We start from the raw sequence: 57,671 nt of genomic DNA, 5'->3' as shown, positions 1-57,671 counted from the left end.
CGAACAGTTTAGCGTCATTCTCTGCACCTGTCTAAGGCTATCTGTTGCATAGTGCACTAGGGGTAATTTGCCTATTTTAAATGGTTCCTTGTATTCCTACTTAGTACTAATACTAATATTTTAAAATTAAAGGCTAAAAGGCAGCGTTCGTTTTTCGGCACTGCTTTGGCGGGCCAGTTCAATCAGGCGGATGGTGTTGCGGGCTTGTTCGGCGGTTACGGCCAGGGCTGCTCCTTCGGTTATGGCTTGGTATACATTTACAAAATACTCCCGGTAATCGCCTGGCTCGCTTTCAATTTTTCCGGTAATATGCTGACCTTCGTACTCGGTATTTAATAATCCCCAGTTGCTTTCCGGCTCTACCCCCCAATAAGGTGTATTTTTCGGATGTTGTCCGGCTTTTAAAGCGGCTTCCTGCACATCGGTGCCATATTTTACAAAACTGCCTTGCTCTCCGTGCAACACGTAAGTTGGGCCTAGTTCCCGCACCAACATCCCGGCTTTTAAAGTAACTTTTAAACCTTCATAGTCCAAAACTGCGGTAAAATTATCAATGGTTTGGCCGCCCGTTCTTTGAATGCGTTCATCGGCGGTAATAAAATCGGGTAAACCAAACAAGCACTGGGCTTCGTCGAGGAGGTGCGCGCCTAAATCATACAATATGCCAGAGCCCGGGGTATCTTCTTCGCGCCAGGCGCCCGGACGTAAATACGGACGGTACCGGTCGAAATGAATTTCTAATTCCACAATACGGCCCACAAAATTGCCGGCAATAATTTTACGTAGCGTGCGGGCATTACTATCCCAACGCCGGTTGTGGTGCACCGAAAGTAATTTATTTTGCTTTTCGGCCAAGGCAATTAATTTGTCGGCTTCGGCAGCAGTTATTGTAAATGGTTTATCAACTACCACGTGTTTACCGGCCAGCAAAGCTGCCTCGGCTAAAGAATAATGTAAGTCGTTGGGCGTAGCTATTACTATTAAATCAATGGCTTCATCCTGTATTATTTCGTTAGATTCGTTTACCAGTTCTACATCGGGGTAACGCTCTAAAGCTAATTTCCGGTGTTCGTGATTGGTAGCTCTTATTTTTGTTAATTCTAAACTTGGCACGCTGGTAATAATGGGGGCATGAAATACCTGCCCGGCCATACCGTAGCCAATTAAACCAACTTTAACCACTGAAGACATATACTTTTTTCAAATTTTCGTTTGCCAAAACTACTAACTATCCGGCAAAATATTTAATAAAAATAAAGGCGCTAAACGTGTTTCGGCTGGTTTTTCAGCTTTCTCTTTGAAGTATAAGATTCAGGCCACAATATTAAACATCACTTAGCAGATACGCTGAAAATTAAGTCAATAATCCTATTTAAAATACCTATATTAAGGGCGTGAAGGTTAGGTAAAAACAATACCTGTTAGTTGGTAGCAGCCGCAATTTTAATTAGCAACCTGCATTTTTGTAATTTCCAGAATTTAAAAAATTTAAAAATATTCTAAAACTTTACTAAAGTTATGGCTTTAACCGCGCAGCGTTTTACTGCCCTGGATGTATTCCGGGGCATGACGGTTTGTTTTATGATTATTGTAAACACACCGGGTAATGGCGCTACTACTTTTTCGCCTTTGCTGCACGCCAAGTGGCATGGCTTCACTCCTACCGATTTGGTTTTTCCTTCGTTTTTATTTGCTGTGGGCAATGCACTTAGTTTTGTAATGAACCGGTACCGGAGCATGCCGAAGAGCCAAGTTTGGGGTAAAATACTGAAGCGGGTTTTTATTATTTTTCTCCTGGGTTTTCTGATGTACTGGTTTCCGTTTGTGCATTGGGAAGAAGGCAGATTAGTAGGTAATGAATTTGCATCAACCCGGGTATTTGGCGTACTGCAACGGATTGCTTTGGTCTTTGGCATAGCGGCACTTTTAATTTACTACTTTGACTGGCGGCGGGCTTTAATTATTTCTGTGGCTGGTTTATTGTTGTATTGGGTATTGCTGCTTTTGTTCGGCGAACCCGGTGCCCAATTAACCTTGCACAGCAATGCCGTATTAAAGCTGGATAATTGGTTAATTGGCCCAAAACACTTGTACATGGGCGAAGGCGTACCTTTCGATCCGGAAGGTTTACTCAGCACCTTACCGGCCATCGCCAATGTAACCGCCGGCTACGCTGCCGGCTACTTTCTGCAAAAACAAGGTAAAAACTTTGAAGCTTTAGCTAAGCTGCTATTAACCGGCTGCACCTTGTTGTTTATTGCTTATCTCTGGAATTTAGCTTTTCCGATAAATAAAAAACTGTGGACCAGTTCTTTTGTGGTATTAACCGTAGCCATCGACTGCATTATTTTGGCGATGCTGGTTTATGTTATTGATTTGCGCCGTAAAACCAACTGGACGTATTTTTTTGAAGTGTTCGGCCGGAACCCCTTGTTTATTTACTTACTATCCGAAGTGCTGGCTATTTTATTATACTTCTTCCGGACCGGCGACCAAAGTTATTACTCTGCCATTTATAATGCGGTATTTGCCCCTCTTGGAGGCTACCTAGGATCCTTTTTATTTGCCATTACCTTTATGCTGATTTGCTGGCTTGTAGGCTACTTGCTGGACAAGCGCAAAATCTACATCCGGGTGTAATCGCCCGAAAGTAAATTTTTTAAAATTTTTAATTTTCCTCCGGCCAATACTGAGCCATTTTCCGGCGCAGGAAAGCTACGCTTCTTTCGAGTTGTGCCATGCCTTCCACGCCGTCTTCAATGCTGATCCAACTGTTAAAGCCTACGCGCTTTAATTCGGTAAATATGGCGTCGTAATCGTTTAAACCTTTGCCAATTTCGCCGTGGCGCAAACGTTGGGCGTAACCGGTGGCGCCTCCTTCTTCGCGCCGCAAATCTTCGATAGTGCCTTCTATTAAATAGCGATCGCTGGCGTGCATGGTAACTACTCTCCCGGATACCTGGTACAGCAAGTCTAACGGATCTTCGCCGGCCAGGTAAGTATTACTCGGGTCGTAGTTTACGCCAAAGTTGGGGTGCTGTATTTTATTTACCAGTTGGCTAAAAACCGCCATTTTCTGGGCAAACTCCGGATATTCCCAAAAATCATCTTTGTAATGATTCTCCAGGATAAGGGTAATTCCCCGCTCCTGCGCGTAAGGCAAACTAGCCATGATACATTCCGCTGCCAGATTTACGCCTTCCTCGATGCTTAATTCGGGTCGCCGTTGGCCGGATAATACGCGGCAATAGGTGGCGCCTAAAGCGTGCGCCATATCAATCCAACGTTTTTGCTTATTAATTTCGTTTTCCCGGAAACTCGCCTCGGGGTGCGTAAAATCGGGGGAACAGCAGAGCATGGGAATAACTTTGCCTTTAGCTTCTACCATTTGCCGGAATACTGGCCAGTTTTTTTCATCGGCCATTTCCAGAAACCCCGCATACCATTCCAGGCCATCAATATCTAACGCCGAAGCCAAATCGATCCATTCGGCTAATTGCATGGTACCGTCTTTACAAAGTTCTTGCATAAAAGCTTTCGGGAAGGCCGCTAGCTGGGGCATGTGTTGAGAGTTATGAGTTAAAAGTTAAGAGTTATGAGTTGCAGATTGTTAAATATTTAAAATAATTTAAAAGATTAGCTTTTGCTTGATTTGCATTTTTAAGTAGATAATGTAGAAGCATCTTTGGGTGGGTTGCGACCCAGGAAAGGATGTTGCTCCAGATCTACCACCTGGCCGCTAATAGGGCCGCTTTCATCGGCGAGCCAGTAAATAGCGGCGGCGGCTATTTCGGAGGGCCACAAAATGCGACCGGCCGGGGCAAATACGTTCGGAATAGCTTTGTACCAATCTTCGGGTAAACCTTGCTCGTGTTTGCGCTGGGCTTCGTTTTCGGTTAACACCCAACCCGGATTAATCTGGTTAACCCGAACGTTATTTTCGCGGTGCAAAGTATCGCCCAAATTACGGGTCATGGTCATGAGGGCACCTTTAGAAATGCTATAAGCCAGCAGATTAGGCTCGCCGCTCCAGGCATTTACCGAACCAATGTTTAACACGCTGCCACGATTTTGCGATAGCTGTGGCAATGCCGCTTTAATTAAGGCCAGCGGCGCTACCGTATTTACTTCCAAAACCTTCCGGAGAAAAGCCTCGTCGGTGGTTTGGATATTAGACGAAATTACTAAAGCAGCGTTATTTACAAGGGCATCTAAACGGCCAAAAGTTTGTATGGCTATTTCTACTAATCGCTGCGGCGCTTCGGGGAGGGTTAAATCCTCGATGTGTAATACCGCGTTTTGAGTTCCCAATTTAGCTACTACTTGTTCGCCCCATTCCGGCTCTAAACCATGAATAACAACTTGAGCGCCTTCGGCCACACAACGTTCGGCAATGGCTTTGCCAATGCCGGTGCAACTGCCCGTTACAATAATTACTTTATTTTGCAGCCGCATGAATTAAACCGGTTTTAAAACGCTTTTAACTACTTCACCGCGGTGCATTTTTTCAAATGCTTCGTGCCAATCCGTAACTGCCCAAACGCCACCAATAATAGGTTTAACGTTTAACTGACCACTGGCTAACAAGGCAATTACCCTTTCCCAGATAGGCCAATTATGACTGAAACTTCCTTGTAAAGTCACGTTTTTCTGCACCAAAGGATCCAGGGAGAACTGGATGGGTTGCGGCCCCCAGCCTACTTTGGTAATGTGGCCATTCGGGCGCACTAACTGTAAAGCTGATTTTAAAGTAGCGCTCACTCCGGCGGCATCAATAATACAATCAGCGCCTAAACCATCGCGCTGTTGCGCCCAGGCGGTTGCATCGCCCACAATGGTGTCGCAGCCGTATTCGGCGGCAATGCTTAAGCGATGACGGTCAGCTTCTAAACCCACCATGGCCACTTCAGCGCCGCAAAGCCGGGCCACTGCCGCACATAAAATGCCGATGGTACCAGGCCCCAGCACAATTACCCGGTCGCCGGGTTTTATCCGGGAGTTTTCTACTACGGCGTTAAAGGCTACGCTGCACGGCTCGGTTAGACAGGCTTGTTCGAAAGGTAAATTTTCGGGTACGCGGTGCAGACAACGGGCCGGTACCCGCACAAAACGGGTCATGGCGCCATCTACACCGTAGCCAAAACCTTTGCGGGTTGGATCGAGGTTATACAGGCCGCGCCGGCTCATCGGATTGTTCTGATCAATGACGGCAGCGGTTTCGCTTACTACCCGGTCGCCTTCTTGCCAGCCGGTAACCCGGCTACCTAATTCTACAATGTGGCCGCCAAACTCATGACCCAGTACTACCGGGTAATTTACCGGCCAACTATGGTCGGAGGTCCATTGGTGCAAATCGCTGCCGCAAACTCCCACATTGGCTACTTCCAGCAACACATCGTCGTCGCCAATTGCGGGTTTACTAATTTCTCGGATTTCTACGGATCCTTTTTCCGGGGAATAATTAACAACGGCAGCCGATTTCATATTTTATGTAAGATTAAGAATAACGCAAAATTGATAAGTAAAACGATACAAGTAGTAAAGTAAAAGATGCTAGATTTTTAAAATTTAATATTTTGATAATTAGTTGCTTTGGGTTTTAAAACCAATTATTCTCAGTAATTTAATTTTTTAAAAAATTAAATTGCTGATGTTATATAGTGGCAGTTGGGCCCACCGGTACATCGCCGTAAGCGTGGATTTTTTCGCAAATCAGCCGGAGCGATTCTTCCAGGTTACCATCGGCGGTTTTAAAAGCATCGGCATCGATGGTTAAAGGAGCACCCAGCACCACTAAAGGAGCGCCATACGCCGGACACTGAATAGCTTGTTCCAGCGAGAGTCCGCCCACCGCTTGCACGGGCACCTGCACCGCCTGCACTACTTCCCGCAACTGATCTAAAGGGCTGGGCATGCGTTTTCCTTGCGCCGCAATACCCCGGCGTTCGTCGTAACCAATATGATGAATGATGTAATCGCAGCCTAAATCTTCGAGCCATTTTGCTCCGGCCACCATATCTTCGCAAACCATGTTGTCGCCCATTACTTTTACGCCAAAATCTCGGCCGGCTTTTACCACGCACTTAATAGTTTCGGCGTGCGCCCGGGCCATGACTACCACGTGCGTGGCACCGGCTTTCGCCATCATTTCGGCTTCCAGGTAACCGCCATCCATGGTCTTTAAATCGGCAACTAAAGGTACCCCCGGGAAAGCTTCGGCTAAGTGGCGCACCCCGTGCAAGCCTTCGGCCAGAATAAAAGGAGTGCCGGCTTCCAGCCAATCTACACCAGCCCGTAAGGCCATTGCCGCCGTATCTAAAGCTTCCGCTAAATTGGTCAGATCCAAAGAAATTTGCACAATGGGTTTCATAAACAAAGGCGTTTAGGGTTTAGCAGCAACCTGCCAGTTGAAGCAATAATTTACAAGCTGTTAAAATAGAAAATTTAAAATTTAAAAATGCTAATCCTGTTCAAATCCCTGAAAATTTTAAAAATTCAGAACATTATGGCATTTCAGCTAAGATGCAGAATAAGCAAAGCTTTACCGTTACGGGCAACAGGTTTATTTTTCAATAAAGGAAATAACAGGTAATAAGCCATTTATAAAATCATCAAACGAATCGGCTACATGAATATCTTCTCCACAATCTACATCAATCCACCTCACAGTAGGAACATCACTGTTGCGATAATCCAGAGTAATCCACCAAGGTCCGTCGCCGGTAAGTAATACTTGTTTTTCGGGTAAACCCCACTCCTTAATCATATAAGGAGTAGCTAGAATATTTTGCGCTGTTTCTATGCTTTTATCAGCTACAATTCCAAACAAGTTGGTTAAGGGCACGTGGTTCGGTGCCCAAGTTGTTTTTTCAGCCATCGGAAAAGCAAACCCTTTAGTATATCCGCCGTTCTGAATTCTTAATAAATCAATCAATAACTTTGGTAATTTAACATTCAATATTGTTTCGGCGGCACTAAGCATGTCTTCTGTTAAGCTGGGGTGATTATAATAGTTTTCATCCCAAAATTCGTTTTGATCAATCGCCATTTTTACATCTTAAAGGCATCATAACTACCCCAGATTTATTGCTGGAAGTATTAACATTTTAAACCACCTTTTTACTTTAAAACGGCAGCTTAACCCCGTAAACCGGTATTTTGGTACGGAAATGATTTTGGAGTTGATTTAGTACCGAGCCTTCTTGTTGATTTCTGATTTGGCGGCCGTCTATTTCCTGAATGGGTGTTAATTCGCCCATGGTGCCGGTGGCAAAAGCTTCGTCGGCGTTATAAAATTCGGTGAGGGAAATATTTTTTTCTTTACTCGTAATATGAAGTTCCTGCGCTAATTCCAGTACCAGCTTACGCGTGAGGCCGGGCAAACACGCGTCCGGAAGTGGCGTGTATAAGGTTCCTTTCTTTACCATAAACAAATTAGTAGCATTGGTTTCGGCCACAAATCCTTGATTATCCAGCATTACGGCATCATCGGCACCGGCTACATTGGCTTCTATTTTGGCCAGAATGTTATTAAGTAAATTATTATGGTGGATTTTAGAATCCAGAAATTGCGGACTGTTTCGCCGGATGGCGCTGGTAATTAATTTAATGCCCGCTGCGTTGTCGTAAACCGGCGGTTTGTGTTCGGCCAACACAATTAAGGTGCAGCCGGCCTGGTTTAAGCGCGGGTCCATGCCCGAAGTAATTTTTTCGCCCCGGGTAAGCGTTAGCCGGATGTGCGCATTGTCGGTCATGCTATTGGCTTGCAAGGTGGCAAAAATAGCTTCTTTAATGGTTTGGCGGTCGGGTACCTGGGCAAATGCCAACGCGTGCGCCGATTCTAACAAGCGATCGAGGTGTTGTTCTAATAAAAAAGCATATCCCTGGTAAATCCGGATGCCTTCCCATACGGCATCGCCGCCCTGCACGGCACTATCAAAAACCGAAACCCGGGCTTGCTGCCGGTCGCGTAAACCATTTACCCAAACTTTAATATCGGCATTGCGGGGGTCGTATTGTTGCTGCATAGTTAAGCTGAAATCGCGTGTTTTTTTAAAAATTGGTAATATGGTAAGGATGCTTGTTTAATTTCTTCCAGATCTCGAGGTAACTGATTTTCGGTAGTATCGGGCGGCAGAAACCCCGTGGACTGGTGCACGTTGGCGTACCAATACGGGGCCCAGCAACCATCTTCGGCCCGCGGTCCTGGTTCCCAATGAAGCATCGATTCGGTAAACGGCAAATGCAAACGGGCACAAAGGGCCGCTAAAATTTTCCGGGGGTTTTGGCGCAGTTCATTTCCATCGAGCACCAAAGGTTGCTGCCCTTGGCTTTGCAGCCAGCTAAACAGTTCGGCCTGGTGCTTTAAGCCAATATCGTTTAAAGTAGGTTTTTCCCGCACTTTGGCGTAGGAGTACAACATCTGGCCAGGCTCCCGGATCAAGAAAACATTCTGGTAATTAGTAATTTTCTGATAATCGAAGCCTTGCAAATGGTGCCCCATGTTTTTTACAAATACATTACCGGCAGACAGTTCCTGCTTGTTTATTAAATTAAAAACCTGGTTTGGGTCTTGAGATAAAGATTGGAGTACCTGTTCGCGGCCGGGATGCCGTAAACCCGTAATTTTTAAATAAACGGCGTAAAAAGGTTCATCCATTACCTGGGTGTCGGGCCGTTGCGCAAAAGAATACATTAAAGCCGTAGAAACATTACGCGGACCGGAAATTAAATGAATGACCATAAAAGTAAACGAACGAAATATATACCAGCTTTTTAAGTTATTATTTTAGCGAACTGTAATTAATTCGCGGGCAATATAAATAAATCGAAACTTTAGTTCCTAACGGAAAAATAATTACGTTTAGTTGGTTTATATTCGCCCTAAATAAACAAAAATCCGAATAGCTGCCCCATTATATTAAATACTTGAAGCTTACCTGCTTGTTGGTTGAAAAATTAAAAAGAAAAACTATGATTTTTTAAAAATCGTCCTCTTTATTTCGTTGTAGTTTTACTTACTTTTGCGGTATTACCGGTAGATTTATTATGAATTTAATTACATTGCTGCAAATAATTTTAGCGGCAGGTGCCCTGCTGGGTTTAGTTTTAGCTATTTTGTTATTTATCCGGAAGCCGAATCAATTAGCTAACCGGCTATTGAGCTTATTGATTTTGTGCCTGGCCCTGCAATCTTTTTTAATTGCATTTGATACCCAGGAATTCCTGGAACAAAGGCCGCAGTTAAGCCGCATCAGCTGGCTCTTGCCTATGGTATTTGGCCCGATGTTGTATTTGTTTATTCGTAAATTAATTGCTCGTAATCCCCGGCTTTTTCCCATCGAAATTATTCATTTTATTCCGGTAGTAGTGGCGCTGTTTTACCTGTTGCCTTATTTTATTCAAAGCCAGGAAAAAACCATTGCATTTTTAAGTAACCTGGACGCCAGCCGGCACAACGACTTTAATTTAATCCGGCAAGTAACGCTTTTTCAGGTTTTATTTTACCTGGTATATTCATTAAAAACCTTAGCGCAGTACGACAAACGCATTGTAAATACATTTTCTAATCTGGAAAACAAAAAGCTGATATGGCTTAAAAAAGTGGTTTATGTGTTACTGGCTATTTTTTTAGCCGCCGTACTAGCGGTTACCCTTAATAACTGGTATTTACCGGTTTTAACGGAGCTGTACCATTATTACCTACATTTTTTAATAGTCATTATTTTAGTTTTCTGGATTGGCTTTAAAACTTTATATCAAAAACAGATTTTTTTAAAAAATAAGGCCCATGCAACATTAAGCCAGGATGGTGAAACCTATTTAAACGAGTTTGAAAAAGATTTAATTATTCCGGATGGTCCGGTAACAGAACCGATGGGCGTACCGGGATTGCCGAAAAAATACCGCAAGTACACTCTAAAACCGGCCGCCCTCCAGAAATATTACGAACGCCTGAATGCTATCATGGAAACGCAAAAGCCTTACCGGCAAAGCAACCTAACAATTCAGGAACTTGCCGATATGTTGCAAATGCCCCGGCAATATTTATTATATTTAATACATGAGCAGTTAGGTAAATCTTTTTACGATTTTATTAACCAGTACCGCATTGCCGAAGTGCAGGCGTTCCTTGCCGAATCTAAAGAGCATTCTTTAACAAAACAGGAACTTGCCCAAAGTGCCGGCTTTACTTCCGAAGCAGCCATGGAAGCCGTCTTTATGCAATTAACCGGCAAAAGCGCCACCGAGTACTAAAAAGATCAGGAATTAGATTCATAGTAAGAGCGGCAACAATAAATTTTTTAAATTTTTAATCAACTCCAAACATGAGCATTTACGAAAATTTAAAAATCCGGTATGTTTTACTTCTTTTAACTTCCTGCTTAAGTTTTGGTATTTCGGCTACCGCCCAAACTCCCGTAGAAGAAGTAATTACCACCGAACTGGCCTTTGCGAAGTTAGCAGTCGATCAGGATACCAGGGCCGCTTTTTTAGCTTATATGTCGGATAATTCGCTGCTGGAAAGACAAGGCAAACTCATTAAAGGCCGCCCGGTTTACCTGCAATTGCCTCCTGATACCAGCGGCAAGCTCATCTGGTACCCCACTATTGCCACCAGCTCGGCAGCCGGCGATTTAGGTTATACTTCCGGGCCTTACTCTTACCAGGTTAAAGGCAAAGCCGTAGCCTTTGGCGATTTTGCTACGGTCTGGGAAAAGCATACTAACCAAAAATGGACCTTCGTCATTGATTTGGGTAACTCCTACGAACCCATTAAAGAGCAAAGCCCGCCGGGTAAAATAGAGAAAATTAATCCGGCAAATTCTAAAAATTTAAAAAATAGTAGTACAGATTTATTAAAAATTGATCAAAACCTGAACGCCCAAATCCAGTTGGGCTTAGCTTCAGCGTATGTAAAAGTATTGCACCCTTCCGCCCGCCTATTACGTACCGGAAAGCCTCCTTACACTACTACGGCTGAGAAAGAAACTTTATTCGCACAAAAAGTCACGCTCCAGTTTAAGCCCGAAGGCTATAGAATTGCCTCGTCTAACGATTTAGGTGTGGTTTACGGAAGCTGCACGCTGTTAGAACCCAACTCCGATACGGCACCGCAACAAGGCGCTTATATGCACGTTTGGCGAAAAGATGCCCAAAAAGGCTGGCAATTGCTGCACGAGAGTATTAATTTGGCACCTAAAAATTAAGGCGCAACCATTCTGTCTACCTCCCGCCAGTATTGTTGGATCTTACAATTGCAACTTTGCTTTAAGAGAATTCTACCAAGTAGTTACATCTATTGTAATCTCCTCTAATGGCCTTCCTCGCCAACGTAAAGCCTGAACGCACGTATTAGTTTAGTAACCAATTAATAGAAAGATTACAATCTCCATAATCGCGGTTTTCATCAATTTGCCTAAATAAAAACAGTACTTGTACATTTTAAATCCGTATTTATACATTAAGCAGATTGATTGGAAAGAATATTTTTGTAAGAAGCAATCTTATATTTAAAACCAGCTCCTGAAAAAGCCACACTTCTGTTAATTGCGGAATAAATAAATTTTTAAAATTTCCTCTAAATACCTTTTGAGTATGATAAACATATTACTGGTAGATGACCATAAAATAATCCGGGATGGAATTAGATCTTTGTTAAAGGATGAATCTACCATAGAGGTAGTGGGTGAAGCTTCTAACGCGCAAGAGTTAATCGAAATTTTACCCGACAAGGACGTTGATGTTATTTTAATGGACCTGAATATGCCCGTTATGGATGGGTTTGAGGGTACCAAATTCGTGAAAGATAATTATCCGGATAAGAAAGTACTGGTACTGTCTATGTTGGATAACGAGAATTACATTTCTAAAGTAATGGATGCGGGAGCTTCGGGCTATATTTTAAAAAATACCGGCCGCGAAGAAATGATTTACGCTATAACTACGGTAGCTGCGGGTAATTATTTTATTTGTACCGAAATTGCCCTAAATCTTTTAAAACGGGTTCAATCTTCGGCCACTAAAGTAGAAACTAATGGCAGCCGGCAGCCCGGTGATTTATCTAAACGGGAGATAGAAGTTTTACGGCTCATTGCCGAAGGACTTACCAATGCCGAGATCGCGGATAAACTGTTTACCAGCAAACGCACCATAGAATCGCACCGGCAACACTTAATCGAGAAAACGCAAGCTAAAAACACAGCAGCGCTCGTTAAATTTGCTTTGGAAAAAGGTATTATCGATTAAGATATATTTTAAAATTTTTATCGACTAGCTTGATTCTGCTGGACAGAAGCGTAGAAATCTAGTTGCGTTTCTTGCCGCATAATTGTCAAGAGATGTAAAAAAGAAAAGCCTGATTAATTAATCAGGCTTTTTTTAGTTTAAGAAGAGGTAACGAGCGGATTCGAACCGCTGTAGCAGCTTTTGCAGAGCTGAGCCTAGCCACTCGGCCACGTTACCGGGCTATTTGCGAGTGCAAACATACACACTTTTCTGTTTTAATCAAACATCAGCAAAAAGAAAATATAATTTATTTTAAATTTTTAATTTCTCCGGGGCTTTCCCTGGCTAAAAACAAAAGCGTCTGGAATAATCCAGACGCTTTTTTAAAAATATAGAAGAATAAAACTTATTCTGCAGGAGTTTCGTCTTCGCCGGCCGGTGCATTTTCTGCGGCAGCTCTGGCGTCAGCAGCTGCTTGCAACTTACGGGTACCAACTTCTTTTTCGTTGTTCTGCATTTGTTCCCGCAAAGCCGAAAGAGCTTCTAAATCGCCTAAAGTAGATTTAACTTCCTCTTTCTTCTTGTTGTCTGATGACTTAGCCGCTTGCGGAGCAGCACCTGGCGTACCTGGTTTTTTCTTCAAGAATTTTTCCGCTTTAGCAGCCTCATCTTTCGCATCAGTATATACGTTCGAGTGAGACAATACAATTTTGCGGTCATCTTTCGAGAATTCCATTACTTTAAAGTCTAATGATTCGCCTGCCTCAGCAGTAGTTCCATCTTCTTTAACCAGGTTTTTAGGATAAGCAAAACCTTCGATACCGTAAGGTAACTCTAATACGGCACCACGGTCGTTTTTCTCCAGGATGGTTGCCCGGTGAATAGAACCTACGTGGAACACCGTAGCGAAAGTATCCCATGGGTTTTCTTCCAGTTGCTTATGGCCTAAAGCTAAACGGCGGTTAGGCACGTCTAATTCCAGAACTACTACATCTAACGTTTCGCCCACTTTAACGAATTCTGAAGGATGTTTGATTTTCTTGGTCCAGGACAGGTCAGAAACGTGTACTAAACCATCAACGCCTTCTTCCAGCTCGATGAATAAACCAAAATTGGTTAAGTTACGAACTACACCAGTGTGGCGGGTGCCCACGGCGTATTTCTGCAACACATCTTGTTTCGTCCATGGATCTTCGGTTAACTGCTTAATGCCTAACGACATTTTGCGCTCATCCCGGTCCAGGGTTAAAACAACAGCTTCAATTTCATCGCCTTGTTTAATGAAATCTTGCGGGTTACGCAGGTGCTGCGACCAGCTCATTTCAGAAACGTGGATTAAGCCTTCTACGCCCGGTAAAATTTCCAGGAATGCGCCGTAATCGGCCACGTTCACAATTTTACCTTTAATGCGCGAACCAACTTCAATGTCAGCCGATAAAGCATCCCATGGATGAGGCGTTAATTGCTTCATACCTAAAGAGATACGCTTCTTGTCTTCGTCGAAGTCCAGAACTACTACGTTTACTTTCTGGTCTAATTCCAACACTTCCTGCGGGTGGTTGATCCGTCCCCATGAAATATCGGTAATGTGCAGTAAACCATCTACGCCACCTAAATCGATGAATACACCGAAGTTGGTCATGTTTTTGATTACACCTTCGAGTACCTGACCTTTTTCCAGGTTGTTCAGGATGCCCTGGCGTTGCTGCTCCAGATCTTTCTCGATCAGGACTTTGTGCGAAACTACCACGTTGTCGAAAGCAGCATTGATTTTTACTACTTTCACTTCCATTTTCTTACCCACGAAAATATCGAAATCGCGGATTGGTTTCACGTCGATTTGCGAACCTGGTAAGAAAGCTTCTACGCCGTATAAGTCAATGATTAAACCACCTTTGGTGCGGCGTTTAACCATACCTTCCAAAATAGTATCGTTTTCTAAGGCGCTGTAAATGTTATCCCAGGCTTTAACAATTTTAGCTTTTTTACGGGATAAAATTAACTGACCGTTGGGATCTTCCTGATCTTCGATGAATACTTCTACTTCATCGCCAATTTTAATGTCCGGCTGATCGCGGAATTCGGACAGAGGCACCAAACCATCAGATTTAAAACCGATGTTCAGGATAACGTCCCGGTCGGTAATACCCACGATGGTACCTTTAATTACTTCTTCTTCCTGAACGGTATTCAGGGTTTCGGAATACATTTGTTCCAGTTGGGCCCGCTCATCTTTAGAATAAGCGCCGCCAAACTTCTGAGATTCAAATTTATCCCAGTCAAAATCATCAATATTTGTACTCATACCACTTTGCTCTTTGGTACTAACCAACAGCCGAGCGTTCTGCTGGTAATTTGGTTAAATAATTTCCGACAAAATGCCGGAACCGCCCATTTTGAACGGAATGGCAAAAGTAGTAAAATTTAACCGAAATAGCAATTAAGTTTTTGAGTACAGGCAGGTTAGGAATAAGGACTTGCAAAAAAGAAAAAATTTAAAAAATTACTTTTAATTCTTGGTTCGCAAATACGTGTGCCAGCTCGTATCAATGGTATCGGAATGGAGAACCAGAAAAGAAGTTAAACTGGGTTTTTTGGGCTTTTGCTTTAACTGCATGTTGGCTTCCTCGGGCGTGCGGTCGCCTTTGCGGGTATTGCACCGCATACAGGCCGTTCCCAGATTAGTCCAGTTCGATTCGCCCCCCCGCGACCGGGGAATGATATGATCGATGGTCAGGTTTTTGGTGGAGTCACAGTATAAACACCGGAACTGATCGCGGCGCATAATATTCTGCCGGCTTAGGGCAATGCCTTTGTAGGGCACATTTACGTAGCGCTGCAAACGGATAATGGAAGGAACCGGAAAAGACTTGCTGATAGTTCTTAAAACGCCGTTTCGCTTTTCTACTAATTCGGCTTTATCAAGAAACAATAAAATAAAAGCTTTATGAATGCTGCAAAGCGAAATAGCCGAATAATCCTGATTTAATATAAGTACTTTCTGGTCCATAAACTTCTAAGATACTTGCCTAACATACGTAATAATCAAGTGCTAAGCAATACCAAACCCCACAGTTTAAAACAAAAAAGCAGGGCAGTTTATTTTGCTACCGGAAAAATTCTTTTAATAATGCGTAAGCGGTGGGTGTACTTTTTTCTTTGATGATTAAAAATGCCGTAATGGTCGAGCATGTCAATCCGGACTTCGCCGTGCGCGTGAATAATTTGCTGGTTTTCGAGCAAAATACCCACGTGAATTATCCGTCCTTCGTCATTATCGAAAAAAGCTAAGTCGCCAGGCTGGGTTAAATTGGCAAAATGTACTTCGATGCCCACCGAAACCTGCTGCCAGGCATCCCGGGGAAAGTTATAACCGCAAATACCAAATACCTGCTGCACAAAACCGGAACAATCAATACCGAAAATTGATTTACCGCCCCAGAGGTAAGGCGCTTTTAAATAACTGTGCGCCACCTTGGTGAAAAAGTTAATTTTAAAAGGCAGCGAGTTATTGGTAGCCCGGCCACTATACACGTATTTCTGGTTGTTTATCCGGATGTTAATGCCATCGAAAAAAGGCAAAGTACTGCCGATCATAATAGGTATGCGGGTATTCTCGCTGCTTATGGTTTGCACCAAATCGACGGCCCGCGGGTGTGCGGTTGCTTTCCATTCGGTAAAATACTCCGGCGTTACCGGGCAATGTTGCTTAAAATCAATCCAACCGGTATAATCGTCGGCGGCAATCTTTATCTGATGCCAGTTGCCCTGCGAACCCATAATCTGGTAACACTCCCCGTACAAAAGCTGCGTCACCAACTCGCTTTTATCCGAAGGTTCTGCGCGCACCGGCACCAAACTTAAGCTACATATTCCGTTATCCACTATAATTTAGATTTAAAATGCTAGACTATGAATGAAAATGATAAATTTTAAAATTAAATTCAAATTTAACCATATTAAGGGATTTGGTCTAGAATTTAGTGTCTATTGTATATTTTAGAAACGTTCACGTTGCAGTTCCCTTTTTATATCACGTTCTTTAATATCTTCCCGCTTATCATACAATTTTTTACCCCGGGCTAAAGCTATTTCTACTTTGGCGAAACCGCGTTCGTTAATAAATACCCGGATGGGAATAATGGTTAAACCTTGCTCCTCCGATTTTTTACTTAGCTGGTTAAGTTCTTTTTTGTTGAGTAGCAACTTGCGCGGCCGGGTAGGTTCGTGGTTGTAGTAGGTGCCTTCGGTGTATTTGGCAATGGTTACCTGAATAAGCCACAGACCATCCGGCATAAAGGTGCAAAATCCATCTTGCAAATTTACGTTTCCTTCCCGGATAGATTTTATTTCGGTGCCTTGCAGCATGATACCGGCAATGTATTTACTTAAAAATTCGTATTCGTAGGAGGCCCGTCGGTTAACAATATTAACGTTCTTCTTTATCCGGTCTTTATCTTTCGCCATTTATTGTAGAGTAAAACTCAAATTTTCCTTATTTTTTAAATAAAATCAAAATAATAAAAGATTGTTTCGGTAATCTTTTAGGTGATGTAATAGCCTTTTTACTATTTCCAATAAAATCCAGCTGGCTTTATTAAAATAGCTTGATTAGAAAGTAATCAATCTGTATTGGTTATCAGATTAAAAGGTAAACGATTAATATTAATTTCTGAATTTATCTTTCTTCTAATTATTTTTACCCGAAGGCTTAAATTACAAACAACGTGCTCTCCCGAATTATTTTGAATAGAAAGTTTTTGCAATACGGATTTTTATTGTTGCTGTTAAGTTATAGTTCGTGTAAAAACAATAAAGAATCTACGTCTTTTACATTTCAAGTACAGGCCAAAAATCCATCCCTCGAAACTCCGGCAGAGCCAAGTAAACCCACTCTTACTCCGGTAAAGGATAAACAAACTGCGGCCATTCTACCGGATACAATTAAAAAAATCACGAATGATTCTACCATCAAAGCTTCAAAACGGCTTCCGAGCGCTAACAAAAATTTAAAAACAACGGTTGTAGGGCCAGATACGTTGCCAGGTTCTATTCTGCCGGCAAAGCGCATTGTGGCTTTTTACGGTACGCCTTTATCTAAACGCATGGGTATTTTGGGTGAACTGCCGCCAACCGAAATGTTAGATAAATTAGACCTGGAAGTAAGCAAATGGCAACAAGCTGACCCAAAAACGCCGGTACAACCCGCCTTGCATTTAATAGCTGTTACTGCCCAAAACGAACCAGGCAGAAGTGGCAAATACCGCCTGCGCGTGGCTAATTCCGTCATTGATTCGGTGCTGCACTACGCGCAAACCCGAAACGCGCTGGTATTTTTAGATATTCAGTTAGGAACCAGTACCCTGCAGGAAGAATTACCTGTCCTGGAAAATTATTTAAAATTACCTAATGTACATCTGGGTATTGATGCTGAATTTGCTTTAAAACCGGGAAAAATTCCGGGCCGTAACATTGGCACTTACGATGCCGAAGATATCAATTTTGCGAGCCAGTATTTAGCAGATATTGCCAGGCAAAACCAACTACCACCAAAATTATTAATTGTTCATCGGTTTACTAAGCCCATGATAACGAACTATAAAAAAATTAACCTGGATCCTTATTGTCAGATAGTCATGCACATGGATGGTTGGGGTAACCCGGCAATAAAGAAAAGTAGTTATTTAAAATACATCAAAGAGGAACCGGTGCAATATGCGGGCATTAAGATTTTCTACAGAAATGATATCCGGAAAAAAGGCTGGCGCTTAATGAAACCTCATGAAATTTTAGCCTTAAATCCGAAGCCGTATTACATCCAATATCAATAACTCAGATGCTAGATACTAGATGTTAGATTTTTACTTGGATATTTTTTAAGGTTTTTAGAAATGGATTTGATTGTATTATAGATTCATTTTAATTAGAATTCTGGATATATAATTACTGGATATATAATTAGATAAAGCAACAAGGGTCTGATAATAGAATCAGACCCTTGTTGGTATTGGTAAAAACGTAAATTTTTAAAAATTTACTTTAAGGCGTTGTATAAAACTTCTAAAGTGTGTAAAGCCTGGCGGCCAGTGCCATCTTTAATTTGGTGACGGCAACTGGTACCGGGGGCCGCAATAATTACCTCTTCGGGTTGCTTCCGAACCGTAGGAAATAACACCAGTTCCCCTATTTTCATCGATACCTCGTAATGTTCTGATTCGTAGCCAAACGAACCCGCCATGCCGCAACAACCTGACGGAATTACTTCTACAGTATAATTTTCGGGCAACGAAAGCATTTTTTGCGTGTACGCTACTGACGATAAAGCTTTTTGATGGCAATGCCCGTGCAATTTAATCAACCGTTTTTCCTGGGTAAACTGATCCGGGGTAATGTTGCCTTTACCTATTTCGGCAAAGATAAACTCATCGATTAAAAAGCTATTCTGCGCAATTTTTTGCGCATCGGCAAATTGATCTTCGTCCACTAAATCCAAGTATTCATCGCGGAACGTTAAAATAGCCGACGGCTCCACTCCTATTAGCGGGGCATTACCGGAAACCACTTTACTTAACTTGGCTACGTTTTTTACCGCTAATTTTTTTGCTTCCCGCACCAAACCCTTCGATAAATACGTCCGGCCGCTTTCTTCGTGCTCCGGAATGTGTACTTCGTAGCCTAAGCGCTCTAGCAATAACACGGCTTTCTGGCCAATCTCTACGTCATTAAAATTGGTAAACTCGTCGCAAAACAAATTTACTTTACCTTTAGAAACCGCATATTTTAAATTATTTTGTTTCTGGTGTTTCTTAAACCATTGCCGCAGGGTGGTTTTATGTAATAAAGGCAAAGGACGCTCTGGGGCAAAGCCAACTACTTTCTTAGCCAGACTGGAAGTAGTTTTATTCGTAAACACAAAGTTGTAAATGCTTGGGGCAATCGAAGCCAAATTGTTTAAGTTCGTAAAATTACCCACCAAACGCGTACGGAGCGGAATGCCGTTGGCATCGTAGTAATGTTGCAGAAACTCGGCTTTTAACTTGGCCACGTCCACATTAGAGGGGCACTCTGATTTGCAGCCTTTGCACGAAATGCAAAGTTCCATGGCTTCTTTGATTTCGTGGTGGTCGAACCGGTTTTCTTTGGGGGAGCGGGTTAAAAACTCGCGGAGCATGTTGGCCCGGCCGCGGGTAGTGTCTTTTTCGTTGCGGGTTACCATGTAGCTCGGGCACATGGTGCCGCCGGTTAAATGCGTTTTGCGGCAATCGCCGGAACCGTTGCACAATTCCGCAGCCCGTAAAATTCCCTGGGCATCTTTAAATTTAAAAACAGTATTAAAATCGGGCGTTTCCTGGCCAGGCTTGTAGCGTAAAAACGTATCCATGGCCGGGGTGTTTACTATTTTGCCCGGATTAAAAATATTGTCTGGGTCCCAGGTGCGTTTTACTTCTTCCAGCAGTTGATAGTTTTTTTCGCCTACCATCCATTTTATAAATTCCCCGCGTAAACGGCCATCGCCGTGTTCCCCACTTAAAGAACCCCGGTATTTCTTAACTAATCGGGCAATTTCTTCGGCAATCAGCCGGAATAACTTGTTACCGGCGGCCGTTTTTAAATTAATGATCGGCCGAAGGTGTAGTTCGCCGGAGCCTGCATGCGCGTAATGCACGCAGAACAAATCATTCTGTTTTAAAATCTCATTAAATTCAGCAATAAAAGCGGGCAAGTCATTGGCATCTACGGCAGTATCTTCAATTACCGCTACAGGTTTCGCATCGCCCGGAATATTAGAGAGTAATCCCAAGCCGGCTTTTCTCAAAGTCCAGACTTTTTTGGTGTCCGGCCCCATCACTAACGGATAATGGTAACCTAAACCTTGCTGTTGCAAATCGGCGATTAAGGCCTTAGCCACGGCTTCTATTTCGGCGCGGGTATTTTTTGAAATTTCTACTACCAAAATGGCCCCTGGATCGCCTTGCACAAAAAAGCGGTTTTGGCTTTGTTCAATATTCGCTTTGGTACATTCCAGCACGTAATGGTCCATGAGCTCACTGGCGCTGGGCTGGTATTGTAGAGCCACTAAATTTGCCCGTAAAGATTCATCGATGGTATGGCAATGGATACACAACAGCCCGATTTCTTTGGGGGGCAATGGCACTACATTTAATTTAATTTCGGTTAAAAAGGCCAGCGTGCCTTCGGAGCCTGCAATAAGCTTACAGAAATTAAAAGCGCTGGCACCCGGCGTAAACGGCTCGGTTTCCAGTAATAAATCTACGGCGTAACCCGTGTTGCGGCGCTCCACGGTAGGTTTTGGAAACTCGCGGCGGATTTCTTCTTGAGTGGCCGGGTGGCTCAACATGGCTTTGGTAGCCTGGTAAATTTTAGTTTCCAAAGGGCCGGAGGTATTCTCGCCTAAACATTTGGCTTCAAACTGGGCCGAAGTTAAGCTCGAAAATTCTGTTTCGGTGCCGTCGCTTAAAATAGCTTTAACCGATAACAAGTGTTCGCGGGTGCTGCGGTAAACCACCGAGTTCGATCCGCAGGAATTATTACCTACCATACCGCCTACCATGGCCCGGTTGGCCGTAGAAGTTTCCGGACCAAAGTATAAGCCGTAGGGTTTTAAAAATAAATTTAATTCATCGCGGATAACGCCGGGCTGTACGCGTACCCAACGTTCTTCCGGGTTAATTTCTAAAATTTGCGTAAAGGTGCGCGAAACATCCACCACAATGCCGTTGCCTACCACTTGGCCAGCTAAAGAAGTACCCGCCGTGCGCGGAATAAGCGAAGTACCCTCCCGCCGGGCAAACTGGATTAATGTTTTTATGTCCTCTTTATTTGCCGGGAAAGCCACGGCTAAAGGCATTTCGCGGTACGCCGATGCATCGGTGGCATACAGCGTGCGCATGGTAGAATCAAAGTGGAGTTCGCCGGTTAATTGTTTGGCAAGTTGAACGAGTTTATCTGTATTCATTTTTAAATTTTAGGCAATTCACCGGCGTAAGTTATTCCGGAAAACAAAAAATGATTGCCTGAATTAGAACGCTAATATATTGGCTAATGACACAAGTTTGAAGTGAAGACGTGTAAATTTAAAAAATTTAAAATTTTTACATTTCATGTTTTCCTTATTCGCCTATCTTTAGTTGTTTAATGAAGCCTAAAATTAACTCAATAAAAACGCTTACATGCAATTTTCTCTGAAAACTTGTACTCTGCGCTACTGGCAAACCGGTGATGAGTTAGCTTTGGCCAAACACGCCAACAATTATCATATCTGGATAAACCTTCGTGATTCTTTTCCGCACCCGTATACGTTACAGGACGCGCAAACCTGGATTATGCTGGCTAATGCTACAAAACCCATCACCAACTTTGCCATTATCGTAAACAATGAACCTGTAGGCGGTATTGGGTTAGTTTTACAACCGGACGTGTACCGCAAAAGCGCTGAAATTGGCTACTGGCTGAGTGAGCAGTACTGGAACCAAGGGATTATAACCGAAGCACTCCAGGCAATTACTGATTTTGGTTTTAACACGCTGGAACTCGAAAGAATCTATGCCGGCGTTTTTGCTTGGAATCCTAAATCTGCCAGAGTATTGGAAAAAGCCGGTTATCACCTGGAAGGAAAATTAAAAAACTCCGTCTATAAAAATAAGCAGTTAATTGATTCCTTGCTTTACGCCAAAGTAAGAAGTATTACCGGCGCATAAAAAAAGCTGCCCCGGTGGAGCAGCTTTCTAGTTTTTAAATTTTTAAAATTTTAACGTAAATCAATTACTTTAACGCCTTTAAATTTAGATTTATCAAAAGCAAAATAGTTGTTGTCTACACTTGCCGGGTTAGGATTGAAATTGGTAATGGTATAAGTATACCGGTTACCGTTATTCCGGAACATGGTCCAGCTTTTTAAAGATTTATCTTTTTTGCTGATGTTTAACCGTACTTTAAAAACCGGGTCGTTACGGTCTTCGGGAGCTAATTCAATTACATCGCACAGCTCGCCATCAACTTTTGCTTCTTCTACGTAGGCCGATTTATAACCTTTTTTGTACATGGTAAATATTTTGTTCGGGGTCATGCCTTCGTCATCCGGATCATTCTCCGATATGTTTACCTCATTTTCCGATTTAATGTACGTCCAGATGGTATTGCCATTGTTAATGATTTCCTGATCTTCGGTTTTCAGACGGAACTTGTTGCCCATTACGGTAATTTCGCCTTCTACATTTTCTTTCATCTTACTGCTGGTGTTTTCCAAAGTTTGATTGAAGTTGGCGCGAAATACTTTGTAGGCCTGGTACTTCTTACTCATGGCATCCAAAATCTGCCGGGCCTTTTGGTCCTGTGCCTGGGTAACTTGAGCAACCGTGCCCATTAAAACAAACACGAAAAAGATTATTCTTTTTATCATACAATTTTTAAGGATTACCTGAATGTTCTTCTTATTTTTCTATAGTGTTCAATAATTGTTCCAAACTGTATTCATCCGGAATAAGAACATCGCGGGCTTTGCTTCCTTCAAAAGGCCCCACCACCCCGGCGGCTTCTAATTGGTCGATTAAGCGGCCGGCGCGGTTATAGCCTAGTTTTAAGCGCCTTTGCAGTAAAGACGTGCTGCCTTGCTGGTGCGTAACAATAATTCGAGCGGCTTCTTCAAATAAAGAGTCGCGGGTACTGGGGTCAAAATCGGCTTTATCATTGCCACTATCATCGCCAACAAATTCCGGCAACAAATAAGCGTCGTTGTAGCCTTGCTGCTCCCCAATAAAATCACAAATCCGGTCTACCTCCGGGGTATCCACAAAAGCACACTGCAACCGGATTAAATCAGAGCCTACGGAGAATAACATATCACCCTGCCCTACTAGCTGTTCGGCCCCGCCGGTATCCAGAATAGTACGTGAATCGATTTTGGAAGTAACTTTAAAAGAAATCCGGCACGGGAAGTTGGCTTTAATAATACCCGTAATTACGTTAACGGATGGGCGCTGGGTAGCCACTACCAGGTGTATGCCAATGGCGCGGGCTAACTGCGCTAAACGGGCAATGGGCGTTTCTACTTCTTTACCGGCGGTCATCATTAAATCGGCCAACTCATCTATCACCAACACAATAAAAGGCATAAAGCGGTGGCCTTTTTTCGGGTTTAAGCGCCGCTCCACAAACTTTTGGTTATATTCTTTTAAATTCCGGCAACCGGCATCTTTTAACAAATCGTAGCGCATGTCCATTTCCATACACAACGAGTTGAGCGTATTGATAACCTTTTTAGTATCCGTTATAATCGGTTCATCGCTGTCCGGTAGTTTAGCCAAGAAGTGACGTTCAATTTTATTAAATAAGGATAATTCTACTTTCTTCGGGTCGACCAACACAAATTTTAATTGGCTCGGATGCTTCTTATAGATTAAAGAAGTAAGAATCGCATTTAACCCCACGGATTTACCTTGTCCGGTTGCCCCAGCCATAAGTAAGTGCGGCATCTTCGCTAAATCGGTAATAAAAACTTCGTTGGTAATGGTTTTCCCGAAAGCAATCGGCAAATCCATCTCACTTTTTAAAAATTTCTCGGTAGAGAGGATGGATTTTATAGAAACCATTTCTTTTTTCTTGTTGGGCACTTCAATCCCGATGGTTCCTTTGCCCGGAATAGGCGCAATAATACGAATACCTAAAGCGGCTAAGCTCAAAGCAATATCGTCCTCCAGATTTTTAATTTTAGAAATCCGGACGCCGGCGTCCGGCACAATTTCGTACAGGGTTACAGTAGGCCCAATAGTAGCTTTAATGCTGGCAATACCAATGGCGTAATTGGCCAGCGTTTCCACAATTTTATCTTTATTAGCTTCCAGTTCTTCTTTGGTTACCTGAATTTTGCCCAGGTTATAATCGTTCAGCAGGTCGATGTTCGGGTATTGATAACGGGCTAAATCCAGGGTTGGATCGTAGTTCTCCATATCTTTACCCAGCGGCTCTACCGGAATTTCCGAAATTTTAAAATCCGGCGCAGGGGTGCTTAGCGGCGCAGCCGGGGCTTTTATTGGTTCTTCTTCGTCTAAAAATAAATCTTCGTCGTCAAAGAAATCGGTTTCGGTATCGTAGCCCGGTTCAATATCTAACTGAATACCGCCGGATAAAGGCTTAGTTGCTAGATTTGAAATAGCAGCAGAAGCAGGTTTAGTAGCCACGGTAAAAACAGGGGCGGGTGCAACGCTTAGCTCCAGGTTATCTTCGTCGGCATCGGGCAGGTTATTAACAGTTAATTTTAATTCGGGCTCTGCAGCGGCAAGTTCTTCCTCGGGTTCCTCCGCTTCTTCCGCTTCTATTTCGGCTGTTGGGTTAGTATATTGGTTTACCCCGGTAGATTGCTGCTCGTAAGTGTCGGCATTGTACGCGTTTACGGCCGTACGATTATCCGAATTTTTACCGCTGTTGCCCGCAGCAGTTGAAACAACGGGTTTTTTAACTGATAGGCTGGTAATGTTAAAGAAGAAAACTACGAAGATGATAAGCAAAAACGCCAGCAAAAAAGCGGTGCCCATCCCAATTAAACTCTCGAACCAGAGCGCTGTTTCGTAACCAATGCCGCCGCTCAAAAAAGACAAATCTTCTACCCGGTTTAAGCGCAAAACCACGTACCCCAGCAACAAACTGCACCAAAGCATAGCAAACATGCAAATGGTGTAGGTATACGATAATGAAACCTGCGTGCGCCGGAATAAGATTTTGTAACCGGTGAAAAAGATGATAGGAATCACAAAAAACGAAGCAACTCCCAGCCATTCATAAATAAAGTAATTCGAGATCCAGGCGCCAAACAAACCCAGCCAGTTTTCTGATTCTAAGCCGGAGTTTTTTATGTCGCTGGTTTTTAAAGATTCCACTACGCTTTGATCAGCAGGACCAGTAAACAAGTAAGATACAAAAGCAATTAACAGGTACAGCGCCGATAACAATAAGGTAAACCCAATAAGTAAGTGAAACCGCCGGTCGCGCAGAAAATTAAAGCTGATAAATGAAAACTTGGGCATCGACCAGCGCCCGGAAGTTGCCTTGTTGGTTTTAGGAGCGTTACTGGTGCGACTCACCGGCTCATTAATGGCCTTTGGGCTGTTTTTAGCTTTGGGCACATTTCCTGCTTCACGTTTAAAAGTATTCGTAGCCATGCTTTATAGAAACCCCTAATTTAAAATTTTATCTTAATTCACCGGAACAAAAATAATCAATCTGCCTTTTTTCTGCGGAGTAAGGCTTCGTTAATTTTTCGGACCAGGCCCGGGCCTTCGTAAATAAACCCGGTGTATAATTGAATTAAATCGGCACCCGCATCCAGCTTTTCTAAAGCGTCAGCGGCATTCATGATCCCTCCTACCCCAATTAAGCGAATATTTTCGGGCAAACATTGCCGCAGGTATCGGATTATTTCGGTGGACCGTTGCGTAAGCGGTTTACCACTTAAACCTCCGGCTCCCATAGCGGCCACTTGCTGGCTGGCTGTCAGTAAATTATCGCGGCTAATGGTGGTGTTGGTGGCAATCAGTCCGCTTAACTGCGTTTTGGTAGCTATTTCAACAATATCGTTTAATTGTTCCTGGTTTAAGTCCGGGGCAATTTTTAAAAGTATAGGTTTGGGCTTGCGCTGGGCCTGGTTCCGGTTTTGTAATTCCGAAAGTAAATGCTGCAAAGGTTCTTTGTCCTGCAACTCGCGCAGGTTGGGGGTATTCGGCGAACTCACGTTTACCACAAAGTAATCGACCACCTCGTATAACGCATCATAGCAATAAATATAATCTTTTAAGGCCTGGTCGTTGGGGGTAACTTTATTCTTGCCGATGTTGCCCCCAATGATGATAGAGCCTTTACGGTTTTTAAGCCGATGCGCAGCTACTTCTACTCCCCGGTTGTTAAATCCCATGCGGTTAATCAGGCCCTGGTCCTGGGGCAGCCGGAACAAGCGGGGCTTGTCGTTGCCGGGTTGGGGCATGGGCGTTAAGGTGCCGATTTCCAGAAAGCCAAAACCAAAATTTTCAAATTCATCTACCAGCCGGGCGTCTTTATCAAATCCGGCCGCTAAGCCAACCGGGTTCGGAAACTTTAACCCGAATACTTCGCGTTCTAGAGCCGGATCATCTACCCGAAACATTTTTTTACTGAGCTGACTGGCCAGCGGTAATTTAAATGCAGTTTTAATACTCGGGAACGAAAAATCGTGTATTTCTTCCGGATCAATCTGAAATAATAAAGGACGAATCAGTGGTTTATACATAATGTAAAGGTAAGACTCTGCCTTTAAAAATGTAAGAACTGGCTTTACTTATTGCGCCGGAATTCTGAATCCTGGTTTTATATGGTTCATTTATAACTTATTAGTCATTTTTTTAAAATTTTAATGTTTTTGCTGCTGGTATTTTGGTGCTTCGTTGTCTCCTCGGTTTTTCCGCAAGAATTGCCAGAGCCGGATTATTACGATTTAAGCTGGCAGGAATTTGAGCAACTTCCCGCCGCCCGGCAAGTTATACCGCTACTCCAGCCCAATTATAATTTATTGGATGCCGCCATTTACCACGTAACCAATAAAATTCGCGCCACCGAAAATAAACCGCCTTTAAAGTATTCGGGTTTACTGCACCGCACGGCTACCTACCATGCCCAAACCATGATTGAGCTGGACTTTTACAATCATTTAAACTACCAACAGCTAACTTATTTAACGCCCGACAAACGCATTGCGGCTTTTGGCGGAGTATTTAACTACACCGCTGAAAACATTGCCCAATACGATATTGTGAATACCGATTTGGAATACTGCCCTTTTCGGGAAAAGAATGGTTCTTTTATTTATTTAAACTGCGATACGAAAAAGCCTTACCGGCCCTATACGTATTTAGCTTACGCCGAAAGGGTGGTAAATGGCTGGCTGCACTCGCCGTCGCATCGTAAAAGTTTGTTAAGTTTAAATTATCAGTATATTGGTTGTTCCGCTAGAATTTCTAAAAATCCGTATCAGCAGAAAAAAGTGCCTTTTGCCCGTTTGGTGCAAAATTTTGGCGGCTATGGCTCACCTGCTGATTCTGCCTCGGCGGTGGCAAATACGGAGATTCGCTAAGCGTAATTTTTGTTTTTAATTATTGTGCTGCAATAGTTTACCTGGGGGCTTCTACAGTAAAGCTTTTGGAAGTGATAATCTCTTCGCCTTGCTCGTTCCAGGTGGTTACCTCCACTAAAAAGCGTCCTATTTGATCGTTGGTGAAAAACGACAGGTTTACGCTGCCATTTGCCTCCGGCTTTACCTGCGGGTTCCAGTATACCAATGGGTTGAAATTAGGAATGGTGGATTCGGTATTTTTTAAAAATTTAGGTTTGTAAGCAGGGGTAGTTCCGGCAAATTCCAGCATATTGTCGTGCAGCAAGGATGGGTTAAAGTTGCGGTTTTGGGTGTATAGGGCAATTACGCCCCCGGCGCCTAATACTTCAAAAGGGGCTAAAGCCGCTGATGTATTAAATACATCTATTTTGGCCAGTTGATTCGTAGGAAGATTCAAAATCGTTTCTACGTCGTAGGTAGGTATGCCATCAATCAAAAACAAAGGATAGAAGTTGTAAAACTTCTTTTGCAAACGGGCATATAAGCGGGCCCGCATACCGTCTTTTCTTTTTACTACTTCTATAGCGGGTATCAGTTCCCGGAAAATTTCGGTTACGTTGCTAAACTTTTCGTATTTACTTAAATCGTAGCTGGTAGTGGGTTTTAACCGGCTTTCCTGAAAAGCCGCGGGTTTAAAATGGTCCCTTCGATTTAAATTTTCCGGGCTATATCCAGCGTAAAATGCCTGATTAACGCGGTTCAAAATTTTAATTTTTTTAAAAAATTCCTGCTGCGTTGGCGAGAAAGTACCGGCCGTAAAAACCGGCTGCCACGAGGTTATGTATTGGTTGGAGTCCGGCACAAAAGCAATATTTTTTACTTCTTCCCCATCCTGAATGGCTCTGAAAATAATAGGCTTTGTACCGGCAAAAGGATCCAGTTCTACTTTTATGCGGCCTAGTTTATCAGAATAAAAAATTTCGGTTTGGCTGGTAGCCGGCACTACCAAATGAATTAAACTATTAACCAACGGCTTTTTATCTATTGCCGAAATAAGCTGGCCTTGTAAAACAAACGGGTAATCCGGATTATGGGAAGTGCTGGAAAAGATTTTTTTTAAATTTACCTGCGGAAATGTTTTCTCAAAACTATAATTATAACTTTGATTATTAACAAGATTAATATTATTACTTAAAGTATCGGTTAGTTCTACTACCCGAACCATAATCTGCGCATTCGCTAAATTATTGGTATTAGCGGTTAGTTGGAGTTGGGCCGGTTCGCGGGTAACAAAATTTGTTTTGTTCAGGTTAAGTTGCAACCAGGCATCCGGGCTTTGTTTTAAACGAAACGTATAGTTGCTAATGATTTCGCCGGAAGCCGTGGCCAGCATTACCTGCGCCTGGTTACCCGGAAACGCCGTTAAGGGAACGCTGATTTTATTTTGGGCAAGGGATAAATCTACTTCCGCGGAATGGTAAAGTTGGTTCGCGCCGGTAATAAAAAGCCAGCCTTTGCCATCCGCGTTGCTAGGCTTTTGGTCCCAGGTTATTTCCCAGTCGTTCACTTGTTTGGTTAAGTTAAGTTTCGGCTCCGAGACAGCATTTATCCAGTTACAAGCGTGGTACTCCGTTGTTTTTTGATCGGGATTATACACCTGAACTACTGTCGAAGCTTCCCAGCCAACCGGACTAAAAGCCCGCACAATATAATCGCCGCTGATGGCTTCTTTGGGTAATATAAGATAACTCAGCTGGTAACCGTTGGTAAGTAAAACCTGGGTGGTTTGAGAAAGCTTTGGGTCGGGGGTTATTAGCTGCACTTCCAGTAAATCATCCGCATTTTGTTGCCAGTTACTCACCCGAAAGAAAACAGTATCGCCGGCGGCATAGTAAGGTTTGTTCGTGCTTAAGGTAATTTTTCCGGCCGCCTGTTTTTGCAAAAAAGCATTTAATTTTTCTGGTAAGGATTGCCCCAGCACCGCCGGAATAAAGCCCAGCCCCGTAATTAAAATTAGCAAACTAACTCGGAAGGTATGTAACATGCCCATTTTTTAAATTTTACCAAAAATCGGGTTTGGTAGCAGTACTGTTTTTTAAAGTGCGACAATCGTCGGCGTAAATGTAGCGCGATATGGCAAACGGAAATTCTGTCCGGTTAATAAACAAGGTATTCGTAGAAACGGCCGATGCCCCAAAATAACCCATTACGGTTTCATTTTCGTCGTTGATGTTGCGGATATTACCCGGTATAGAAGCTGGCGGCGGATCTTGTACGGAACCCACCCCGGTAACCTGCGAGGTAAGAATGCGCCAGAAATTAAACGCCGACTCGGATAACGAATATTGTTTTACCTGCAAATGGTACTTAAAATTAAAATTTTCCGGCAGAACAGGTAAGTAAGCAATGGGTTGCTTAATAATTTTGTTGCCGTTCACCAAGGCATCGTTGCGCACTGAAATATTTTGATGACCTTCGGTAACCCAGCAAATGGCACAGCAAGGTAAAGGATCAGGCACGGGCGTTCCTTGTACATCTCTCGTATGATCCTGGGGTTGGGTGTGCACTTCGTAGGTACCAATCCACCGCCACATATAAAAATTCTTCTCATCGGCCGGATCGCTGGTATTCACAAAAGTCTGAAAAGCATACTCCGTTACTTCAATGCCCGCAGGGTTTATTACCTGCCGGCTGCGCAGTTCCGCCGAAAGACCATCTACCGGGCTAGTGGGTAACATTTTTTCGGGTGCCGATAGGTATTCTTTTTTGTCTTCGGTAATTATATGTAAAGTGTAAGTATTGCCTATGGTTCCAGTAAAGGATTCCGGAATGTAATTGCCGGGTTCGTTTTCGTAGTAATTGTAGCGGGTATTATTCTGGTCGGTAACGTAAACGGTAGCGTACCGGGCTTTTCGAGCCACGTTGCCAATTTCTTTGGTATAACGCTGGGTATACGATAACTTAATAGGCGCCTGCACCGCCTCGTTGGTGAGCAAGCCTTCTACCACCAACTGTTCGGGCTGCGGCTCTAAATGCATTTCAACCGGATCGATGCAGCTGGTAAAAGCTAATAAAATCCAAAAATATATCCTGGAATTTTTAATCAACATAACTAAAATTTAAAATCGTAAGTAACCGACGGCAGAATGGTACCCACTACTGCCAAACGATAAGGTTGGGCCGGCGAACCATATACTTTTTTAAAAAATACGGAGTAAGCGTTTTTTCGGCCGTACACATTATAGATGCTAAAATTCCAGGAACCTTCCCATTTCTTGTCTTTTTTATAACCCGTTTGTACCGCAATGGATAAATCTAAGCGGTGGTAATCGGGAATGCGGTATTGGTTGCGCAAAGCGTAGTTAGGCACCGAAAATACATCGTATTGAAAAAAGGATACGGGCGCCGAAATTGGCCGGCCGGTACTGTAAGTAAAGTTAGCGCCAAAGTTTACCCGTTTATTAAACTGGTAATTACTTACCACATTTACCGTATGCGGCTTTTCGTAATTTGCCGGGTAATACTGGCCTTTGTTAATGGTGGTTTCGGTGGTCTGGCCTTGCATTTTTAACTGAATGCGGCTGTAAGTATAATTAGCCCAACCGGATAAACGCCCCGATTTCTTGTTTAAAGTAAATTCGGCACCGTAAGCCCGGCCTTTGCCTTGCAGTAAATCGGCTTCCAGGTTTTGGTTCAGGTATATAGTGGCGCCGTTTTTATAATCCAGAATATTTTGAATGTCTTTGTAATAAATTTCAGCAGAAGTTTCAAAAACATTCTGAGCCAGGTTCTGGAAAAAGCCTAAACTAATCTGATCGCCAATTTGCGGCCGAATGGCGGCGCTGCTGGTAGTCCAGGTATCTACGGGCGAGGCGGCGGCCGTATTGGATACTAAGTGAATGTACTGCCGGATGCGGTTATACCCTGCTTTAAAAGAAGCATTTTCGTTAATGCGGTAACGCACCGAAAGCCGGGGTTCCAGGCCGCCGTAGGTTTTCATTACCTGGCCGGAGTTATATTGCAAAGTATCGGTAATGGTTTCTTCGGAAGGCGCTTGGTCCGGCGCGTAGTTGTAGACCTGACCCGGCCCCAGCTGCTGGTAAATAGAAAAACGCAAACCCGCCATCACAGATAAGCGCGGCGTAACATTAAATTCATCGTTTATAAAAATACCGCCTTCGCGGGCGTTTTTCTTAGCCAGGTTAATGGGAATAATCTGCGAGAAACTAGAGTTGGGTTTAATGCTGCCCGGCGAAAACAAATAATCTACCAGCGTACCGCCAAACTGCATTTCGTGTTCGCCGGTTAAGTACGTAAAATTAGCTTTTAAACTTTGGTGCCGGATGCCGTTTTTATAAACCGAAGCGTTGTTTACTTCGTCAATGTTAATCCGGAAATCATAGTTGGAATAAACGGCCGCTACATCCAGAAAAAACTTGTCAGTAAAATTATGGCCATATAATAAACTCGCCGCCTGGTTGCGCCAGTTGTAAATGGTATCGCGGGCAAAACCGAATTTATCCTGGCTGGAATAAGCGGTTAACGAAATTTTGTCTTTGCTGGAAAGTTTATGGCTGACTTTGGCCGACACATCATAGAAAGAAGCGCTGCTTTGTTTTAATTCCGGATCGCGCATACGGTGCAACAGCCAATCGGAGTAAGAACTGCGCCCGGCTATTAAAACCGAGGTTTTATTTTTTATGATTGGTCCTTGTAAAGCTAACCTACCGGTAATGGGCCCCACGCCCCCGTTGCCTTGCCATTTTTCAAAGTTTCCTTCTTTTTGCTTTACCTCCAGCACCGACGAAATGCGCCCACCGTATTGTGCCGGAATGCCGCCGCGGTATAAGGTAATATCCTGCAAGGCATCGGGGTTAAAAACCGAGAAAAAACCAAATAAATGCGACGAATTAAAAATAGGCGCTTCGTCCATTAAAATTAAATTCTGGTCTACGTTACCGCCCCGCACGTTAAAACCACTCGCGGCTTCGCCAATGGAGCTTACACCCGGCATTAATTTCAAGGTTTTTACCACGTCTATTTCGCCCATAAAAGCCGGCAGCTTTTTTATCTGGCTTAAATCCACTTTACTAACCCCGGCCTGAATAGCGGCCAGGTTATCGAGTTTGTTTTGCTGACTTTTAATTTCTACTTCAGATAACTGTACCGCCGATTTAACTAAAGTTTGGTCGTAAGTGCCATTGCTGTACAATGCAATTACCTGTTCGGCGTTGTCGTAACCAATCGAGCTAAAAGTAAGCTGGTGGTGCCCTGTGGTTAAAACCAAGGAATAAAAACCGTTTTTATCGGTGGCCGCCCCGATGCCCTGGTTTTTCTCTACTACGTTGGCCCCGATTACCGGCTCGCCGGTAGCCTTATCTTTTACGTAGCCTTTTAAGGTTAATTTTTTATTTGCCCGCGCCAACCGCCTATCGCCAATTACTACTTTATCGCTTTGCACTAAACTTTCGTCTTCCTGTATGTCCGTTGAAGAGTTAGCCAGATTTGACTCGTTTGGTATAATAACTACAGCCTTCGGATGGTAAATAATAAAATCCAGGGCTTGCCCTTCCAGTATGCGCGGCAGGGCCTGGCGCAGTGGTACCTGATTTAAAGTAATGGTTACTTGTTTATTTTCTAACCACTCCGGGCGGTAGAAAAAGTTTATTTTATATTGATTTTGTAACGACACCAATACCTGAGCTAAAGGCTGCTGGCTGGCTTGTAGGGAGATGAAGGTGGTAGTATCGGCTACCTGATTCCGGGGGTTAGTGGACTGGCCTTGGGTAAGAGCAGGTACTAAAAATAAAAAATTTAAAATAAGTAGAAGTCGGGCCAATTTCATTAACGAAAATTTACTTTTCCTGACTTGGAATAGAGCCAGTTATATGGTACGGCATAATAGCAAAATTTTATAAATTATTAAACAATACCCGAAAATATAAGCTTCTTATTCAAGGATTTTAGCTGCGCGGATGAAATTCCTGAATAACCTGCTTTAAATAATCACGGTCCAGGTGGGTGTAAATTTCGGTGGTGGTAATGGATTCGTGCCCCAGCATTTCCTGCACCGCCCGCAAGTCGGCGCCGCCTTCAATTAAATGCGTAGCAAAAGAATGCCGGAAAGTGTGCGGACTAATGGTTTTATTCAGGCCAACTTTTTGGGCCAGCAGTTTTATAATAGTAAACACCATTACCCGGGTTAATGCCGCTCCCCGCCGGTTTAGAAATACAAAGTCCTCCTGCCCTTTTTTTATGGGAATATGGCACCGGATTTCTTCGAGGTAAATTTTTAAATATTTTAAAGCATCGCGGCCAATAGGTACTAAGCGTTCTTTGTTGCCTTTGCCGGTTACCCGTAAAAAGCCCATATCGGCGTATACATTACTAAGGCGCAGCTCTACCAACTCCGATACCCGCAACCCGGAACTATACAGGGTTTCGAGCATGGCCTTGTTGCGGGCTCCTTCGGGCGTAGACACGTCAATGGCTTCAAGTAACTGGGCTATTTCTTCGTAGTTTAAAGTATCGGGTAATTTGCGGTTCAGCTTGGGCGCTTCAATATTTTCCGTTGGGTCGGCGCCCAGCAAATCTTCCATAATCAGGAACTTATAAAATGCCCGGATGCCCGAGAGCGTACGGGCCTGCGAATGCGGGGTCATGCCCAATTCATTTACCCAACCCAACAAACCTTGCAAGTGCGTAGAGCTAACTTCCAGGGGGTTAACTTTTAAATTATTGGCCTCCAGGTATTGCCGGAGTTTGCTCACATCGCGTAAATAAGCTTCTACGGAATTACCCGATAACGACTTTTCGAGTTGCAGGTACGCTTTAAATTGTTGCAAGGCCGAGTTCCAGTTCATACTACTTTACATAAAAAATCAAATTAGCACCAGATACTTTTAAGAAACAAATTTAGCCCAATACATAATTTTTTAAAAATCCGGAAAATCTAAGCGTGGTGCTGGCATCTTTAGGGTTAATATTTTCAATACCTTTGCGGCAAAACCTTTAGAAAAGATCATGAAAATTTTAATTATAAATGGCCCTAATTTAAACCTGCTGGGAGTCCGGGAAAAATCGGTGTACGGCAGCCGTTCGTTCGAGCATTATTTCGAAGAACTAAAAACCAGCTTTCCGGATTTAGAACTGGAATACTACCAAAGTAACATCGAAGGCGAGTTAATTAACAAAATCCACGAAGTAGGTTTTACTTACAAAGGTATTTTATTGAACGCGGGCGCCTACACGCATACTTCCATTGCCTTGGCCGATGCGATTGCGGCCATAGAAACCCCGGTAATTGAAGTGCATATTTCTAATGTGTACGCGCGCGAAGAGTTCCGGCACCACAGCTATATCAGTAAAAACTGCAAAGGCTGCATTGTTGGCTTTGGCCTGGATGGTTACCGGTTAGGGTTAATGTACTTAAATAATTTAAAACCTAAAAAACTAGGTTTTGAGTTTAAAAACGCCTGATAAATAAGGGATTTTATCAGCAACCATCATTTATTACTTTAACTACAAAATAGCAGTTTTATGCCTGATACCGCACTAAACTTTTATCCTGGCCCGTCGCGCGTGTACGACCAGGTAAAAGATTATTTAAATATGGCTTTCGACGAAGGCATTCTGGGGATTCAGCACCGCAGCGAAAAGTTTGTCGAAATTTCTAAAAACACGGTAGCCCTTTTAAAAAAGAAGCTTAACATTCCGCAGGATTATTATGTGTTTTTTACCTCGTCGGCTACCGAGTGCTGGGAAATTTTAACCCAGAGCTTAGTTAAGCAAAAAAGCTTTCACCTTTATAACGGCGCCTTCGGGCAGAAATGGCTGGAGTACGCCCGTAAGATACGGCCGGAATCTACGGGCGTAGCCTTTGATGTGAACGCGGAGATAAACGTGGCTGATTTGCAAGTGCCTACGGATGTTGATTTGCTTTGCATAACGCAAAACGAAACTTCTAACGGAACGCAAGTAAAAGAACCTACCATCTTAAATTTATTTAACCGCTTCCCCGATCCGTTGATTGCCGTTGATGCCACCTCTTCTATGGCGGGCATTAATTTAAAATATATTAAAGCCGATATCTGGTACGCTTCGGTGCAAAAATGTTTTGGCTTACCCGCCGGTTTGGCGGTGTTGGTATGCTCGCCCCGCACCATTTTCCGGGCTAAACAAATAAATGAAAGAAGGTACTATAACAGCCTGGTAATGATGTATGAAAAAATGCTGAACTACCAAACCACGCACACCCCCAACGTTCTTAATATATACCTGCTGAACAAAGTACTGGAACAACGGCCTTTAATTAAACTAACCGATAAAGACATCACCCAGCGGGCGCACCAGCTGTACGATTTTTTTCAGGAGCAGATTACGGGTAACTTGTCTTTGTTAATCGAAAATCCGGAAGTTCGGTCTTACACGGTGCTGGCCGTAAAAGGCGAACCTAAACTGGTAGAAGAAGTAAAGAAAAAAGCCGCTTTACAAGGCATTACATTAGGTAATGGCTACGGCGCCTGGGCCAAAAACACTTTCCGGATTGCCAACTTCCCGGCTATTCCGGATGCAGAATACGAGGTGCTGAAAAACTTTTTTTTAAAAAATTACGCTTAAATTTGCCGCCTTCCCGTTTAAACCCGCTTTTGGTGCTATATGCTTAACTTTAAAGAAATACTATCCGTCACGTTAATTTTATTCGCCATCATCGACATTATTGGGTCTATCCCGATTATTATTGAGTTACGCAAGCGGGAAGGCGTTATTCAATCCGAAAAAGCCACGTTGGTAGCCGGCGTGCTCATGATCTTGTTTTTGTTTTTGGGCCAGGAAATTTTAAAATTATTTGGTTTAGACTTTGAATCTTTTGCTCTGGCCGGTGCTATTATTTTGTTCTTAATCGGGATGGAAATGGTGCTGGGCATTCACTTGTTCCAATCTAACCCAAATTCGAAAAGTGGCTCCATCGTGCCTTTGGCTTTTCCTTTAATTGTAGGGGCCGGTACATTAACTACCCTCCTGTCTTTAAGGGCAGCTTATGCTTTGGTCAATATCTTAGTTGGTATTATATTAAATTTAATTTTTGTGTACACCGTTCTAAAATCGTCCAGCTGGATTGAACAAAAACTCGGCGACACCGGCTCCGATATTCTGCGGAAAGTATTCGGGGTAATTTTACTGGCCATTGCCATCAAACTATTCAAAAGCAACATTCACTTGTCTTGAAATTTGGTTGAAAGGTTGGGAAGTTGAAAGGTTGGAAAGTTGAAAAATTTAAAAATTTTACATTCTTAAGTTTTAAGCCTAACTAAAGTTAGTATAAAAATTAACTTTAAAAATTTCACTCATTATCAATTCAATCTACAAACCAACACAACCTTCAAACTTTCCAACCTTTCAACTTTTTAACTAAAAACAACCTTCCAACCTTCTAACTAAATATAATTTCTCTTGATTCAGATATTCACCGACGGTTCTTCGCGGGGTAATCCGGGACCTGGCGGGTACGGTACCATTTTACGATTTAAACAGTTCGAGAAAGAACTAACGGCAGGTTACCGCCGAACCACCAATAACCGCATGGAGTTACTTGCCGTTATTGTGGGCCTCGAAGCCCTGAAAACCCCGGATATTCCGGTAACCATTTACTCCGACTCTAAATACGTGGTAGATGCCGTGGAGAAAAAGTGGGTATTTGGCTGGCAGAAAAAAGGCTTTGCCGGTAAAGCAAATGCCGATTTATGGGCCCGCTTTCTGGCAGTTTATCGTAAATTTAAAGTTAGCTTCGTGTGGCTCAAAGGGCACGCCGGACACCCGGAAAATGAACGCTGCGACCAATTAGCAGTTGCCAGCGCCTTAAGCCCGAATCTGCTCATCGATCACGGGTACGAAGCGGCCGAAAAGTCTTTGAAGTAAGGAATTCAAGTGGCTAACTCTTATTTTCAGTTTAAGCGGTTCCGGATAGAACAAGACCAATGTGCCATGAAAGTTTGCACCGATTCTTGTTTATTCGGGGCCTGGGTACCCGTGGAAAATGCCGCTTCTATTCTGGATATTGGCACCGGTACGGGTTTGCTGGCCCTTATGGCGGCTCAACGGTCCGCCGCTACCATACAAGCTGTAGAAATTGACGAACCGGCCGCAGAGCAAGCCCGGGGAAATTTTAAAAATAGTTCCTGGTCAGATCGGTTGCAGTTATTTAAAGGTTCGTTGCAGGAGTATGAGCAGGTAAATACTACTACTTATGATGTAATCATTAGTAATCCGCCGTTTTACCAAAGTTCGCTTAAATCCGGGAACAAGGCCCGCAACCAGGCCATGCACACCATAGACTTGCCTTTTTTGGATCTGCTTCGGTTTTGTAAAAAAAATTTGAATGCCCAAGGAGCGGTTTATTTGTTGTTACCGCCGTACGAAGCCGGACTGGTGATTGATTTGGCAAATACCTTTGGCTTGTTTCTGCAGCAGGAAGTTAAAATGTATACCAAAATAAACGGCAAACATATCCGGAGCATTTTACAATTTCGCTTTCAGACGCCGCCCGAGGTAAAAACAACGGCGCTCTTTATCCGCACCGAAACAGAAGCATATACCCCGGAATTTAAAAATTTACTTCAACTTTACTACCTGATTTTTTAAAAAATTTCTTCCTGCTCTGTAAAGCCAATGCCGATTGATTTTAAACGGGCCAGTATGGGCTGGTACAGTTCCGGGTAAATGGGCAGGTGCACGCCTGTAAGGGTTATTTTTTCTTGCAAAATTAATTCGGCAGCAAAAGCCAGCGGCATACCTACCGTTTTTGCCATGGCGGTGTAAGTGGCATCTTTACCTTCCAGCACCAAAGACGATTTCAGGCGTTTTTTTATTCCCGCCAACCTATACTGGAACTCGTGCTGCATTACAACTAAGTCCCGGTCGGTGGGTTGTAGTTTTAGTTTCTGCACCAAACATTGTTCTAAAATCTGGGCCGGGCTTGCTTCCTTCAGCCCTATTATTCGGTCGCCCAGTAAACCTAAATACCGGATGGCTTCCAACTCCGGGCTATCTTCCTGAATTTTTAAAAAATCGGCCAGGCGTTTAGCTAAGATGGAGTCTGCTCCTGCTGTTTCGGGTAAATAATACTCCAGCCACTGGGCGTAAGTGATGTTGTCGGAATTTGGTACAGTATAATGATCATCTGTTAAACCCAATGTAACTAACTGGTGCCAGGCGCTGCAGAAACCCGGCCAGCGCAAGGTGCCCCGCAGCAAAGTTGGTATGGTATCTAAGTTATAGGCTTTCCGATAGAGCAGCGAATCGCGGTTGGCGTACCCTTCTAATGGCCCCAAACCCGGAACAGTTATTATTTCGGTGCGGCGGAATAATTGCGGGTACGGGATGTACTTGGGTTTATTATTTTGCAGGAACGTGGCAGTGCCCTTACCGGCCAGCACTACATTGCGCGGGTTCCAGGATATTTTGTAATGCCAGGGATTATTATCTGACTCAGGTGCCACCAAACCACCCGTGTATGATTTAAAAGCCAATAATTCCCCTCCCGGCGCCTGAATCCGGGAGATTGTTTCCATGGCCGAAAGATGGTCGATGCCCGGATCTAAACCGGTTTCCATCAAAAACAACAATTTATTTTGTTGCGCTTCTCCGTGTAAGTTCTGGATTTCGGGCGTAATGTACGAGGCCGTAAGAAAATGTTTTTTAAATTCTAGACATGCTTTTGCCACCGCCAAATGAAAAGCAGCGGGCAACATGGAAATTACTAAATCAGCGGCGGGTACCCAATTTTTTAAATTTTCCGGATTGTGAATATTAAAATTTACTAAAGTAAGTTGGGGAGAACCAGCGAAGCGGCTTTGTAAAGGTTGGGTATCTAAATCAGCAATGGTTAGGTGCCAATCTTGAAGAGGAGCCTGACTAATTAAATAATCAATTAGGTAAACCGAGGAGCGGCCCGCACCCAGCAGTAAAATATGCTTCATAATTACCTAAATCTAAACACCAAGCGCTAATTATCTAAAACTATGTAAGATTTGCTAGTAAAAGGCAGATTTTTAAAATTTGATCATTTTGAATAAGTGCTTGGCCAAGCTATTTTTCTCCAATCTCCTCATTCATCAATATCGAACATCTAGCGTTTAATATCTATTGTCTAGCATCTAACCAGCTTGCTTCTCTCCCACATACCCGTCATGACGATTTCGAGGCAATGCTGGTCCGGATCGCGAAAGTACAAAGAGTAAAAACCGTTGCCCCAGTGGTGTTCCTATTCTATCGGGATTTGCATTGCTTGTAGTTTAGCTTTCCAAAGCGGGTATTCTGCCGGTGATGTTTCAAAAGCCAGATGCAGGTGTCCGGAACCAAAATGCGGCGGTACTTCCGTGGATTGTTTGGCGGCATCGGCGATAAAGCAAAGCAACACCGAACTACCCGCCCGCAAAAACAAATGCCGACCGGGTACTTCACTTATCAAGGGTAAGCCTAATTGTTGGTGGTATAAATATTTGCTCTTCGCTAAATCCGACACATAGAGGCAGGTTTCTTTGATTTTTGCAAACTCCATGCGGCCGTTTTTTAAAATGAGCCCTACAATAAATTATATTAAAATTTAAGCTTTTTTAACGAGCGTGGCGCTGGCCTGAGCCGTTGGTAAAATAAGAATTTCAGCCAGGTTTACGTGCGGGGGCCGGGTAACCATAAATACAATTAAATCGGCAATATCCTGTGCTACCAATGGTTGAAACCCTTTGTACACGTTTTCGGCCCGTTCGGTATCGCCTTTAAACCGTACTTCCGAAAACTCGGTTTGTACTAAGCCCGGGTTTACTTCCGAAACTTTTATGCCTTCTTTGTTTAAATCCAGGCGCATGCCTTGGCTAAGCGCATCTACGGCAAATTTAGAAGCGCAGTATACGTTGCCATTCAGGTAAACTTCTTTGCCGGCCACGGAGCCAATGTTAATAATGTGCCCGGCTTGTTGTTTAATCATGAAAGGAATGATTTCTTTGGAAACGTACAACAAACCTTTTACATTAATATCGATCATCATTTCCCAGTCTAATTCATCACCGTCCTGAATGGGCGACAAACCGTGGGCGTTACCGGCATTATTCACTAAAACCGCAATTTGTTGCCATTCTGCTGGTATACTGGCAATAGCCTTTTTTACTGCCTGCTTATCTCGAACATCAAATTGTAAAGGCAATATAGGCTGGTCAATTTCTTGTTGCAAAGCCGTTAAACGCTCGGCCCGGCGGCCTGTAGCAATAATCCGGTAACCTGCTTTGGCTAAAGAAACGGCCGTAGCCCAACCAATTCCGGAAGTAGCGCCGGTAACTAAGGCAATTTTATTCATAGTTTAGTTTTCGAAAAATAAGTACAAGGTAACGGTATTGGTAGTAACCCGGTCCAGGCTGCGAGCCCCCAAACTATTTCCGGGCGACCGTAAATTAGTTAAGCCATTAGAAAACCGGATTTCGGGAGCAAACTTAAAAAATGGATAAAATAAATCAACTCCTACACCGTACTCAATGGCAAAATCGTTGGCGTTTATTTCCAGGGAAGTTACGGCATCGCCTTTTTTCTTGTTGCCCACGTTTACGGATGCTTTGGCTCCGCCCACTACGTACATGCGCACATTTTTACGCCGTTCCGATTTTAATTTAAACAATAACGGAAATTCGGCGGCCGTAATGCCAAACTCCTGGGTACTTTCTACGCCTTCAAAATCTTTGTAAGTGAGCGTGCGGGAATAAAACCCTACGCCCGGCAAAAAGCGCAAATCTACGTAGTCGGTAATTTTTTTATTTAAAACAAAGCCAATGTTAAAGCCCGGCGTGCCTTTCGAGAAAATGGTGCTGCCATCGGGCCGGTAAACGCTATCCCGGTAATACTGCGAATGTTCCAGTCTGAATTTGGCCATGTTCAGGCTTAAATGAAAGCCGTAGTGCATGGATTTGTCATCGTGGTTAGAAAGGTTTATTTTTTTAATTTTTTGCTGCGCCTGCGCGTTTGGTAAACCCGTTACCAACACAAAAAATAAAATACCCCAAATTACTTGGTGCCCACGTAAATAGAACTGATGCCAAAGGTAAGAGGATGCCATGCTGTAGATTTAAATCCGACTTGCGATAATATGGTAGTAAAATCCGGGCCGTCCGGAAATGCCTGCACTGATTCGGGCAAATACGTATAAGCCGCCCGGTCTTTCGAGATTAGCTTACCAAAAACCGGTAAAATATGTTTAAAATAAAAATTATAACCTTGCTTAAACGGGAAAGCCTTGGGTTTCGAAAACTCCAGAATAACCACCTGGCCACCGGGTTTTAAAACGCGGTACATTTCTGATAATCCTTTTTCCAGATTTTCAAAATTGCGCACGCCAAAAGCGGCCATCACGGCGTCAAACTCGTTGGCGTTAAATTCCAGATTTTCCGAATCGCCGGATTTTAACTCGATTAAATGGCTGAGTTGCTTTTTCTGGATTTTTTCGCGGCCCACGGCCAACATGCCTTCCGAAATATCTACCCCAATAATTTTTTTAGGTTTAAGCCGTTGGGCTTCGATAGCAAAATCGCCGGTGCCGGTGGCAATATCTAAAATGTACTGGGGTTTATTTCGGGCTACTAAATCAATGGCTTTTTTTCGCCAGATAATATCAATACCGGCACTTAAAAAATGATTTAGAAAATCGTATTTACCCGCAATGCTGTTAAACATGTGCGCCACTTGCGATTTTTTGTTGTCGGCGGTATCTTTATAGGGAACTACGCTCATAACTTGTATTTACATCCGGGGTCAAAAGTACAATGGAATACCTGTAATACGTAGCTTTTTAAAAAAAATAGGCTAAACCGGAGTTTAGCCTATTAAACGAGCAATGTTGTATTAAATTACAAAACCCTCTGCAGTATTTTGTTTATTGAATTCGGAATGCTAAAAATGGCGCTTATTGGCCGAACAAAATTTTAAAAATTTAAAAATTAGCTTTACTTCTTACTTTTTACCGGAGCGGCCTGCGAGAGTTTATCTTCCAAAATCCGGAAAGCGGCGGTTTTTACAACCTCGGGGGCAGCGGTAGCGGGCACTTCGTACTCCTGGGTGCTAATTACCTGGCCATTTTGCTTAAACGTAACCTGGTACGTGCGTCCCGACTGCAATTGAATTTCAAAATCGCCGGTGCTCAATACCGGCGCGTAATATTGTAAAGCCCGGTTGTTTTTAGGCCGGCTGGTAAAGTTTATTTCTAAAGTGGTAGCATCCACTTTTTCTGCATTGGCTACCTGCCCTTTTATCTTTACTTCTTTACTTAAATCAATCGACCAGATATCCTTTTCGCCGTAGCCGCCCATCCGGTACGACGATAAATAAGCCATAGTTCCATCGGCATTCAGCCGGAAGTAAGTGTCATCATCAGGCGAGTTAATAGGATAACCCATATTTTCGGGTGCCGACCAGGTTTGGGTTACGGAATCGAGGTGCGAAACAAATACGTCGTAGCCGCCCATGGTATTGTGCCCCCGCGAAGTAAAGTACAGTGTTTTGCCATCCGGGGTTAAAAACGGACTATCTTCATCGAAAGCAGTATTTATAGTGTTACCTAAACTTACCGGCTTGCCCCAAACGCCGTTGGCATCTTTCCGGCTCATAAATAAATCTTTATCGCCTTTTTTAGAAAAATGCGTAGTTGCAAAATACAACGTGTTATTATCGTGGGTTATAAAAGCATCACTTTCGTAGTTGGGGGTGTTAATGTGGCCGTTCAGTTTTTCGGGTAAGCTCCAGTTCGATTCTTTTCTACGCGCCACATAAAAGTCGCCGTTTTGCGATTGGCGGTACATCAGCAACCTGGTATCGTTATCGAATAATTGAATAGACGCATCGTGGCCTTTGCTGTTCAGGTGTAAATTTAAAGAACGCGGTTCGGACCAGGTATCCGCATCTAAACGCACTGCTTCCACTATTTCTTCGGTATATTCGCCATCGGTGTTTACTTTTTCGTGCACGGCAGTCCGGTTGCGGGTAGTGTAAATTAAGGTTTTGTTATCGCGGGAAATAACCGGGCTATGGTCCGAAAAAGGCGAGTTAATGGTTGGGCCCAGGTTCCGGACAAACAAATCTTTGGGTTTTTGCACAAATTTTTGCGCAGTGCGGCTTTGCTGAATAAGTAAATCTACTTCTTTCCGGGCTTGCGCGTTTTTAGGTAAAGTATTGGCGTACAACTTATAGTGCTCCACGGCGTCGTCGAAGCGGTAATTTACGTGATCGGCCCGCCCTAGCCAGTACTCAATATCCGGCGCCACATTGGGATTTAGCCGTTGCGCTTTATATAAATAATCACTGGCCCGGTCTTTATCGTAAGCTAAATAACTTACGCCGGCCCGGTATAAAGCAAGCGGTTGCGCTTTATCGCTGTTTAAAACCTGCTCATAATACGGAATAGCGGCGCGGTAATTACCTACCATAAAATAAGAATCGGCAGTTTTTAAAAAAGAACGCTCTTTTTGCGCGTGCACCGGCGCACTACAAAAACAAACTAATCCTAAAAATAAGAGGCGAATGTGTCTGCCAGGGTAAAAAATCATGAGTAGAAATTAAGATGATAGGCAAAAATTTTAAAAAAGTTTGTTGCTGTTAGTTTTAATTATGGCGCCAATATAATTTATGTATTTTCCTGGAACTAACTTTAAGCAGTTTTAATGATTTTAATAAATTAAATAAAAAGGTTTTATAAAGATATTAATATTTAACAAATCATAAACCTAATTTTTGCATTAAAGGGCACTGAGTAAAATAAAACAGCTATATAAGCTTAAAAGCTTTAAACACAAGTTTTGTGCCTATATAAAAGTTTAGCACTAAAAATAATTTTACAGGCAACAATCCAATTCGTGTGCTGCGTTCCTGAATACATTTAAAATTGTGAAAAATTTTAAAAATTTTAATTTTTAAAGATGTAATCAGCCTATCGGTTTTGGTTATCCTGGACTGCCTGCCAACCTTTGCCCGAGAATTTCTTATATTTGTAAATCCTGTAGGCAACGCTGCAGAAACAGTTAAAACTTATTTACCGGAATTTGAAGGAATTATGATGGTTATAAAAGAAGCTAAATTTATTAGTAGCAACACCGAGGTAGCCAAATGTCCGGAAACAAAATTGCCCGAATACGCTTTTATTGGCCGGTCTAACGTGGGTAAATCGTCGTTAATAAACATGCTTACCGAACGGACCAAGTTAGCCAAAACTTCTTCTTTGCCCGGCAAAACCCAGTTAATTAACCACTTTTTAATTAACGACTCCTGGTATCTGGTTGATTTACCGGGTTATGGTTGGGCCCGCGTAAGCCAGACTTCCCGCGAAAAGTGGTCGAAAATGGTGAAGGCTTATTTGGGAAAACGTGAAAATTTAGCCTGCGTTTTTTTACTCATCGATTCGCGGCTGGAGCCGCAAAAAACCGATTTGGAATTTATTCAGGTATTGGGCGAAATGGGTGTGCCGTTTGTTTTGGTTTTTACCAAAACCGATAAGCAATCGGTTCAGAAAACGCAAATGAATATTGCTACGTTTAAACGCACTTTGCTGCAAACTTGGGAAGAGCTGCCGCGCCTGTTTATTACTTCTTCAACCGAGAAAAAAGGCCGCGACGAAATCCTGGATTTTATCGCCGAAACCAACGAAGAACTGCTGAAAAATTAAAAAAATTGGCACTAATCTTGGCTTTCCCGACGTTCTGCAATCAACCTTTAGCGATTAAATTATTATGCGTTTAAAATTATCGATTTCTATTTTAAGTTTTGCTTTCTTTGCAGCCGCTAACGCGGTTAATGCCCAAACCACCCCCGCAACAGAAGCCCCTCAAACTACCGAGGCGCCTAAAAATAAAGTTGGGGTAGATAAAGCTTTGCCTTTTGCGCAATTTTACGAAGGTGGTCAAACGGCGATGTACGACTTTATTGCCAAAGAAATGCAGTATCCGGCATTAGCCAAACGTAACCGTATTATGGGCCAGGTAATTATTGGCTTTACCATGAACGACGACGGCACAGTGGCTAATGCTAAAATTTTAAAAAATATTGGCGGCGGCTGCGGCGACGAGGCCTTGCGCGTAGTAAAATTACTAAAATTTAATGCTCCCGGTTTTGCTTCTAATTACAGCATTCCGATTAATTTTAAACTTTAATTAAAACTAGATTTATGCCTGTTAATTTAAAAGACATTGCTTCCATCGCTGGCATGAGCGGCTTATACCGGATTGTTAGTCCAACCCGTAGCGGTGTCATCGTGGAAACCCTGGACGATAAAGCCAGCCGCATGGTAGCGCAGTCAAAGCATCGGATTTCTTTGCTGCACGAAATATCTATTTATACCGAAGATGCCGAAGTTACGGTTCCATTAGCAGAGGTATTTGAGCGGATTCGCCAGCAACACGGCCAGGACATTCCGGTTAACAGCAAATCCAACAACGATGCCTTGTACGCTTTTATCGAAGAAATAATTCCGGATTACGACCGGTCGCGAGTATACGTGTCGGATATTAAAAAACTGGTAAGCTGGTACAGCATTGTAAGCAAGTACGTACCTTTTACAGAAACCGAAGCTGCCCCGGAGGCGGCCGAAGCAGAACCAGCCGAATCGGCGGAAGTAGATTCAGAAAAGTAAAAATCTTAAAATGAAGTCCTCCGGTTGGAGGATTTTTTTTTACATAAAGTTTTTTTTAAAATTTAACCTAAAAGGTAAGCACGCTAATCCTGGGTTTAGTATATAAGGTATCGGAACATAAAGCATGAAAGTTTTTAAATTTGGGGGAGCCTCCGTGAAGGATGCCGCTTCCGTTCGGAACGTGGGTTCTATTATGCAGGCGCAGCTGGTAAACGGCCACTATATTCTGGTGGTGGTTTCGGCTATGGGTAAAACCACCAACGCTTTAGAAAAAGTAATCGAAAAAGCTTATCAGCAACAAGACTTCCGGCCCGAATTAAACAACCTGAAAGCCTATCATGTAAACATTGCCAAGGATTTATTTTCTACAGAGCATCCCGTACATGCGTCTTTGCAGGAATTATTCCGGCAATTAGAAGAATACCTGGCGATTATTGACCCAACTACCTTATTTGATTTTCAGTACGACCAGGTAGTTAGCTACGGCGAGCTGCTGGCTTCTATAATTTTGCAACATTATTTACAGGATTTAGCCTTACCCACCACTTGGTTAGATTGCCGTTCGATTATCCGGACCGACAACCTTTGGCGGGAAGGCCGGGTAGATTGGGGCGCTACTCAAACTAAAATCCAAGAGGTAGTAAAGCCCTTATTGCAAAATGCGCACGTTATTACCCAAGGCTTTTTAGGAGGCACCGCCGAAGGATTAACCACCACGCTGGGCCGGGAAGGTTCGGATTACTCGGCGGCTATTTTTGCGCACAGCCTCGCGGCCGAGTCTGTTACCATCTGGAAAGACGTAGCCGGTTTATTAAATGCCGATCCGAAATTGTTCCCGAACACGGTTTTGTACGAAGAAATATCTTACCAGGAAACAGTAGAAATGGCCTATTACGGTGCCAGCGTTATTCATCCAAAAACCATTAAACCTTTAGCCACCAGCCATATCCCTTTACTTGTAAAATCTTTTTTAAATCCGGAGGCGCCCGGTACCATTATTCACGATTGCCGCCACGAAAAAATAGCGCCGGCTTATATCTTAAAGCAAAATCAATGTCTGATTTCTTTTCAGGAGAAAGATTATGCTTTTATTAATGAAAATAATTTAAGCCACATTTTTGCGGCCTTAGCCAATTTCCGGTTTAAGATAAACCTGATGCAAAACTCAGCCATTTCTTTTTCGATTTGCACCGACTACGACGAAACCCGCTTGCAGCTATTTAGGCAATCGTTGCAGGAACAATTTCATATTCATTACAATACCGGCTTAACTTTATTTACCATTAAAAACTACGACGAAGCCAGTGTAAACTTTTTAACCCAAAACAAAACCATGCTGCTGGAACAACGGTCGCGCACTACTTTTCAGTTTGTAAGCAAAGCCGAGCCGGTACTTACCAGTAGTTAATGAGGCGTTTGGTACAGTCTTTATTTTTAAAATTTTAAAATTTCAGGTAATTACTTTTTTATATTTTTTTGGCAGATAGATACCGTTAAAGTAAGTTAAACTTTGCTGTTACCCTTTTATCGATATTAACGTTATTTTTGCCGGCAAATAAAACGGTATGTTTTGCCGGGATATTTGCTTCAATTTTTTAATTAATTACCGGATGGCCGCATTTCTTTACAAGCTGGGAGTTCAATTTTATGGTTTGTTACTGCGGTCCAGTGCGCCTTTTCACGATAAAGCGAAACAATGGGTAGATGGCCGTAAAAACATTTTTCAGACTATTTCTCTAAAAATGGCGGGCAATGCGGCGCCGGTAATTTGGTTTCATTGTGCTTCGCTGGGCGAGTTTGAGCAAGGCCGACCGGTAATGGAGCAAATCAAACAAGAATATCCGCACGTAAAAATTGCTTTAACTTTTTTCTCGCCTTCGGGCTACGAAGTGCGTAAAAATTACGCGGGCGCCGATTACATCTTTTATTTACCGCTGGATACTGCTGCCCATGCCCGGCAATTTGTAGCGCTCGTAAAACCGGTTTTGGCAGTTTTTGTGAAGTACGAATTTTGGTATTATTATTTACGGGAGCTGCATACCCGGCAAATTCCGGTAATTTCTATTTCGGCTATTTTCCGGGAAAACCAGGTGTTTTTTAAACCGTACGGCAGTTTTTACCGGAATATTTTAAAATTTTTTACGCATCTGTTTACCCAGGATCAGGCTTCGGCACAATTACTAGCACAACAAGGCATAAGCCAGGTTACGGTAGCCGGCGACACGCGCTTCGACCGGGTTTTACAAACCGCTGCCGCGGCTAAAAACATTCCGATAATCGAAAATTTTAAAAATAAGGAGCCCATGATGGTAATTGGCAGCAGTTGGCCCGCCGATATGCGGGTACTAATGCCTTTTATTCAGGAAAATTTAACTACCCTTAAGTTTGTTATTGCGCCACACGAAATTCATCCGGCTCAAATTGCCGAAATGCTGAGCCAATTTCCCGAAATTGCCACTACCTACTCTACTGCAACACCAACGCACGTTGCCGATTACCGGATTATGATTATCGATAATATTGGTTTATTATCTTCTTTGTACCGCTACGGGTCTTATGCTTATATTGGCGGCGCTTTCGGGAAAGGATTGCATAATACCTTAGAAGCGGCCGTATTTGGTTTGCCTTTATTTTTTGGGCCGGCCTATACCAAGTTTAAGGAAGCTGTAGATTTAGTAGCCTTACATGGCGCGTTTCCGGTGCAAAATACCGCCGAGCTACAAGCCCGGTTTAACCAAATTCAGGCCGATGAACAAAAGCAAAAACAGCTAAGCGAAAAAAATAAAAATTACGTAACGCAACAAGCCGGCGCTACTGCTACAATAGTGGCGGCTTGTAAACAATGGTTACCCCAAACAGCATGAAAGGATTAGTAATGAAATCGACGGGTTCGTGGTACCAGGTGCGCACCGAAGATGGTACCCTGTACCGCTGCCGCTTACGGGGTAAGATAAAATTAAAAGATTTAAAAGTAAGCAACCCGGTAGCGGTGGGCGATAAAGTAGAATTTGATTTGGAAGACGCCGGTGAAAATACAGGTACCATTCACCATATTGCGGAACGCGAAAACTACATTATCCGGAAATCTACCCACAAAACGGCTCACTCGCACATTATTGCCGCCAACATCGACCGCGCTTTTTTGGTGGTAACGTTGGTGTCGCCGCGTACTTCTTTTGGGTTTATCGACCGTTTTTTAATAACCGCCGAAGCTTACGATATTCCGGTTACCATTATTTACAATAAATCTGATTTATACGATGCCGAAACAGCGCAGTACCAGCAACAGGTATTGCGCATGTACGAACAAATTAATTATCCCGGCGTTATTTGCTCTACGGTTTCAGGGCAGGGAATTCCGGAAATTAAAGATTTGCTGGCGGGGCAAAAAATATTGTTCTCGGGCCATTCCGGCGTTGGTAAATCTACTTTAATCAACCACCTGGCTCCGGGCTTAGAGCTGAAAACTACCGAAATTTCTGATTATTCAGATAAGGGCAAACATACCACTACCTACGCCGAAATGTTTGAGATATCACCAGAAACGTTTATTATTGATACGCCCGGTATTAAAGAATTAGGTTTGGTAGACATTGAAAAAGAAGAACTCGGTTACTTTTTTCCGGAAATCCGGGAACGGCTTAATCAATGTAAATACTACAATTGCTTGCACATTAACGAGCCGGGGTGCGCGGTTTTGCAGGACTTAAAAGCCGGCAAAATTTCGCTTACCCGCTACGAAAGCTACCGCGGTATTATTGCCGAAACCGATAACCGGCGCTAGGATCTAATAAGCAAACTTTCTTAAGCAAGAGCAGTATGGGGTTAGGGCTAAATGCAATTTTTTAAAAAATTAATTTTAGCTACGGGTAAGATAAGAGTAAGATAAATAAGCGCATTATTTTCGACCTCGATAATTATGCATAATTTTGCATTTCTAAACTAAAAGTAAATACCATGAAAACGGCGGAAATAAAAACTGCAAAAGGGGTGATGAAAGTGGAATTCTACGAAAAGGATGCACCCAAAACAGTTAAGAACTTTATTGACTTAGCGCAAAAAGGCTTTTATGATGGTTTAACCTTTCACCGCGTTATTCCGGATTTTGTAATTCAGGGTGGTTGCCCTAATTCCCGCGAAGGGGCAAAAGGCATGCCCGGTACTGGCGGACCTGGCTACAAAATTGATTGCGAATTAACCGGCGATAATCAATACCACGATCGCGGCGTTTTATCAATGGCGCACGCCGGCCGCAATACCGGAGGTTCTCAATTTTTTATCTGCCACAGCCGCAACAACACGGCTCACTTAGACCGAAACCATACTTGCTTTGGTAAAGTGGTAGAAGGCCTGGAAGTAATTGACCAAATCAAAGCCGGTGACCGCATCGAGAAAATTGAAATTCAGGAAACTGCCTAATTAAACCCTTAACAAAAAAAATGCCCGTTGTAAAAACGGGCATTTTTGTTTAATCCAAGTTTAAAAATAGTAGGTAATTTTAAAAATTTACCTTAGTTGCTATGCAATAAATAGCCTTAACCAGGTGCAAAAGATGACGCTAAACTGTCTAAGCGGTCAGCGAGTTTTTAGCGTCTTGACTTTTTTGGTTCTTTTTGTGTCAAGACAAAAAGAACAGAACCTCAGCTATGAAACAACTCCAAGTAGAAATAAAAGCTAGAACAGTGGCTATGCGAACGAGAACTTTTGACCATCTTGATCATTAAGTCACGGAAGTAACTTCCGCGCCATAGTAGGCGTCATAGAGACAAAATCTGGTACAGGTGGTGAGGACAACGCAACTAGCGACAGTATTCATCAGTAATTAAATGAGCAACAGCCTTCCAAATTAAAATTTTTAAAAATTACTTTATAGCTCTTCTATTAAGCACCTTCGGTTAAACGACTTAATAAAAAGGCTGTTAAAAAACCAATAACAGTAATCAAACCAGTAAAATCATGCGCTTCTTCAAAAGCTTCCGGTATCATGGTATCGGCGAGCATGGCCAGAATAGCGCCGGCGGCTAAAGCCGTAATAGAAGCAATAACCTCATCGGAAAACTGGCCGAAAACAGAATAACCCGCAATAGAAGCTAACCCGGAAGCCAGCGCTATAAAGCCCCAAACGCCAATTACATAATTTACGGAACGCCCCGCTTTTTTCATGCCCGCCGAACTGGACAATCCTTCGGGTAAGTTCGAAAGAAAAATGGCGATAACGGCTACTAAACTTACCGTACCTCCTTTAATCATGCTAATGCCAATAACAATGGATTCGGGGATACCGTCGATTAAAGCGCCAATAGCTAAAGCGGTGCCACTACCCGAATTTTCCTGCTCGTTGGCTTGCTGGTTTCCTGAGCGTTTCCGGTGTTTAGCGCCCCGTTGGTTGAGTAACCAATTGGCGAAAGTGTAGATGGCAGCTCCCCCTAAAAAGCCCAGGCCCGTTGCAGTAAACCCGCCTTGCTCAAAGGCTTCGTCCATTAAGTCAAACGATAAAGCCGAAATTAATACCCCACTGCCAAAAGCCATAATGCCTGCTACCAACCGCTGCCGGATAGGAGCAAAATAACCAATGGCCGCGCCCAACAATAACGCCGAACCAGCCAACAAACCCCATAATCCAGCTTTAAGCCAGGGCGCTATCTCCATCATTTTTTTGTACCTAAGTTGTTGGTGTAGCGTACGCTATTGCACTTGTTTAGTTTTTTAATTCAGCTATCTCCATACAAAACAAAAAAGCCGCTTTTAGTAAGCGGCTTTTGATTTTCAAGAAAATTTTAAAAATCATTTATAGTTATCTTCATCGTCATCGTCGGAGCCAAAGCTGGGCATGGTAAACATACTGCTAAGCAAATCTTTAAACTGGGTGCCGGCAGTTAATTTGTTGCGACTAATTAAACTGTGCTCGGCTAAACCGTGGAGGCAAAATTCCATCAGGAATAGCTTTTCTGCTTCGTCTTTTTCCGGATGAAATTTCTGAATTAAGTTTGCCAGACCGGGCACGCTGTTGAGCGCTTTTTTGTACTCGGCAGTAGTCATGTTGCTTAATACGTCCAAGGTATGGCCTTCGCCAAACCAATCGGTAACAGGTTTGTACGGGTTTTTATCTTTTTGCTTTTTCTGCTTATCCGGGTCGGGGAAATAATTTAAAAATTGACTACGGATGGCTTTGCCCATTAAGTTCTGCGCCACAATAGCAGCTCCCTCCTGCTCGCCTTCGTATACCAACTCTACTTTACCGGTAATAGCGGGCACCGCCGCCAGAAAATCAGATACGCGCACGTAGGTTTTGCTTTCGTTGTTAATTAACACCCGCCGTTCGGCCGCACTCACTACGTTTTCGTAAGCCGCAATGGTTAAACGCGCCGATACCCCGCTTTTCGCATCTACGTATTCACTGTCCCGGGCTTCAATGGCTACCTGTTCAATTAAATCGTTTACCAACTGGTTTACTTTTACCAATTGCTTTTGCTCCGGTTTAATTTTGGCTTCCTGCAAGGTAATTTGCTTGCCAATTTCTAAAGTTTTAGGATAATGGGTGATAATTTGCGAATCAATCCGGTCTTTTAACGGCGTTACAATCGAACCGCGGTTGGTATAATCCTCGGGGTTAGCCGTAAACACAAACTGAATATCCAGGGGTAACCGTACTTTAAAACCCCGGATTTGAATATCACCTTCCTGTAAAATATTAAACAAAGAAACCTGAATGCGGGCCTGCAAATCGGGCAATTCGTTAATAACAAAAATACCCCGGTGCGAACGCGGAATTAAACCAAAGTGAATAACCCGTTCGTCGGAATAAGGCAATTTTAAAGTGGCGGCTTTTATAGGGTCGGCATCGCCGATTAAATCGGCTACCGATACGTCCGGAGTAGCTAATTTTTCGGTATAACGCTCCGAGCGGTGTAACCAGGTTACGGGAGTATCCAGCCCATGAGAGGCAATTGAATCCTTGGCGTAAACCGATAATGGCTGCAATGGATCATCGTTCAACTCAGAGCCTTTTACCACCGGAATGTATTCGTCCAGCAACTCTACCAGTAAACGGGCAATGCGGGTTTTAGCCTGACCTCTTAAACCTAATAAGTTAATGTGGTGCATAGCCAAAATAGCTTGCTGTAATTCAGGAATAACGGTTTCTTCGTAGCCATAAATGCCCGGAAACACATTTTCGTTGCGCCGCAGTTTCTGAATCAGATTGTCCCGCAGTTCTTGTTTTACAGAACGCGGTTCGTAGCCAGCTGCTTTTAACTGACCTAACGTGGATATTTTTAGTAAATCCGTTGACGAAATAGTATGATAGTTCATTTTATGTAATTTCAAGTTACAAGTTGCTGGTGGCAAGTTGTTTTTAAAGATGGAATGTTTGGATTGTTAAATTTTTTAAAAATTAGATTTCTCTGAAAAGGATTAACGGTTTATTTCTTCAAAAAGCAGAGTATTCAGTGGTTAATAATTTTTCCAGTGATACAAAAAAGTAAAACGATCAAGGACTGAAAATAAAAAGCCTTGGGTTTGAAATTTTTAAATTTTATAAATTTTTGCGCCGGTTTTGTTTATAGTCTTCAAAAATTAAGTGACCCAAACCTTGCAGACTGCTGAAATACGCTTTGCCTTGATTTACAGCGGTAAATTCTTCCACGAATTGTTTTAAGTACGGGTCCGAAGCAATCATAAAGGTAGTAACGGGTATTTTAAGCCGCCGGCATTGCGCCGCCAGGTTTAAAGTTTTGTTCACCACTTTCCGGTCTAGGCCAAAAGAATTTTTATAGTACTTGGTTCCTTCTTTTAAGCAAGTGGGCTTACCGTCGGTAATCATAAATATTTGCTTGTTCGGCGTTTTGCGTTTTCGCAGAATATCCATGGCTAATTCCAGGCCGGCTACGGTGTTGGTGTGGTAAGGCCCCACGTTTAAGTACGGCAAGTCTTTCACGTTTATCTGCCAGGCATCGTTCCCAAAAACAATAATATCCAGGGTATCTTTCGGGTACTTTTGCGTTACCAGCTCGGCTAAGGCCATGGCAACTTTTTTGGCGGGAGTAATCCGGTCTTCGCCGTACAAAATCATGGAGTGCGAAATATCGATCATTAAAACCGTGGAGCTTTGGGTTTTATGTTCGTTTTCGGTTACTTCTAAATCTTTCTCGGTTAAATAAAACTCCCCTAAACCGTGGTTTACCTGGGCATTCCGGATAGAATCGGTCATGGCAATTTGTTCTACGGAGTCGCCAAAGCGAAATTCCCGGCGATCAGTGGATGATTCGTCGCCGATGCCGGTATGCGGCGTATTGTGATTACCTTTGCTGGATTTTTTTAATTTTCCGAAGATTTCTTCCAGCGCACTTTTCCGGATATTTTGCTCGGTTTTGGGCGTAATCTTAATTTCCCCACTTCCCGCATCTTCGCTTAAATAACCTTTATCTTTTAAGTCCTGTATAAAATCGCCAATACCATAATCATCGGAAGTTATTTTATATTGCTTATCCAAAGAACTTAGCCACGAGAGCGCTTCGCCCGCATCGCCGGAAGTAATGGTTAAAAGCTGCAGAAAAATCTTTAACAGCGAATCAAAATTAGGATTTTGGGATTGGGGTGGTATATAATCTGTAAATCGAAAGCCAACTGCCATAAACGGTATACTTTAATGTTATGTAATAACAACAAACTCGAGCGGCTTGTTCTTAAATTAAAGTTACGATTTAAAAATTTAATTTATGAAGAAAGAAAAACGCTCCGTTTAAGTAAAACGGAGCGTTTTTAAAACTATTGGCTAAGTATTACAACTAAATTATTTAATCCAGATTATTTAATCCAGCGGAATTTATATTCGAGTTGCGGCACTTTCATGCGATCGGCTACCCGCTTTAAACGATCCGGTAGGGCCATTACGTAATCCCGGGCTTTTTCGCCGGCTTCATTCAGGCCGGTAATACTGGCAATTTTCCAATCTGCGAGTAAAGATTCCAGAATATCGGTATAATCGCGGGCGGTATAAACGCCAATGCGCTGAGCAGCATCGGTAAAGTGGCCAAAGGTTTTGCCCATTTCCACGCCAAGTTCCCGCATGTAATGGGCTGGCATTACAATCTTTTTCCGCATCATATCTTCAAAAGCCAGCATCATGTTGTTAGGGTCTACTTCAAAAATCTGGCTTACAAACGATTTATAAGCTTTGGCGTGGCGCGCCTCATCCGATGCAATGTGTCCGCAAATTTTGGCCAGCAAGGTATCTCCTTCTTTTTTAGCTAATTGCGCTACCCGGCGGTGCGAAATATTAGTAGCAGTTTCCTGGTAGCTGGTATACACAAACGCCCGGTACGGATCGTGGCCGGTTTGTAAATCAAACCCGTCGGCAATTAAGTACTGGGTAGAAGCTTCCATTTCGCGCATGTTTATGCGGCCACTTAAATATAAGTAACGATTTAGTAAATCACCGTGGCGGTTTTCTTCGGCGGTCCAGCTCCGGTTCCATTTGGTCCAGGGGCTATCTTCGGCGGTGTTAATGTCGCTAATCGCAAAAAGCCAGCTTTCGTAGGTAGGTAAAGCTTCTTCGGTAATGGTATCGCCAATAAGAACGGCTAACAAGTCATAGGACAATTCTTTGGCTCTTTCCTGCAGATTTTTAACTTCTTCGAAAAAAGATTCCATACTGGCATCGGGCAAAAAATCAGCCGGCTGCCAAGAGTCTTCCACCTTTTTTAACAGGGTTTCAATGCTTTCCGCAACGAAAGATTCCAGGTATTTTAAAACTTCAACTTTAGAAGCAAGAGATGCAATCATTTTGGTAACTTTATTATTTTAACTACAAATATCTGAAATAAAATTTAATACCACATTTTTCTTTAGGTAACCTCTTGTAATTACCTCGTTTTTAGACAAATCTAATAACTAATAAAAATAGCTTGTATTTATATATTGTACGCAGAACGGTTAAAATGTTTTTGCCATTATTTATAATTATCCAGAAATAACAGATCTATATTAAAATAATACCATTTAATTATTTGAAACGGACTTGGTAATAGCCTAATTTTTCTGGTGCGTTTGGCGCCGAAATATGTGCGATAAATTTATATTCTAAGGTTATATGATAAAAAGCCCCGAAGTATTTTTTTAAAAAAATTAAATATTCGGGGTTACTTACCCATACCACATTTGGTAGCTGACTTAATTGGATTATAGCTTGCCCTAAGCTGGTTGCAGACGTGAGCTTTTGCCAGTTGCGTTGATACTGCGGATCCAGGGTTTGCCAGCTCGTAAGCGCAATTAACCGTTGGTTATGCAGGTCATAATTTTTAAACGGCGACATTGCCCGTAGTTCATTCTCTAACCCGGCCGCTAACACCACATAACCCGGATAATTATTTTGGATTTTGGTCCAAACGGCTTCGGATTGTTTTTGCCGTTGTTGCTGCGAGGCTACGCGGTGGTTTATTTTATAAACTTGCACTAACAGTAACCCTAAAGCCAGCGTTTGAACATAAACTGGCCAGCGGCGCCAAGGAGTAATTTTAAGATTTTCTGGTAGCCAGGCCAAATGGCTTAAGAGATACAAACTCATAGCCGGCGTTAAGATTCGGGGTGGAATTTTTAAAAATAAACCCGTGACCAGGATAATACTCCAGAAGTAAAGGTGATACCAACAAAAAAAGAATACCTGGCGCTTACTCTGATGGACAACAAACCAAATAAAAAAAACAAAAACCAGAAAAAGCGTCAGAAAATGATCCAGAACAAGGTATTTGCCCAACTGGATTAATTTAGCTTGAGCCACGTTTTGCCAAAAATATTGCCAATCCGGTACTTGCTCGTCCAGATACTGTAAAGTAAATGTGTCGGCTAAAAACCACTGCGCTATGGCTTCTTGCTGCAAGGTAGCTGGTAACGTTTCGGCGGGTGGGCAATACCAGCTATAATCCAGAATCTGCGATTTTAAAACGTCGTAGCGACGGTATTGTAACTGCTCGGGTAGAGTAGTTATGGTTAAGGCAGCAAAAAACAAAATACCCGTTAGTACCAACAGGAGCAACTTAACCTTAGTTGTTTTAAGCTGCAAAGATATTAAGAGATTGGGCAGCACCAGGGCTAAACCAAATAAAGCCAAACTGGGTCGTACACACAAAGCAATTAAAAACAAGAAGGCCGGGAAAAGAAAGTACATTTTCTTTTTTGCGGCATTTACCCGGAAAATCCGGTTGGCCCATAAACCAGCCATGCCCGCTAATAAAATAGGAAGGCGGGAATAGTTAAACCAAAAAATATGCTCGTACCAGGTAGCTAAATAAAATAAGAGAAGCAGCCCCCCTGTTATGACCATACTTAATTTATTATGAAGCTGTTTATAGATGAGCCAAAATGCCAGAACCGTAGCTAGAAACAAGATACTGTACATCACCAATCCGTACCAGGGTGCCTGCGGCAAGTTTTGATAAAGCAAAGTAATTAAAGAACCAAAGCCGTGCAGATACAAGGTAAGGTTCAGGATGGGGGTTTTGTTAAATACACCTTTAAGCAAAAAGGTAAGAATAACATCGTCGTTGGTTTCGTAGTAACAACCAAGCGCCAGAAAAGTAAAAGCAAAAATTGCCAGGCTGAAAAGTAGAATAAATAAAAAACCAGATTGATCCTGATGATTCAAAGTGCCCCTGCTTATAAAAGTAAAATTTTTAAAAATTTAGCTGATACGTATCC

General features: G+C 42.9%; 51 protein-coding genes and 1 tRNA gene (1 of these 52 running past the window's edge). 19 read left to right on the top strand and 33 right to left on the bottom strand.

The genetic code is table 11. The features are described from left to right. Positions 1 to 126: 126 nt before the first annotated feature. The gene (locus HUW51_RS20300) at positions 127 to 1,191 is read right to left on the bottom strand and encodes an oxidoreductase (protein ID WP_185271441.1); all 1,065 of its coding nucleotides are present in this window, start codon (positions 1,189 to 1,191) and stop codon (positions 127 to 129) included. A gap of 327 nt (positions 1,192 to 1,518) precedes the next feature. Between HUW51_RS20300 and HUW51_RS20295 the strand changes: the two genes are divergently transcribed. After that, a complete protein-coding gene (locus HUW51_RS20295; protein WP_185271440.1) occupies positions 1,519 to 2,640 on the top strand; it encodes an acyltransferase family protein in 1,122 nt (373 codons plus the stop codon). A gap of 28 nt (positions 2,641 to 2,668) precedes the next feature. Here the strand turns inward: HUW51_RS20295 and HUW51_RS20290 are convergent, their stop codons facing one another. The 7 genes from HUW51_RS20290 to HUW51_RS20260 all read right to left on the bottom strand — a co-directional run bounded on the left by HUW51_RS20290 (position 2,669) and on the right by HUW51_RS20260 (position 8,743). Continuing rightward, on the bottom strand, positions 2,669 to 3,562 hold the full coding sequence (locus tag HUW51_RS20290; RefSeq protein WP_185271439.1) for a sugar phosphate isomerase/epimerase family protein: 894 nt from the start codon (positions 3,560 to 3,562) through the stop codon (positions 2,669 to 2,671). Positions 3,563 to 3,660: 98 nt separating this feature from the next. After that, positions 3,661 to 4,455: an SDR family NAD(P)-dependent oxidoreductase gene (locus HUW51_RS20285; RefSeq protein WP_185271438.1), complete on the bottom strand. Its 795-nt coding sequence runs from the start codon at positions 4,453 to 4,455 to the stop codon at positions 3,661 to 3,663. A gap of 3 nt (positions 4,456 to 4,458) precedes the next feature. Then, a complete protein-coding gene (locus HUW51_RS20280) occupies positions 4,459 to 5,484 on the bottom strand; it encodes a zinc-binding dehydrogenase (RefSeq protein ID WP_185271437.1) in 1,026 nt (341 codons plus the stop codon). 169 nt (positions 5,485 to 5,653) lie between these two features. Continuing rightward, the gene (locus HUW51_RS20275) at positions 5,654 to 6,370 is read right to left on the bottom strand and encodes an orotidine 5'-phosphate decarboxylase / HUMPS family protein (protein WP_185271436.1); all 717 of its coding nucleotides are present in this window, start codon (positions 6,368 to 6,370) and stop codon (positions 5,654 to 5,656) included. Positions 6,371 to 6,562: 192 nt separating this feature from the next. Next, positions 6,563 to 7,048, bottom strand: coding sequence for an SMI1/KNR4 family protein (locus HUW51_RS20270; protein ID WP_185271435.1), 486 nt, complete (start codon positions 7,046 to 7,048; stop codon positions 6,563 to 6,565). 76 nt (positions 7,049 to 7,124) lie between these two features. Next, complete coding sequence (locus tag HUW51_RS20265) at positions 7,125 to 8,027, bottom strand: aminotransferase class IV (protein ID WP_185271434.1); 903 nt, start codon at positions 8,025 to 8,027, stop codon at positions 7,125 to 7,127. A gap of 2 nt (positions 8,028 to 8,029) precedes the next feature. Beyond that, positions 8,030 to 8,743, bottom strand: coding sequence for a sulfotransferase-like domain-containing protein (locus HUW51_RS20260; protein WP_185271433.1), 714 nt, complete (start codon positions 8,741 to 8,743; stop codon positions 8,030 to 8,032). A gap of 305 nt (positions 8,744 to 9,048) precedes the next feature. Between HUW51_RS20260 and HUW51_RS20255 the strand changes: the two genes are divergently transcribed. From HUW51_RS20255 to HUW51_RS20245, 3 genes are all read left to right on the top strand, one after another. Next, positions 9,049 to 10,257 carry an AraC family transcriptional regulator gene (locus HUW51_RS20255; RefSeq protein ID WP_185271432.1) on the top strand — a complete coding sequence of 403 codons (1,209 nt, stop codon included), beginning with the start codon at positions 9,049 to 9,051 and terminating at the stop codon, positions 10,255 to 10,257. 71 nt (positions 10,258 to 10,328) lie between these two features. After that, positions 10,329 to 11,210, top strand: coding sequence for a DUF4440 domain-containing protein (locus HUW51_RS20250; RefSeq protein WP_185271431.1), 882 nt, complete (start codon positions 10,329 to 10,331; stop codon positions 11,208 to 11,210). A gap of 388 nt (positions 11,211 to 11,598) precedes the next feature. Continuing rightward, positions 11,599 to 12,249, top strand: a complete 651-nt coding sequence (locus HUW51_RS20245; RefSeq protein ID WP_185271430.1) for a response regulator transcription factor — start codon at positions 11,599 to 11,601, stop codon at positions 12,247 to 12,249. Positions 12,250 to 12,394: 145 nt separating this feature from the next. Here the strand turns inward: HUW51_RS20245 and HUW51_RS20240 are convergent. The 5 genes from HUW51_RS20240 to smpB all read right to left on the bottom strand — a co-directional run bounded on the left by HUW51_RS20240 (position 12,395) and on the right by smpB (position 16,695). Beyond that, positions 12,395 to 12,465: transfer RNA gene (locus HUW51_RS20240), tRNA-Cys, on the bottom strand. A 169-nt stretch (positions 12,466 to 12,634) separates the two neighbouring features. Continuing rightward, complete coding sequence (gene rpsA, locus HUW51_RS20235) at positions 12,635 to 14,533, bottom strand: 30S ribosomal protein S1 (protein WP_185271429.1); 1,899 nt, start codon at positions 14,531 to 14,533, stop codon at positions 12,635 to 12,637. Positions 14,534 to 14,737: 204 nt separating this feature from the next. Next, positions 14,738 to 15,238 carry an HNH endonuclease gene (locus HUW51_RS20230; protein WP_185271428.1) on the bottom strand — a complete coding sequence of 167 codons (501 nt, stop codon included), beginning with the start codon at positions 15,236 to 15,238 and terminating at the stop codon, positions 14,738 to 14,740. A gap of 89 nt (positions 15,239 to 15,327) precedes the next feature. Further along, positions 15,328 to 16,113, bottom strand: a complete 786-nt coding sequence (locus tag HUW51_RS20225; RefSeq protein WP_228466783.1) for a C40 family peptidase — start codon at positions 16,111 to 16,113, stop codon at positions 15,328 to 15,330. Between the two features lie 114 nt (positions 16,114 to 16,227). Beyond that, complete coding sequence (gene smpB, locus HUW51_RS20220) at positions 16,228 to 16,695, bottom strand: SsrA-binding protein SmpB (RefSeq protein ID WP_185271427.1); 468 nt, start codon at positions 16,693 to 16,695, stop codon at positions 16,228 to 16,230. 278 nt (positions 16,696 to 16,973) lie between these two features. On the opposite strand from smpB, the gene HUW51_RS20215 reads away from it, so the two are divergent. Continuing rightward, complete coding sequence (locus tag HUW51_RS20215; protein WP_185271426.1) at positions 16,974 to 18,059, top strand: hypothetical protein; 1,086 nt, start codon at positions 16,974 to 16,976, stop codon at positions 18,057 to 18,059. A gap of 203 nt (positions 18,060 to 18,262) precedes the next feature. Here the strand turns inward: HUW51_RS20215 and HUW51_RS20210 are convergent, their stop codons facing one another. Then, entirely contained in the window at positions 18,263 to 21,205 is a 2,943-nt protein-coding gene (locus HUW51_RS20210) for an FAD-binding and (Fe-S)-binding domain-containing protein (protein ID WP_185271425.1), read from the bottom strand. Between the two features lie 214 nt (positions 21,206 to 21,419). On the opposite strand from HUW51_RS20210, the gene HUW51_RS20205 reads away from it, so the two are divergent. Next, positions 21,420 to 21,947 carry a GNAT family N-acetyltransferase gene (locus tag HUW51_RS20205; RefSeq protein WP_185271424.1) on the top strand — a complete coding sequence of 176 codons (528 nt, stop codon included), beginning with the start codon at positions 21,420 to 21,422 and terminating at the stop codon, positions 21,945 to 21,947. A 50-nt stretch (positions 21,948 to 21,997) separates the two neighbouring features. On the opposite strand, the gene HUW51_RS20200 is transcribed toward HUW51_RS20205, so the two are convergent. From HUW51_RS20200 to HUW51_RS20190, 3 genes are read right to left on the bottom strand one after another with little or no spacing between them, the layout of a single operon-like run. Continuing rightward, on the bottom strand, positions 21,998 to 22,648 hold the full coding sequence (locus HUW51_RS20200; RefSeq protein ID WP_228466781.1) for a LolA family protein: 651 nt from the start codon (positions 22,646 to 22,648) through the stop codon (positions 21,998 to 22,000). A gap of 31 nt (positions 22,649 to 22,679) precedes the next feature. After that, positions 22,680 to 25,403, bottom strand: a complete 2,724-nt coding sequence (locus HUW51_RS20195) for an FtsK/SpoIIIE family DNA translocase (protein WP_185271423.1) — start codon at positions 25,401 to 25,403, stop codon at positions 22,680 to 22,682. Between the two features lie 56 nt (positions 25,404 to 25,459). After that, entirely contained in the window at positions 25,460 to 26,503 is a 1,044-nt protein-coding gene (locus tag HUW51_RS20190) for a quinone-dependent dihydroorotate dehydrogenase (RefSeq protein ID WP_185271422.1), read from the bottom strand. A 123-nt stretch (positions 26,504 to 26,626) separates the two neighbouring features. Between HUW51_RS20190 and HUW51_RS20185 the strand changes: the two genes are divergently transcribed. Then, a complete protein-coding gene (locus HUW51_RS20185; protein WP_185271421.1) occupies positions 26,627 to 27,343 on the top strand; it encodes a CAP domain-containing protein in 717 nt (238 codons plus the stop codon). Between the two features lie 37 nt (positions 27,344 to 27,380). Here the strand turns inward: HUW51_RS20185 and HUW51_RS20180 are convergent, their stop codons facing one another. The 4 genes from HUW51_RS20180 to xerD all read right to left on the bottom strand — a co-directional run bounded on the left by HUW51_RS20180 (position 27,381) and on the right by xerD (position 34,185). Further along, on the bottom strand, positions 27,381 to 29,366 hold the full coding sequence (locus HUW51_RS20180; RefSeq protein WP_185271420.1) for a hypothetical protein: 1,986 nt from the start codon (positions 29,364 to 29,366) through the stop codon (positions 27,381 to 27,383). A gap of 16 nt (positions 29,367 to 29,382) precedes the next feature. Then, positions 29,383 to 30,432, bottom strand: coding sequence for a DUF4249 domain-containing protein (locus HUW51_RS20175; protein ID WP_185271419.1), 1,050 nt, complete (start codon positions 30,430 to 30,432; stop codon positions 29,383 to 29,385). A gap of 2 nt (positions 30,433 to 30,434) precedes the next feature. After that, on the bottom strand, positions 30,435 to 33,167 hold the full coding sequence (locus HUW51_RS20170; RefSeq protein ID WP_185271418.1) for a TonB-dependent receptor: 2,733 nt from the start codon (positions 33,165 to 33,167) through the stop codon (positions 30,435 to 30,437). Between the two features lie 118 nt (positions 33,168 to 33,285). Next, complete coding sequence (gene xerD / locus HUW51_RS20165) at positions 33,286 to 34,185, bottom strand: site-specific tyrosine recombinase XerD (RefSeq protein ID WP_185271417.1); 900 nt, start codon at positions 34,183 to 34,185, stop codon at positions 33,286 to 33,288. 160 nt (positions 34,186 to 34,345) lie between these two features. Between xerD and aroQ the strand changes: the two genes are divergently transcribed. The 5 genes from aroQ (at position 34,346) to HUW51_RS20140 (ending at position 37,963) form a co-directional block, all read left to right on the top strand. After that, the gene (gene aroQ / locus HUW51_RS20160) at positions 34,346 to 34,801 is read left to right on the top strand and encodes a type II 3-dehydroquinate dehydratase (protein WP_185271416.1); all 456 of its coding nucleotides are present in this window, start codon (positions 34,346 to 34,348) and stop codon (positions 34,799 to 34,801) included. A 60-nt stretch (positions 34,802 to 34,861) separates the two neighbouring features. Continuing rightward, entirely contained in the window at positions 34,862 to 35,941 is a 1,080-nt protein-coding gene (locus HUW51_RS20155) for an aminotransferase class V-fold PLP-dependent enzyme (RefSeq protein WP_185271415.1), read from the top strand. A 39-nt stretch (positions 35,942 to 35,980) separates the two neighbouring features. Continuing rightward, positions 35,981 to 36,550 carry a MarC family protein gene (locus HUW51_RS20150; protein WP_185271414.1) on the top strand — a complete coding sequence of 190 codons (570 nt, stop codon included), beginning with the start codon at positions 35,981 to 35,983 and terminating at the stop codon, positions 36,548 to 36,550. A 225-nt stretch (positions 36,551 to 36,775) separates the two neighbouring features. Next, entirely contained in the window at positions 36,776 to 37,240 is a 465-nt protein-coding gene (gene rnhA, locus HUW51_RS20145) for a ribonuclease HI (RefSeq protein WP_185271413.1), read from the top strand. A 9-nt stretch (positions 37,241 to 37,249) separates the two neighbouring features. Next, the gene (locus HUW51_RS20140) at positions 37,250 to 37,963 is read left to right on the top strand and encodes a tRNA1(Val) (adenine(37)-N6)-methyltransferase (protein ID WP_185271412.1); all 714 of its coding nucleotides are present in this window, start codon (positions 37,250 to 37,252) and stop codon (positions 37,961 to 37,963) included. Here the strand turns inward: HUW51_RS20140 and HUW51_RS20135 are convergent. From HUW51_RS20135 to HUW51_RS20110, 6 genes are all read right to left on the bottom strand, one after another. Continuing rightward, the gene (locus HUW51_RS20135; protein WP_185271411.1) at positions 37,960 to 39,300 is read right to left on the bottom strand and encodes a saccharopine dehydrogenase family protein; all 1,341 of its coding nucleotides are present in this window, start codon (positions 39,298 to 39,300) and stop codon (positions 37,960 to 37,962) included. The genes HUW51_RS20140 and HUW51_RS20135 overlap by 4 nt on opposite strands. 284 nt (positions 39,301 to 39,584) lie before the next feature. Beyond that, positions 39,585 to 39,881: a VOC family protein gene (locus HUW51_RS20130; protein WP_228466779.1), complete on the bottom strand. Its 297-nt coding sequence runs from the start codon at positions 39,879 to 39,881 to the stop codon at positions 39,585 to 39,587. A 45-nt stretch (positions 39,882 to 39,926) separates the two neighbouring features. After that, the gene (locus HUW51_RS20125; RefSeq protein WP_185271410.1) at positions 39,927 to 40,673 is read right to left on the bottom strand and encodes an SDR family NAD(P)-dependent oxidoreductase; all 747 of its coding nucleotides are present in this window, start codon (positions 40,671 to 40,673) and stop codon (positions 39,927 to 39,929) included. A 3-nt stretch (positions 40,674 to 40,676) separates the two neighbouring features. Next, on the bottom strand, positions 40,677 to 41,423 hold the full coding sequence (gene porT / locus HUW51_RS20120; protein ID WP_185271409.1) for a type IX secretion/gliding motility protein PorT/SprT: 747 nt from the start codon (positions 41,421 to 41,423) through the stop codon (positions 40,677 to 40,679). After that, entirely contained in the window at positions 41,372 to 42,094 is a 723-nt protein-coding gene (ubiE, locus tag HUW51_RS20115; RefSeq protein ID WP_185271408.1) for a bifunctional demethylmenaquinone methyltransferase/2-methoxy-6-polyprenyl-1,4-benzoquinol methylase UbiE, read from the bottom strand. Before ubiE ends, porT begins: the two co-directional genes overlap by 52 nt. 212 nt (positions 42,095 to 42,306) lie before the next feature. Continuing rightward, complete coding sequence (locus tag HUW51_RS20110) at positions 42,307 to 43,902, bottom strand: PD40 domain-containing protein (RefSeq protein WP_185271407.1); 1,596 nt, start codon at positions 43,900 to 43,902, stop codon at positions 42,307 to 42,309. Between the two features lie 506 nt (positions 43,903 to 44,408). On the opposite strand from HUW51_RS20110, the gene yihA reads away from it, so the two are divergent. The 7 genes from yihA to HUW51_RS20075 all read left to right on the top strand — a co-directional run bounded on the left by yihA (position 44,409) and on the right by HUW51_RS20075 (position 50,396). After that, positions 44,409 to 45,014 (top strand): ribosome biogenesis GTP-binding protein YihA/YsxC, encoded by a 606-nt coding sequence (gene yihA / locus HUW51_RS20105; protein ID WP_185274605.1) that lies wholly within the window; start codon positions 44,409 to 44,411, stop codon positions 45,012 to 45,014. Between the two features lie 64 nt (positions 45,015 to 45,078). Beyond that, the gene (locus HUW51_RS20100; RefSeq protein WP_185271406.1) at positions 45,079 to 45,498 is read left to right on the top strand and encodes an energy transducer TonB; all 420 of its coding nucleotides are present in this window, start codon (positions 45,079 to 45,081) and stop codon (positions 45,496 to 45,498) included. 14 nt (positions 45,499 to 45,512) lie between these two features. After that, entirely contained in the window at positions 45,513 to 45,977 is a 465-nt protein-coding gene (locus tag HUW51_RS20095; protein ID WP_185271405.1) for a DUF5606 family protein, read from the top strand. Positions 45,978 to 46,101: 124 nt separating this feature from the next. Beyond that, positions 46,102 to 47,385 (top strand): aspartate kinase, encoded by a 1,284-nt coding sequence (locus HUW51_RS20090; protein WP_185271404.1) that lies wholly within the window; start codon positions 46,102 to 46,104, stop codon positions 47,383 to 47,385. Positions 47,386 to 47,587: 202 nt separating this feature from the next. Continuing rightward, positions 47,588 to 48,841: a 3-deoxy-D-manno-octulosonic acid transferase gene (locus HUW51_RS20085; protein WP_185271403.1), complete on the top strand. Its 1,254-nt coding sequence runs from the start codon at positions 47,588 to 47,590 to the stop codon at positions 48,839 to 48,841. Further along, the gene (rsgA, locus tag HUW51_RS20080; protein ID WP_185271402.1) at positions 48,838 to 49,761 is read left to right on the top strand and encodes a ribosome small subunit-dependent GTPase A; all 924 of its coding nucleotides are present in this window, start codon (positions 48,838 to 48,840) and stop codon (positions 49,759 to 49,761) included. The genes HUW51_RS20085 and rsgA overlap by 4 nt, the downstream gene beginning before the upstream one ends. 173 nt (positions 49,762 to 49,934) lie before the next feature. Then, positions 49,935 to 50,396 carry a peptidylprolyl isomerase gene (locus HUW51_RS20075; RefSeq protein ID WP_185271401.1) on the top strand — a complete coding sequence of 154 codons (462 nt, stop codon included), beginning with the start codon at positions 49,935 to 49,937 and terminating at the stop codon, positions 50,394 to 50,396. 462 nt (positions 50,397 to 50,858) lie between these two features. Here the strand turns inward: HUW51_RS20075 and HUW51_RS20070 are convergent, their stop codons facing one another. The 6 genes from HUW51_RS20070 to HUW51_RS20045 form a co-directional block, all read right to left on the bottom strand. Further along, entirely contained in the window at positions 50,859 to 51,629 is a 771-nt protein-coding gene (locus tag HUW51_RS20070) for a ZIP family metal transporter (RefSeq protein WP_228466777.1), read from the bottom strand. Between the two features lie 132 nt (positions 51,630 to 51,761). Next, positions 51,762 to 53,288 carry a sigma 54-interacting transcriptional regulator gene (locus HUW51_RS20065; protein ID WP_185274603.1) on the bottom strand — a complete coding sequence of 509 codons (1,527 nt, stop codon included), beginning with the start codon at positions 53,286 to 53,288 and terminating at the stop codon, positions 51,762 to 51,764. Between the two features lie 223 nt (positions 53,289 to 53,511). Further along, the gene (locus HUW51_RS20060; protein ID WP_185271400.1) at positions 53,512 to 54,609 is read right to left on the bottom strand and encodes a vWA domain-containing protein; all 1,098 of its coding nucleotides are present in this window, start codon (positions 54,607 to 54,609) and stop codon (positions 53,512 to 53,514) included. A 173-nt stretch (positions 54,610 to 54,782) separates the two neighbouring features. Continuing rightward, entirely contained in the window at positions 54,783 to 55,760 is a 978-nt protein-coding gene (locus tag HUW51_RS20055; protein WP_185271399.1) for an acyl-ACP desaturase, read from the bottom strand. A 220-nt stretch (positions 55,761 to 55,980) separates the two neighbouring features. After that, on the bottom strand, positions 55,981 to 57,618 hold the full coding sequence (locus HUW51_RS20050) for a hypothetical protein (protein WP_185271398.1): 1,638 nt from the start codon (positions 57,616 to 57,618) through the stop codon (positions 55,981 to 55,983). A gap of 28 nt (positions 57,619 to 57,646) precedes the next feature. Next, positions 57,647 to 57,671: the 3' portion of a GNAT family N-acetyltransferase gene (locus HUW51_RS20045; protein ID WP_185271397.1), read on the bottom strand. 914 nt of this gene lie beyond the right edge of the window; only the last 25 of its 939 coding nucleotides appear in the window; its start codon lies off the right edge, out of view; it ends in the stop codon at positions 57,647 to 57,649.

The organism is Adhaeribacter swui, assembly GCF_014217805.1.
In the GTDB taxonomy this organism is placed as follows: Bacteria; Bacteroidota; Bacteroidia; order Cytophagales; family Hymenobacteraceae; genus Adhaeribacter; species Adhaeribacter swui.
The sequence above is the reverse complement of the archived record's forward strand: the minus strand, read 5'-3'. Positions and strand labels throughout refer to the sequence as shown.

Bases quoted from the DNA above. Each gene is read 5' to 3' on its own strand.
- HUW51_RS20245 (WP_185271430.1), top strand. From the start codon at position 11,599: ATGATAAACATATTACTGGTAGATGACCATAAAATAATCCGGGATGGA.
- HUW51_RS20075 (WP_185271401.1), top strand. From the start codon at position 49,935: ATGAAAACGGCGGAAATAAAAACTGCAAAAGGGGTGATGAAAGTGGAA.
- rsgA (WP_185271402.1), top strand. From the start codon at position 48,838: ATGAAAGGATTAGTAATGAAATCGACGGGTTCGTGGTACCAGGTGCGC.
- HUW51_RS20270 (WP_185271435.1), bottom strand. From the start codon at position 7,048: ATGGCGATTGATCAAAACGAATTTTGGGATGAAAACTATTATAATCAC.
- HUW51_RS20060 (WP_185271400.1), bottom strand. From the start codon at position 54,609: ATGGCAGTTGGCTTTCGATTTACAGATTATATACCACCCCAATCCCAA.
- rpsA (WP_185271429.1), bottom strand. From the start codon at position 14,533: ATGAGTACAAATATTGATGATTTTGACTGGGATAAATTTGAATCTCAG.
- HUW51_RS20125 (WP_185271410.1), bottom strand. From the start codon at position 40,673: ATGAATAAAATTGCCTTAGTTACCGGCGCTACTTCCGGAATTGGTTGG.
- HUW51_RS20055 (WP_185271399.1), bottom strand. From the start codon at position 55,760: ATGATTGCATCTCTTGCTTCTAAAGTTGAAGTTTTAAAATACCTGGAA.
- porT (WP_185271409.1), bottom strand. From the start codon at position 41,423: ATGGCATCCTCTTACCTTTGGCATCAGTTCTATTTACGTGGGCACCAA.
- yihA (WP_185274605.1), top strand. From the start codon at position 44,409: ATGGTTATAAAAGAAGCTAAATTTATTAGTAGCAACACCGAGGTAGCC.
- HUW51_RS20280 (WP_185271437.1), bottom strand. From the start codon at position 5,484: ATGAAATCGGCTGCCGTTGTTAATTATTCCCCGGAAAAAGGATCCGTA.
- HUW51_RS20135 (WP_185271411.1), bottom strand. From the start codon at position 39,300: ATGAAGCATATTTTACTGCTGGGTGCGGGCCGCTCCTCGGTTTACCTA.
- HUW51_RS20100 (WP_185271406.1), top strand. From the start codon at position 45,079: ATGCGTTTAAAATTATCGATTTCTATTTTAAGTTTTGCTTTCTTTGCA.
- HUW51_RS20170 (WP_185271418.1), bottom strand. From the start codon at position 33,167: ATGAAATTGGCCCGACTTCTACTTATTTTAAATTTTTTATTTTTAGTA.
- HUW51_RS20290 (WP_185271439.1), bottom strand. From the start codon at position 3,562: ATGCCCCAGCTAGCGGCCTTCCCGAAAGCTTTTATGCAAGAACTTTGT.
- HUW51_RS20265 (WP_185271434.1), bottom strand. From the start codon at position 8,027: ATGCAGCAACAATACGACCCCCGCAATGCCGATATTAAAGTTTGGGTA.
- smpB (WP_185271427.1), bottom strand. From the start codon at position 16,695: ATGGCGAAAGATAAAGACCGGATAAAGAAGAACGTTAATATTGTTAAC.
- HUW51_RS20185 (WP_185271421.1), top strand. From the start codon at position 26,627: ATGTTTTTGCTGCTGGTATTTTGGTGCTTCGTTGTCTCCTCGGTTTTT.
- HUW51_RS20205 (WP_185271424.1), top strand. From the start codon at position 21,420: ATGCAATTTTCTCTGAAAACTTGTACTCTGCGCTACTGGCAAACCGGT.
- HUW51_RS20190 (WP_185271422.1), bottom strand. From the start codon at position 26,503: ATGTATAAACCACTGATTCGTCCTTTATTATTTCAGATTGATCCGGAA.
- HUW51_RS20180 (WP_185271420.1), bottom strand. From the start codon at position 29,366: ATGTTACATACCTTCCGAGTTAGTTTGCTAATTTTAATTACGGGGCTG.
- HUW51_RS20085 (WP_185271403.1), top strand. From the start codon at position 47,588: ATGGCCGCATTTCTTTACAAGCTGGGAGTTCAATTTTATGGTTTGTTA.
- HUW51_RS20250 (WP_185271431.1), top strand. From the start codon at position 10,329: ATGAGCATTTACGAAAATTTAAAAATCCGGTATGTTTTACTTCTTTTA.
- HUW51_RS20285 (WP_185271438.1), bottom strand. From the start codon at position 4,455: ATGCGGCTGCAAAATAAAGTAATTATTGTAACGGGCAGTTGCACCGGC.
- HUW51_RS20090 (WP_185271404.1), top strand. From the start codon at position 46,102: ATGAAAGTTTTTAAATTTGGGGGAGCCTCCGTGAAGGATGCCGCTTCC.
- HUW51_RS20065 (WP_185274603.1), bottom strand. From the start codon at position 53,288: ATGAACTATCATACTATTTCGTCAACGGATTTACTAAAAATATCCACG.
- HUW51_RS20230 (WP_185271428.1), bottom strand. From the start codon at position 15,238: ATGGACCAGAAAGTACTTATATTAAATCAGGATTATTCGGCTATTTCG.
- HUW51_RS20130 (WP_228466779.1), bottom strand. From the start codon at position 39,881: ATGGAGTTTGCAAAAATCAAAGAAACCTGCCTCTATGTGTCGGATTTA.
- HUW51_RS20150 (WP_185271414.1), top strand. From the start codon at position 35,981: ATGCTTAACTTTAAAGAAATACTATCCGTCACGTTAATTTTATTCGCC.
- HUW51_RS20155 (WP_185271415.1), top strand. From the start codon at position 34,862: ATGCCTGATACCGCACTAAACTTTTATCCTGGCCCGTCGCGCGTGTAC.
- HUW51_RS20300 (WP_185271441.1), bottom strand. From the start codon at position 1,191: ATGTCTTCAGTGGTTAAAGTTGGTTTAATTGGCTACGGTATGGCCGGG.
- HUW51_RS20195 (WP_185271423.1), bottom strand. From the start codon at position 25,403: ATGGCTACGAATACTTTTAAACGTGAAGCAGGAAATGTGCCCAAAGCT.
- HUW51_RS20255 (WP_185271432.1), top strand. From the start codon at position 9,049: ATGAATTTAATTACATTGCTGCAAATAATTTTAGCGGCAGGTGCCCTG.
- xerD (WP_185271417.1), bottom strand. From the start codon at position 34,185: ATGAACTGGAACTCGGCCTTGCAACAATTTAAAGCGTACCTGCAACTC.
- HUW51_RS20260 (WP_185271433.1), bottom strand. From the start codon at position 8,743: ATGGTCATTCATTTAATTTCCGGTCCGCGTAATGTTTCTACGGCTTTA.
- HUW51_RS20210 (WP_185271425.1), bottom strand. From the start codon at position 21,205: ATGAATACAGATAAACTCGTTCAACTTGCCAAACAATTAACCGGCGAA.
- HUW51_RS20275 (WP_185271436.1), bottom strand. From the start codon at position 6,370: ATGAAACCCATTGTGCAAATTTCTTTGGATCTGACCAATTTAGCGGAA.
- HUW51_RS20110 (WP_185271407.1), bottom strand. From the start codon at position 43,902: ATGATTTTTTACCCTGGCAGACACATTCGCCTCTTATTTTTAGGATTA.
- HUW51_RS20200 (WP_228466781.1), bottom strand. From the start codon at position 22,648: ATGATAAAAAGAATAATCTTTTTCGTGTTTGTTTTAATGGGCACGGTT.
- HUW51_RS20295 (WP_185271440.1), top strand. From the start codon at position 1,519: ATGGCTTTAACCGCGCAGCGTTTTACTGCCCTGGATGTATTCCGGGGC.
- HUW51_RS20175 (WP_185271419.1), bottom strand. From the start codon at position 30,432: ATGTTGATTAAAAATTCCAGGATATATTTTTGGATTTTATTAGCTTTT.
- ubiE (WP_185271408.1), bottom strand. From the start codon at position 42,094: ATGAGCGTAGTTCCCTATAAAGATACCGCCGACAACAAAAAATCGCAA.
- aroQ (WP_185271416.1), top strand. From the start codon at position 34,346: ATGAAAATTTTAATTATAAATGGCCCTAATTTAAACCTGCTGGGAGTC.
- HUW51_RS20070 (WP_228466777.1), bottom strand. From the start codon at position 51,629: ATGATGGAGATAGCGCCCTGGCTTAAAGCTGGATTATGGGGTTTGTTG.
- HUW51_RS20095 (WP_185271405.1), top strand. From the start codon at position 45,513: ATGCCTGTTAATTTAAAAGACATTGCTTCCATCGCTGGCATGAGCGGC.